This is a genomic window from Testudinibacter sp. 'clade 2' (assembly GCF_006227735.1).
GTDB lineage: Bacteria > Pseudomonadota > Gammaproteobacteria > Enterobacterales > Pasteurellaceae > Chelonobacter.
In genome coordinates this window covers 1-50,151 of sequence record NZ_VDHB01000005.1, presented here as the reverse complement: position 1 = coordinate 50,151, position 50,151 = coordinate 1, and the positions used below count along the sequence as shown (strand labels likewise).

General features: G+C 48.3%; 41 protein-coding genes and 1 pseudogene. 28 read left to right on the top strand and 14 right to left on the bottom strand.

Annotation, left to right across the window (positions count from 1 at the left end; all coding sequences use genetic code 11):
- Positions 1-37: 37 nt before the first annotated feature.
- The 6 genes from FHQ30_RS00835 to FHQ30_RS00810 all read left to right on the top strand — a co-directional run bounded on the left by FHQ30_RS00835 (position 38) and on the right by FHQ30_RS00810 (position 7,610).
- Positions 38-1,276: a restriction endonuclease subunit S gene (locus FHQ30_RS00835; protein ID WP_139615038.1), complete on the top strand. Its 1,239-nt coding sequence runs from the start codon at positions 38-40 to the stop codon at positions 1,274-1,276.
- 4 nt (positions 1,277-1,280) lie between these two features.
- Positions 1,281-1,979 carry a DUF3800 domain-containing protein gene (locus FHQ30_RS00830; protein ID WP_139610240.1) on the top strand — a complete coding sequence of 233 codons (699 nt, stop codon included), beginning with the start codon at positions 1,281-1,283 and terminating at the stop codon, positions 1,977-1,979.
- Positions 1,979-2,449, top strand: a complete 471-nt coding sequence (locus tag FHQ30_RS00825; protein WP_139610239.1) for a hypothetical protein — start codon at positions 1,979-1,981, stop codon at positions 2,447-2,449. The genes FHQ30_RS00830 and FHQ30_RS00825 overlap by 1 nt, the downstream gene beginning before the upstream one ends.
- Positions 2,450-2,639: 190 nt before the next feature.
- Positions 2,640-5,900 (top strand): type I restriction endonuclease subunit R, encoded by a 3,261-nt coding sequence (locus FHQ30_RS00820; protein ID WP_139610238.1) that lies wholly within the window; start codon positions 2,640-2,642, stop codon positions 5,898-5,900.
- Positions 5,900-6,619, top strand: a complete 720-nt coding sequence (locus FHQ30_RS00815; RefSeq protein WP_139610237.1) for a M48 family metallopeptidase — start codon at positions 5,900-5,902, stop codon at positions 6,617-6,619. The genes FHQ30_RS00820 and FHQ30_RS00815 overlap by 1 nt, the downstream gene beginning before the upstream one ends.
- 403 nt (positions 6,620-7,022) lie before the next feature.
- Positions 7,023-7,610 carry an SDR family oxidoreductase gene (locus FHQ30_RS00810; RefSeq protein WP_139610236.1) on the top strand — a complete coding sequence of 196 codons (588 nt, stop codon included), beginning with the start codon at positions 7,023-7,025 and terminating at the stop codon, positions 7,608-7,610.
- Positions 7,611-7,647: 37 nt separating this feature from the next.
- Here FHQ30_RS00810 and FHQ30_RS00805 read toward each other — a convergent pair whose 3' ends face one another.
- Positions 7,648-8,607 carry a LysR family transcriptional regulator gene (locus tag FHQ30_RS00805; protein ID WP_139610235.1) on the bottom strand — a complete coding sequence of 320 codons (960 nt, stop codon included), beginning with the start codon at positions 8,605-8,607 and terminating at the stop codon, positions 7,648-7,650.
- Between the two features lie 101 nt (positions 8,608-8,708).
- Between FHQ30_RS00805 and FHQ30_RS00800 the strand changes: the two are divergent.
- Positions 8,709-9,233 (top strand): annotated as a pseudogene (locus tag FHQ30_RS00800) (oxidoreductase); the annotation flags it as partial.
- Positions 9,234-9,291: 58 nt separating this feature from the next.
- On the opposite strand, the gene FHQ30_RS00795 reads toward FHQ30_RS00800, so the two are convergent.
- Positions 9,292-10,593: an MFS transporter gene (locus FHQ30_RS00795; protein ID WP_139610234.1), complete on the bottom strand. Its 1,302-nt coding sequence runs from the start codon at positions 10,591-10,593 to the stop codon at positions 9,292-9,294.
- Between the two features lie 284 nt (positions 10,594-10,877).
- Between FHQ30_RS00795 and FHQ30_RS00790 the strand changes: the two genes are divergently transcribed.
- From FHQ30_RS00790 to FHQ30_RS00780, 3 genes are all read left to right on the top strand, one after another.
- On the top strand, positions 10,878-11,174 hold the full coding sequence (locus FHQ30_RS00790) for a metal-sensing transcriptional repressor (protein ID WP_139610233.1): 297 nt from the start codon (positions 10,878-10,880) through the stop codon (positions 11,172-11,174).
- 184 nt (positions 11,175-11,358) lie between these two features.
- Positions 11,359-12,189, top strand: a complete 831-nt coding sequence (locus FHQ30_RS00785) for a bifunctional transcriptional activator/DNA repair enzyme AdaA (protein WP_139610232.1) — start codon at positions 11,359-11,361, stop codon at positions 12,187-12,189.
- Complete coding sequence (locus tag FHQ30_RS00780; RefSeq protein WP_139610231.1) at positions 12,182-12,829, top strand: alpha-ketoglutarate-dependent dioxygenase AlkB family protein; 648 nt, start codon at positions 12,182-12,184, stop codon at positions 12,827-12,829. The genes FHQ30_RS00785 and FHQ30_RS00780 overlap by 8 nt, the downstream gene beginning before the upstream one ends.
- Before the next feature lie 62 nt (positions 12,830-12,891).
- Here FHQ30_RS00780 and FHQ30_RS00775 read toward each other — a convergent pair whose 3' ends face one another.
- Positions 12,892-13,809, bottom strand: a complete 918-nt coding sequence (locus tag FHQ30_RS00775) for a LysR family transcriptional regulator (RefSeq protein WP_139610230.1) — start codon at positions 13,807-13,809, stop codon at positions 12,892-12,894.
- Positions 13,810-13,824: 15 nt separating this feature from the next.
- Between FHQ30_RS00775 and FHQ30_RS00770 the strand changes: the two genes are divergently transcribed.
- From FHQ30_RS00770 to FHQ30_RS00760, 3 genes are all read left to right on the top strand, one after another.
- Positions 13,825-15,381 carry an aldehyde dehydrogenase family protein gene (locus FHQ30_RS00770; protein ID WP_267963740.1) on the top strand — a complete coding sequence of 519 codons (1,557 nt, stop codon included), beginning with the start codon at positions 13,825-13,827 and terminating at the stop codon, positions 15,379-15,381.
- A 108-nt stretch (positions 15,382-15,489) separates the two neighbouring features.
- The gene (locus FHQ30_RS00765; RefSeq protein WP_139610229.1) at positions 15,490-16,311 is read left to right on the top strand and encodes an SDR family NAD(P)-dependent oxidoreductase; all 822 of its coding nucleotides are present in this window, start codon (positions 15,490-15,492) and stop codon (positions 16,309-16,311) included.
- Positions 16,312-16,540: 229 nt separating this feature from the next.
- The gene (locus tag FHQ30_RS00760) at positions 16,541-17,398 is read left to right on the top strand and encodes an SDR family NAD(P)-dependent oxidoreductase (protein WP_267963739.1); all 858 of its coding nucleotides are present in this window, start codon (positions 16,541-16,543) and stop codon (positions 17,396-17,398) included.
- Between the two features lie 191 nt (positions 17,399-17,589).
- Here FHQ30_RS00760 and FHQ30_RS00755 read toward each other — a convergent pair whose 3' ends face one another.
- Positions 17,590-18,510, bottom strand: a complete 921-nt coding sequence (locus FHQ30_RS00755; RefSeq protein WP_139610228.1) for a DMT family transporter — start codon at positions 18,508-18,510, stop codon at positions 17,590-17,592.
- 172 nt (positions 18,511-18,682) lie between these two features.
- Here FHQ30_RS00755 and murB point away from each other — a divergent pair, with 172 nt between their 5' ends.
- The 3 genes from murB to FHQ30_RS00740 are packed head-to-tail and all read left to right on the top strand — an operon-like array spanning position 18,683 to position 20,997.
- Entirely contained in the window at positions 18,683-19,705 is a 1,023-nt protein-coding gene (gene murB, locus FHQ30_RS00750; protein WP_139610227.1) for a UDP-N-acetylmuramate dehydrogenase, read from the top strand.
- Positions 19,706-20,668, top strand: coding sequence for a biotin--[acetyl-CoA-carboxylase] ligase (locus FHQ30_RS00745; protein ID WP_139610226.1), 963 nt, complete (start codon positions 19,706-19,708; stop codon positions 20,666-20,668).
- Positions 20,669-20,682: 14 nt separating this feature from the next.
- Positions 20,683-20,997: a DUF2322 family protein gene (locus tag FHQ30_RS00740; protein ID WP_132964986.1), complete on the top strand. Its 315-nt coding sequence runs from the start codon at positions 20,683-20,685 to the stop codon at positions 20,995-20,997.
- Positions 20,998-20,999: 2 nt separating this feature from the next.
- Here FHQ30_RS00740 and metJ read toward each other — a convergent pair whose 3' ends face one another.
- On the bottom strand, positions 21,000-21,317 hold the full coding sequence (gene metJ, locus FHQ30_RS00735; RefSeq protein ID WP_132964984.1) for a met regulon transcriptional regulator MetJ: 318 nt from the start codon (positions 21,315-21,317) through the stop codon (positions 21,000-21,002).
- Positions 21,318-21,512: 195 nt separating this feature from the next.
- Between metJ and metL the strand changes: the two genes are divergently transcribed.
- From metL to FHQ30_RS00720, 3 genes are all read left to right on the top strand, one after another.
- Complete coding sequence (gene metL / locus FHQ30_RS00730; RefSeq protein ID WP_139610225.1) at positions 21,513-23,942, top strand: bifunctional aspartate kinase/homoserine dehydrogenase II; 2,430 nt, start codon at positions 21,513-21,515, stop codon at positions 23,940-23,942.
- 27 nt (positions 23,943-23,969) lie between these two features.
- On the top strand, positions 23,970-24,773 hold the full coding sequence (locus tag FHQ30_RS00725) for a helix-turn-helix transcriptional regulator (protein ID WP_139608258.1): 804 nt from the start codon (positions 23,970-23,972) through the stop codon (positions 24,771-24,773).
- Positions 24,774-24,853: 80 nt separating this feature from the next.
- Entirely contained in the window at positions 24,854-25,414 is a 561-nt protein-coding gene (locus FHQ30_RS00720; protein WP_132964977.1) for a YbhB/YbcL family Raf kinase inhibitor-like protein, read from the top strand.
- 57 nt (positions 25,415-25,471) lie between these two features.
- Here the strand turns inward: FHQ30_RS00720 and glgP are convergent, their stop codons facing one another.
- The 6 genes from glgP to zapB form a co-directional block, all read right to left on the bottom strand.
- The gene (gene glgP, locus FHQ30_RS00715; protein WP_139610224.1) at positions 25,472-27,907 is read right to left on the bottom strand and encodes a glycogen/starch/alpha-glucan family phosphorylase; all 2,436 of its coding nucleotides are present in this window, start codon (positions 27,905-27,907) and stop codon (positions 25,472-25,474) included.
- A 38-nt stretch (positions 27,908-27,945) separates the two neighbouring features.
- The gene (gene glgA / locus FHQ30_RS00710; protein ID WP_139610223.1) at positions 27,946-29,382 is read right to left on the bottom strand and encodes a glycogen synthase GlgA; all 1,437 of its coding nucleotides are present in this window, start codon (positions 29,380-29,382) and stop codon (positions 27,946-27,948) included.
- Between the two features lie 74 nt (positions 29,383-29,456).
- Entirely contained in the window at positions 29,457-30,779 is a 1,323-nt protein-coding gene (gene glgC, locus FHQ30_RS00705; protein WP_132964971.1) for a glucose-1-phosphate adenylyltransferase, read from the bottom strand.
- A 63-nt stretch (positions 30,780-30,842) separates the two neighbouring features.
- Positions 30,843-32,834 carry a glycogen debranching protein GlgX gene (gene glgX, locus FHQ30_RS00700; RefSeq protein WP_139610222.1) on the bottom strand — a complete coding sequence of 664 codons (1,992 nt, stop codon included), beginning with the start codon at positions 32,832-32,834 and terminating at the stop codon, positions 30,843-30,845.
- A gap of 36 nt (positions 32,835-32,870) precedes the next feature.
- Positions 32,871-35,075, bottom strand: coding sequence for a 1,4-alpha-glucan branching protein GlgB (gene glgB, locus FHQ30_RS00695; protein ID WP_139610221.1), 2,205 nt, complete (start codon positions 35,073-35,075; stop codon positions 32,871-32,873).
- A 330-nt stretch (positions 35,076-35,405) separates the two neighbouring features.
- The gene (gene zapB, locus FHQ30_RS00690) at positions 35,406-35,645 is read right to left on the bottom strand and encodes a cell division protein ZapB (RefSeq protein ID WP_084256318.1); all 240 of its coding nucleotides are present in this window, start codon (positions 35,643-35,645) and stop codon (positions 35,406-35,408) included.
- A 220-nt stretch (positions 35,646-35,865) separates the two neighbouring features.
- Between zapB and glpX the strand changes: the two genes are divergently transcribed.
- Positions 35,866-36,879 carry a class II fructose-bisphosphatase gene (gene glpX / locus FHQ30_RS00685; protein ID WP_139610220.1) on the top strand — a complete coding sequence of 338 codons (1,014 nt, stop codon included), beginning with the start codon at positions 35,866-35,868 and terminating at the stop codon, positions 36,877-36,879.
- Positions 36,880-36,935: 56 nt separating this feature from the next.
- On the opposite strand, the gene FHQ30_RS00680 is transcribed toward glpX, so the two are convergent.
- Positions 36,936-37,694, bottom strand: a complete 759-nt coding sequence (locus FHQ30_RS00680; protein WP_139610219.1) for a DeoR/GlpR family DNA-binding transcription regulator — start codon at positions 37,692-37,694, stop codon at positions 36,936-36,938.
- Positions 37,695-37,917: 223 nt separating this feature from the next.
- Here FHQ30_RS00680 and ltnD point away from each other — a divergent pair, with 223 nt between their 5' ends.
- The 8 genes from ltnD to FHQ30_RS00640 all read left to right on the top strand — a co-directional run bounded on the left by ltnD (position 37,918) and on the right by FHQ30_RS00640 (position 46,945).
- Positions 37,918-38,817, top strand: coding sequence for an L-threonate dehydrogenase (ltnD, locus tag FHQ30_RS00675; protein ID WP_139610218.1), 900 nt, complete (start codon positions 37,918-37,920; stop codon positions 38,815-38,817).
- Positions 38,818-38,819: 2 nt separating this feature from the next.
- Positions 38,820-40,100: a 3-oxo-tetronate kinase gene (otnK, locus tag FHQ30_RS00670; protein WP_139610242.1), complete on the top strand. Its 1,281-nt coding sequence runs from the start codon at positions 38,820-38,822 to the stop codon at positions 40,098-40,100.
- The gene (gene otnC / locus FHQ30_RS00665; protein WP_139610217.1) at positions 40,097-40,729 is read left to right on the top strand and encodes a 3-oxo-tetronate 4-phosphate decarboxylase; all 633 of its coding nucleotides are present in this window, start codon (positions 40,097-40,099) and stop codon (positions 40,727-40,729) included. The genes otnK and otnC overlap by 4 nt, the downstream gene beginning before the upstream one ends.
- 1 nt (position 40,730) lies before the next feature.
- Positions 40,731-41,507, top strand: a complete 777-nt coding sequence (locus tag FHQ30_RS00660; protein ID WP_139610216.1) for an HPr family phosphocarrier protein — start codon at positions 40,731-40,733, stop codon at positions 41,505-41,507.
- Positions 41,508-41,593: 86 nt separating this feature from the next.
- The gene (locus FHQ30_RS00655) at positions 41,594-42,949 is read left to right on the top strand and encodes a GntT/GntP/DsdX family permease (protein ID WP_139610215.1); all 1,356 of its coding nucleotides are present in this window, start codon (positions 41,594-41,596) and stop codon (positions 42,947-42,949) included.
- A gap of 63 nt (positions 42,950-43,012) precedes the next feature.
- The gene (locus FHQ30_RS00650) at positions 43,013-44,422 is read left to right on the top strand and encodes a phospholipase (protein ID WP_139610214.1); all 1,410 of its coding nucleotides are present in this window, start codon (positions 43,013-43,015) and stop codon (positions 44,420-44,422) included.
- 3 nt (positions 44,423-44,425) lie between these two features.
- A complete protein-coding gene (locus tag FHQ30_RS00645) occupies positions 44,426-45,103 on the top strand; it encodes a cyclase family protein (RefSeq protein WP_139610213.1) in 678 nt (225 codons plus the stop codon).
- A gap of 30 nt (positions 45,104-45,133) precedes the next feature.
- Complete coding sequence (locus tag FHQ30_RS00640; protein WP_139610212.1) at positions 45,134-46,945, top strand: alpha/beta hydrolase; 1,812 nt, start codon at positions 45,134-45,136, stop codon at positions 46,943-46,945.
- 82 nt (positions 46,946-47,027) lie between these two features.
- On the opposite strand, the gene FHQ30_RS00635 is transcribed toward FHQ30_RS00640, so the two are convergent.
- A complete protein-coding gene (locus tag FHQ30_RS00635) occupies positions 47,028-48,695 on the bottom strand; it encodes a mucoidy inhibitor MuiA family protein (protein ID WP_139610211.1) in 1,668 nt (555 codons plus the stop codon).
- Positions 48,696-48,718: 23 nt separating this feature from the next.
- On the bottom strand, positions 48,719-49,699 hold the full coding sequence (locus FHQ30_RS00630; protein ID WP_139610210.1) for an alpha/beta hydrolase: 981 nt from the start codon (positions 49,697-49,699) through the stop codon (positions 48,719-48,721).
- Positions 49,700-50,151: the final 452 nt, after the last annotated feature.

The window sequence follows — 50,151 nt, the reverse complement described above, 5'->3', positions numbered from 1 at the left end:
ATGTTATAATGCTTAAAAATAAAGCAGAGCATAAAAAATGAATACTGATAAACAAAATAATTTTGTATCGCTAGGAACAATTTTACCGAGATCTTATAAAAATGGATTATATAAAGACTCCTCTTTTTATGGGGATGGTACATCTATTCTTAGAATTAGTGATTTTGACAATGATGGCAATCTTGTAACTATTGATTTACAAAAAGTACAACTAGATAATTCAGAAATCGAAAACTATCTACTTGAAGAAAATGATATTGTGATTAACAGAGTTAATAGCCTGACTCATTTAGGTAAGGCTATTTTATGGAAAAACTTAAATAAAATTAATACAGTGTATGAATCAAATATGATGAGAATTCAATCCGATTCAAGCGTAATAAATCCTGACTATTTGATTTATATCCTAAATTCAAAGCCATCTAGAAATTATTTTCGGACAGTTGCAAAAAGAGCGGTAGCCCAATGCAGCATCAATCAACAGGATATTAAATCTTTAATATTTTTCTTCCCCCCACTCCCCGAACAAACCAAAATCGCCCAAATCCTGACAACTTGGGACAACGCCATTCGCACCACCGAACAATTGATTCAAAACAGCGAACAGCAGAAACAAGCCCTGATGCAGCAATTATTAACAGGGAAAAAACGGTTGTTTGATGAAAATGGTAAGCGGTTTAGTGGGGAGTGGGAAAAGGTGCGTTTGGGTGATTTATTAAATGAAGTGAAAGCAAGAAATCAAAACGATGCAATTCAACGAGTTTTGAGTGTTACCAATCACAGCGGTTTTGTTTTGCCTGAAGAGCAGTTTTCAAAACGAGTTGCCAGTGAAAATGTATCCAATTACAAAGTCGTAAAGCAAGGACAATTTGCCTACAATCCATCACGTTTGAATGTTGGTTCATTTACAAGGTTAGATAAATTTTCAGATGGCATTTTAAGCCCCATGTATGTCGTATTTGCTGTTAAGTCATCATTAAATAGTGATTTCTTTTTATATTGGATGCAATCGCATGAAGCTAAGCAACGCATTAAAAACAGCACTCAAGGTTCTGTACGGGAGTCGGTTGGATTTGATGCACTTTGCTCTTTTCCGCTCAGAATTCCCCCATTGCTAGAACAACAAAAAATCGCCGCCGTACTCACCGCTGCCGATAACGAAATTGACACCCTAAAGCAAACCCTATGCCGTCTGAAAACCGAAAAACAAGCCCTGATGCAACAGCTTTTGACGGGGAAAAAGCGAGTATTTGTGGCGTTGGACGAACAGGAGTAAAACAATGAAATTTGAAGTGTATTGTGATGAAAATTATCCTGATTTATTTAACTCGTCCAAACCGCAAGCTGAATTTATGATGATAGGCAGTTTATGGTTGCCTGAATCATTGCGTGCGGAAATCAAACAGCAGGTTTTGCAGTTGCGACAGCGACATCATGTTTGGGGAGAGATTAAATGGCGTAAAGTTGATCGACGAAGCCTGCCCTTTTATCAAGAATTGGTTGATTTGTTTATCGGGCATAAAGACAGCCTGCGCTTTCGCTGTATAGCGGTCAGTCGCCATCAGTTTAATAATAACTGGCACGATGGCGATAATGAATTGGGGTTTTATAAATTTTATTATCAATTGTTGCACCACTGGATTTTGGACTTTAATGAATACCGTATTTTTTGCGACATCAAGCAAAACCGAGATTTAAAACGCTTGGAAACCTTAAAACGCTGTTTGGATAGCAGTAATATTTCAGCAAATATTGCACATATTCAGTCGCTGCCATCGTCGGAAGTGGTATTGATTCAGCTTTGTGATTTGTTGCTGGGGATGGCGTCTGCCCGGATGAACCGTACTTTACGTCCTGATAGTGCCAAAGAAAAGTTGGTGCTGTCGTTGGAGGGCTGGCTGGGCAGACAAATCGGTATGACTCACCGTGATGAAAAGAAATTCAATATATTTCGGATTAACCTGCAAGGAGGCTGGTAATGCAGGATTTGCCTTCTTTGCTAACGCTGTCCTGCTGGCAGGATTATCGTTCTTTTTATGAAAATCATTATTGCCGAGCCAAAATCATCACCGCTGACGGTATTCGAGTGTATTTTTCGGCGAGTAAATTCAATCATGCGTTTTATGAAAGTTCAAAGGGCAAAAGCAAGAATGAGTTTAGCCAACTTCGAGCCGAGCGTATGCCGTGGATTGCTTATACACTAAAACACCCTGACGCAAGCCTTTATCAAGGCTGGATTAGTGCAACCAAAACATACGACCCAGCACGCAGAGTGAGCGTGGTGTATGGGGATTTTGTGGTGGTGATTGATGTGAGTGCCAATCAGCAAAACCAATTGAAAGCGAACTTTGTGACTTGTTATGTGGCTGAAAACAGTATTGACAGAATAAGAAAATCCCCAGTTTGGAGCAGGGAAGAATGCCTGTGCAAACTGGGGATTGTAGAATGAGCTGCCGCTGATTCGCTACGCTGGCTCTGCGGCAAAAACCTCGGTAAGTTCATTACCGATGGGTAATGAATCCGTAGTTATAATAGCTTATTGTGCCAAATGATTTCAACATTTTGTTGAAAATATTGTTACTTTATTGTTTTTATTGTTATTTTTAAACAAACTTCTAGCAGGTAAAACAGGAGTCTCCATGCACCCAACCCCAAAATTCCAAGAAGAATACAGTGCCAAAATCCCTGCCCTGCTACTCTTGTGCAATCTCGGCTGGCGGTATCTGTTGCCGTCTGAAGCTTTGGCGTTGCGGGGTGGGGATACAAGTGCGGTGGTGCTTGTTGAAGTGTTGCGGGCAGAGCTTGCCAAGCGGCGGTTTGTGTTTGAGGGCAAGGCGTATCCTTTATCCGCGCGTGCCATTGATGATGTGCTGTTGCAACTCTCGCCAGCCTTGAATGAAGGGCTGCAAACCGCCAATGAGCGGATTTACAACCATTTGCTGTATGGCATTTCGGTGACGGAATTTATCGGTGGCAAAAAGGCGAATCCGACCATTGCGCTGATTGATTGGGGAAATCTTGAGAACAATGATTTTAGTTTTACCGAAGAATTCAGGGTAACAAGCAGTAATGGCGTGGATTTCAGGCAGCCTGATGTGGTCTGTTTTGTGAACGGCATTCCGCTGGTGGTGATCGAAGCCAAACGCCCCGATGGCAAAAAAGGGGCGACGGTGGCGGAGGGCGTTTCGCAAAATATCCGCAATCAGCGAACAGGTGAAATACCGCAATTGTTTGCCTACAGCCAGCTGTTGCTGTCGGTGAGCGGTGTTGACGGGCGTTATGCCACGTGCGGTACGCCTGCCAAGTTTTGGGCGGCGTGGCTTGAGGAGATGGTGAGCGAGGCGGATATGACGGCACTCAAAAACCAAAGGCCGTCTGAAACCGCACTTGCCGCCTTGTTTGCCAATCGCCCTGACAGCTATTTATGGTATCAAAAATGGTCGGCGGCACCGTTGGCGTTAAACGGGCAAGACAGGCTGATTATCGGCTTATTGAGCAAAGAGCGTTTGCTTGAGATGGTGCGGTTTTTTGTGCTGTTTGACAAAAAAGTCGGCAAAATCGTTGCCCGTTATCAGCAGGTGTTTGCCATCAAACGCTTGCTGGCACGCATGGCGGACGTGCAGCCAAACGGCAGCCGAGAAGGTGGCGTGATTTGGCATACCACAGGCTCTGGCAAGTCGTTCACCATGGTGTTTTTGAGCAAGGCGTTGATATTGGACGAGCGTTTGAAGCGTTGCCGTTTGATTGTGATGACCGACCGTGTGGATTTGGAAAACCAGCTTTCGGCGACGTTTATGAGCGGTGGCGAATTGGCAGGCAAGCGCGATAAATCGCAAGCCATGGCAACCTCTGGCACACGCTTGGCACAGCAGATTGGCAAAGGCAATGAGCGGATTATTTTCACTTTGGTGCAGAAGTTCAACAGTGCTACAAGGCTGCCTGAATGTGTCAATACCAGTGCCGATTTGATTGTGCTGGTGGACGAGGGGCATCGCAGCCAAGGCGGTGAAAACCATACCCGCATGAAACAGGCTTTGCCCAATGCGGCATTTGTGGCATTCACCGGCACGCCATTACTCAAAGATGACAAAACCACGCATAAATTCGGCTCGATTATTCACGCCTACACCATGCAAAGAGCGGTGGAAGACGGCACGGTGACACCACTGTTATACGAAGAACGCATGCCTAATTTGGACGTGAACGAGCGGGCCATCGACAGCTGGTTTGAACGGATTACCCAAGGCTTGAGCGAGCAACAAAAAAGCGATTTGAAACGCCGCTTCGCCCAAAAACAAGGCGTGTATGGGGCGGACGACCGCATTCATTTGGTTGCCTTGGATATTGCCCATCATGTTGCCGAGCATATTTCAGACGGCCTGAAAGGACAATTGGCGTGCGACAGCAAAACTGCCGCCATCCGCTACAAGCAATATCTGGACGAAGCCGGTTTGTTTGAATCGGCGATTGTAATGAGCCCGCCCGACAGCCGTGAAGGCAATCTTGATGAAGGCCGCAGTGATGAAGTGGTGCAATGGTGGGCGGACAATGTCGGCAGTCAAGACGAGCAAACGTATAGCAAAAACATCATCGCCCGCTTTGCCGATGCAGCCGATCCGCTCAAATTATTGATTGTGGTGGATAAATTGCTAACAGGCTTTGATGAGCCCAAAAATACCGTGCTGTATATCGACAAGCCATTAAAACAGCACAATTTGATTCAAGCTATCGCACGGGTAAACCGTCTGCACCCGGCCAAAAAATTCGGCTTGCTGATTGATTACCGTGGCATTCTAAAAGAGCTGGACACCACCATCGCCCAATATCAGGATTTGGCGGCACGCACCCAAGGCGGCTACGACATTGCCGATATCGACGGCTTGTATCAGCCGATGAGCCATGAATATAAAAAACTGCCCATGCTGTACGACGGGCTGTGGGCGATTTTTAGCGGTGTAAACAACAAGCATGATATTGAGCAGTTGCGACAGGTGCTTATCCCCAAAATGGTGGAACAAGACGGCGAATGGACGGACACCGCCCTGAAAGTGCGGGAAGATTTTTATGCCGCCTTGACCGCATTTTCAGGCTGCTTGAAAGTGGCGTTGCAGTCTGCCACGTTTTTTGCCGACCAGTCTTATAGCGAAGCCGACCGCCGTCATTACAAAGACACCTTGGCACAATTTAGCCATTTGCGTAGGCTGGCACAGCAAGATGCTGGCGAGCGTGTGGATTTTGACGACTATGCCGATTCGGTCAAAAAACTGCTGGACAAGCACGTGGTGGGCGTGGCAGTCAAAGAGCCTGCCGGCGTGTATGAAGTAGGCAAAATGGGCAAGCCAGAGCGCCCCGAAAACTGGAGCAAAGAAAAAACCCGCAACGAAACCGATCTGATTAAAACCCGCATTGCCCGCACCATCGAACAAGATTTGCGTGACGACCCTTACGCCCAGCAAGCCTTTTCACGGCTGTTAAAAGAGGTGATCGCCGAGGCGGAGCAATTGTTTGATTATGAACTCAAGCAATACTGGCTGTTTCACGAATTTGAACAACAGGTTAAACACCGCCGCCTTGATGACATTCCTGATGTGTTCGCTGGCAACTTCCACGCCCAAGCCTATTACAGCGTGTTCAAACAAACCCTGCCTGAAACCTTTTCAGACGGCATCAATATAAATATGGATACGGACAAATGGGTAACACTGGCTTTTGAAATTGACAGCATCGTCAGCCAATCGGTGGCCGAGCATTCCATCAATCCGCACAACATAGAAAGCGATATCCACAAGCAACTGCTGCCCAAGCTGTTTGCCGAATGCAAAGCCATCGGCAGCGGCATGGAACAAGCCAAAAGAATGGTGGAATCGGTGGTGCAGATTGTGCGGGTGGGGATTAAGTGATGCCGCATATCCACTACGGTGATGAAAAAATCCACTTTACGCTCATCACCAGCCCCACGCTCGCCGATAAAATCCGCATCAAGGTTGAGCCGAGCGGTAACGTGACGGTATCCGCCCCAGCGAATACCGACAGCGTGGAAATTTTGCAAGCGGTAAAAAAACGCAGCCGCTGGATATACGAGCAACAACAAGCATTTAAGGCTCAAAATCAGTTGGTGTTGCCACGGCGCTATATCAGCGGCGAAAGCCATTTTTATCTAGGCAAACGCTATCTGCTCAAAATCGAAGAAAATCCCACCGCACTTCCAAACGTGAAATTATTGCGTGGACGGTTACTGGTGTCGGTCAAAAGCAGGCATAGTGCTGATGTGAAAGCCATGCTGGATAAGTGGTACAGAATCCGCGCCAAAGAGATATTCGCCAAACGGCTCAATGCCTTGTTGGAACAAACCCTGCGGATCAACGAATGCCCGCCCATCCGCCTGCAAACCATGCAAACCCAATGGGGCAGCTGCTCCCCGCAAGGCAGGCTCACGCTTAATCCGCACTTGATCAAAGCCCCGAGCGATTGCATTGATTATGTGATTTTGCACGAGCTGTGTCATCTGGCGGAACACAACCACAGCGAACGGTTTTACCGTTTGATGGGGCAGGTATTGCCAGAATGGAAAAAAGTGAAAGTGCGCTTGGATGAGATGGCAGAGTGGATTTTGCTGTAACGGTTTTTAATCACCATCTGGCGAATAAAAGCCGCAAAACCGCACTTTGCGGGCCAAATCGCCCCGAAATCACGGGAAACTGGACTTTTCGAGAGAAAACATGAAAATATGACCGATGCAATCCACGACATGCCGAATGCCCACACCTGTGCAAAAACCGATGTCATCAACAAAGGTTGGTCGAGCGATAAAAAATACTGCGTAACAACGGTTTGCGGCGAAAAACGATTGTTGCGCATTTCGGATATCACCGAATATGAAAGCAAAAAACGCGAGTTTGAGCTGATGCGGCGCATTTCCACCTCCGGAATCAAAATGTCGCAACCACTCGATTTCGACCTATGCAATCAGGGGAAAAGCGTCTATCAGCTTTTGAGCTGGTGCGAGGGCGAGGAGGCAAAAGATGTGCTGCCAACGCCCCTTCGGCAACCAACGGGGTTGCCCAAAACCAGGCGGCCCGCAGGCGATTTTGCAAGCGGATTTATACGGCACGGTGTTGGTACTGGAGATTTTTGGCAACATCATTGCCGAGGGCGGATCCGCCCTGATGACGGGGTCGCAATCCGCTTTCCGTTTAGAACCGCTCAGCCTTGAGCAAATTCAGGCGTTGGCGATGACACCGACTGAAGCATTATTGAATTTGCCTTTTATTCAAGAAATTGACGACAGCCTGCGTGCCTACCAAATTTTCAAGCGCGGCAATGCCTTACGGGTGCAGGCCGAAGCGGTGCGTTGGGGCGAGCGCGGCGCAAGGGTAAACTGCATCAGCCCCGGCATTATTTTCACCCCGCTTGCCTTGGATGAACTCAACAGTGAAACGCGCGGTGAGTTTTACCGCAATATGCTCGCTTCCATTCCCGCCCGCCGCGGCGGCACGCCTGATGAAGTCGCCGTGCTCGCCGCACTGATGATGAACAGCAGCTACCTTACCGGCTCGGATTTCCTGATTGACGGCGGCGCCACCGCCCAATTTTGGTACGGCGAAACATAACAAAGGCCGTCTGAAACGTGGCACACAAAACACGCTTTCAGACGGCATGTTTCTCCTGCCAATAAGGCTGTTCACCGTATTTTTCCATAAAAAAATCCAGCACTGCTCGGGTGTTGAGCGAAGGGTGGCGAAAATTGGGGTAGATGGCGGAAATGTATTGGGGCTCTGTGTGCGAATGCCATTCGTGCGTGGTCAAAAGCTTGACCAATTGTCCTGATTGCAGATATTCATTCAGCACCCAATCGGGAAACAGCAAAATCCCCATGCCACCAACCGCACAATCCACCAAGGTTTGGGCATTGTTACTGGTGAGAACGGCAGTACCGCTGGTCTGCTGTTGCCATTGCCCGCTTTGCTTTCGCCCATTTGCCCGATACAGCCAGCGTTGCGCGCCAAAATCGCCACGGTGCAGCAAGGCGAGGTGCTTTTCTAAATCGGTCGGTGTTTGCGGTGTTCCATGCGTTGCCAGATACTGCGGCGAAGCCACTAAATAGCCCCTTTGCTCGGCAAAGACTCGGGCTTTGAGCGATGAATCCGCCAACGCGCCCACTCGAAAAATCAAGTCCGCCGAATGTGTGTGCGAGTCAATGTAGCCATCGCTTTGTATCAGCTCAATCATCAATTGCGGATAACGTTTACGTAGTTCGGGCAGATAAGGCGTGATGTGTTTGCGTGCGAACAGCACAGGGGCGTTCATCCGAATCACGCCGTTTGGCTCTTGTGCCTGTTCCTGCCATCGCTGTTGCATGCCTTGCAATTCCTCAGTGATACGGCGGGCAGTGTCAATAAACTGCTGCCCTGCCACCGTGGGCACAACCAAGCGAGTGTTGCGGTAAAACAGCTGTTGTCCGAGTGCATCTTCCAATTGGCTGATGATGCGGGAAACCATCGACGGCGACACCTGATCCGCACGAGCCACTTCGGAAAAGCTCTGGCAGTCATACACTTGGATAAAAAAACGGATGGCTTTGAGATGGATGGATTCAAAGTGAGTCATTAATGTAAAATCTGCAAAAGTGTTTTATTTATTATGCGGTTTTTAAAAAAATAAATCCAGCCTATACTAAGCACAATTCAAAACAAACCGAGGAGTCTCTCATGAACAACTATTCTTTTTTACAGCCTTTCACCTTCCAAAATGGCACAACCGTCAAAAACCGCATTGCCATCGCCCCGATGACCACCGCATCATCTTTGGCAGACGGCACGGTATCGCAAGACGAATTGGCGTATTTTCGTATGCGGGCAGGCGGGGCGGGCTTGTTTATCTCGCCTGTTGCTTATGTTTAAACAGATGGCAAGGGTTTTGAAGGGGAGTTATCCATTACCGATGACCGCTTTATTCCCCGTTTGAATGAAATGGCTCGGGCGATGAGCCTAGGCGGTACAAAGGCGATTTTGCAGATTTTTCACGCAGGTCGTCGCAGCAATACCGCCATTTTGCGTGGCACACAGCCTGTGAGTGCCAGCAGTGTTGCCGCTGAAATACCGGGCTCGGAAGTGCCACGAGCGCTTAGCCATGATGAGATTGAGCAGATTATTGAAGATTTCGCCCAAGTCACTCGCCGAGCGATTCAGGCAGGCTTTGACGGCGTGGAAATCCATGGAGCAAACACTTATTTGATTCAGCAGTTTTTTTCACCGCATTCCAACCAACGCACCGACAAATGTGGCGGCGGCATTAGCGCAGCCAGTCATGGTATTCGTCTGCCCTGCCGTCGTGGCGATGCCGGCCGTTTTGCAGTGGGTATTGTTGCAAGTGCGGGTGATCGGCAGGCAGGTTGTGTCGGTGCGGCGGCAAAGGGGTTTCTTCGCGCCATAGCGTCAGGGCGGCGGCCAGGGCGGCGCCGGCAATGGCGCTGAATATGGCAAACGTATAGCCCATGCCGAGGCGGCTGCCGAGCCAGCCTGCCAGCGGATAGGTGAGCAGCCAGCAGGCGTGCGAAAGGGCGAATTGGGCACTGAACAAGGCGGGGCGGTCGGCCTCCGTGGCGGAGCGACGCAACAATCTGCCGGTCGGAAGGGCGCTCAGTGCGCCGCCGATGCCCAGCAGCAGCCAAACGGCCAATAAGCTGTAAAACCCGTTTATCGCCGAGCCTGCCAGCAGCCCCAGCGCCAGCAGTAAGGCACCGCCGGCCATCGCACGGCGGTCGCTGAGTTTATCCAGCAGTTGCGGCAACGCCAACGCCGTCAGCATCGAGCCTGCGCCGTAGCACATCAAGGCAAATGCCGTATCGCGCTGGCCGAGGGCAAATTCGCCCTGTACCATCACCACGGTATTGACGATGACCATCGCACTGGCGGCGGCAATGGCAAGGTTAAACGCAAGCAGCCCGCGCAGGCGCGGCGTAGCCAGATACAGGCGGCTGCCTCGGGTGAGCCGCTGCATAAAACGGCGTTGTACCGTGGGTTTGAACGTGGGCAACGCCACCGTAAACACCAGCCATGCCGACAGCAAAAAGCCCGCCACCGTACCCATAAACAGGCTGTGAAAACTCACCACGCTCAACAGCGCGGCGGCAAGCAGCGGGCTGGCAAGGTTTTCCAAATCGTAGGCAAGGCGTGAGAGCGACAAGGCTTGGGTGTAGTCTTTTTCATCGGGCAAAATATCCGGAATCGTCGCTTGAAAAGTGGGCGTGAAAGCGGCAGACGCCGATTGCAACACGAAAATCAGCACATAAATCTGCCATGCCTGATTCACAAACGGCAACAGCAACGCCACCGCGGCCCGCACCACATCGAGTGCCACCAGCATGGCGCGGCGGGGGAATTTTTCCGCCAACGCCCCTGCCAGCGGTGCAATGCCGATATAGGCGGCCATTTTGATGGCAAGGGCAGTGCCCAACACCTGCCCGGCATTACCCGCGGCAATGTCAAACGCCAGCAAGCCCAGCGCCACCGTTGCCAAGCCCGTGCCTAATAACGACGCGATTTGCGCCAAAAACAAATGGCGGTAAGTGCGGTTTTTTAAAATGGCAAACATCTTGCCTCCCGTGTTGAAAAAGCGTACCGCTTGCGCAGTACGCCTTTTGCCGATGGCTTAGATTTTTTTCATCTCAGCGTAATGGCCTTGTTTCCATAAAAAAGAATCGAAAGCCACTCATCAAACGATGGATGCTTCCGCTGCTCCGCACGGCGGCAAGCGATAGGCGTCCTGAAGCGCCGTCGATAAATCTTGTTTAAAAAAATCCCCTAAAGGGGGATACATGAGCCCGATTGTAAGATAGTATAAATTCATAAGCAAGCACATTCAGCGAGAGAAACCTTATGCGCACCGACACCCCCGAACACCCAGCACACGACCATCTGCACGGCAGCCACCCCGCCATCATCAACCGCCTCAAACGCGCCAACGGCCACCTCAACCGCGTGATTCAAATGCTGGAGCAAAACCGCCACTGCAACGACATCGCCCAACAGCTGTATGCGGTTGAAAAATCGATTGAAAAGGCCAAACGCCTGCTGATTGCCGACCACATCGACCACTGCATGACGCACATCCTCGAAGCCGACGATCCGCAGCAGGAGCTGGAGGCTTTCCGGGAAATCACCAAGTATTTGTAAACCAGGAATAAACAGGCCGTCTGAAACTTTTACTTGCTTGAAAAAGTGAAGTGCGGTTTCAGACGGCCTTGTTATCCCGCCCTTCCGCATACGCCCCCAAAAAACCGCAAGAATCGGGTCGCTTTTCGTTATCTATCTCCTCATAATGAGTGCAAGTTTAGACAAACAGAAAAAGAGAAAAAATATGCGCCGTGAAGACCATCAATTTGCCCGTATCGCCAAAGCCATTGAATATCTGTACGACCATGCAGACGAGCAGCCCAGTCTTGAGATGGTGGCAGCGCAAGTGTATTTGAGTCCCGAGCATTTTTTGCGCCAGTTTCAGGCGTGGGCGGGGGTGAGTCCTAAAAAATTTTTGCAATACATCAGCGTGGAGCGTGCCAAGCAAGTCTTGCAAAATCAAGGCAATATGCAGGAAGCGGCTTTTGCCGGGGGCTTGAGCAGCGCCGGGAGGCTGCATGATTTGTTTGTTCGCATTGAAGGCATGACCCCGGGCGAATACAAAAACGGCGGCGCGGGGCTGGCGATTGACTATGCCTTTGCCGACACGCCTTTTGGCGGGGTGCTGATTGCGGCCACCCATCGGGGCGTGTGTTTTATGGCGTTTGATGACGACGGCACGGCATTGGCGGCGTTACGCAAGGAGTTTCCCCATGCGGCATTGCAGGCGAAACACAACCGTTTTCATGATGAAGACTTGGCGTTTTTTCAACACGCGTCCGCCAAAAAAACCATTCATCTGCATTTAAAAGGCACGCCGTTTCAATTAAAAGTATGGCAGGCATTGCTCGGCATCAGAGAGGGCGGGCTGGCGAGCTATGGCGATATCGCCGAACGCATCGGCAAACCGAGTGCCACCCGTGCGGTGGGGACGGCGGTGGGGGCAAACCCTGTGGCGGTGTTGATTCCCTGCCATCGGGTGATTCGGCAAAGCGGGGTTATCGGCGGCTACCGCTGGGCGCGCGGGCGGAAAATGGCATTGTTGGCATGCGAAATCGGAGCAGATAATGGCTAATTTGGATTTGTTTGCGCTTGAAACGGCGCTCAGTGCGTCGTCCGACGACAATCTGTTGCCCTATGACGGCATCGTCAATGATTACGGCGTGATTTTTGAGCGGCAAACGGCAGACGCGTATTACCGGCAACTCCTGCACCATATCCCTTGGCGGCATGATGAAGCGGTGATCTTCGGCAAACACATCATCACCGACCGTCAAGTGGCATGGTATGGCGATGCGCATTTTGATTACACCTATTCGGGGGCGACACGCACGGCATTGTTGTGGAACGACACCCTGCTTGCCATCAAGCACCAAGTGGAAACGCTGATGAAACCGATTAGCCCGACAGTATTTAATTCCTGCCTGCTCAATTTATACCCCACCGGCAAGCAAGGCATGGCGTGGCACAGCGACGACGAAGCAGGCTTGGGGAAAAACGCCACCATTGCCTCGCTCAGCTTCGGCGCGGTACGCAAATTCGCACTCAAACACCGCACCCGACAGCACAAATGCGAAATGCTGCTGGAACACGGTCAGCTAATCGTCATGCGCGGCGCAACCCAAAGCCACTGGCTGCACGCCGTGATGAAAACCGCCAAAGTGCATACGCCGAGAATTAATTTAACGTTTCGCACCATGATTGACGGCGAATAAGCCCGCACAAAATTAAACAGGCCGTCTGAACCGTTGGCAAAGTGCGGTTCAGACGGCCTGTTTCATTGCACGCTTTGCCCGGCAAACACCGCTCTTGATTCCTGCACCAAATCGATAAACGCGCGCAGGGCGGCGCTGACGTGGCGTTGGCGCGGGTAGTAGAGGCAGAGGCCGGCGTATTTGGGCGTCCAGTCGGGCAGCAGTTGCACCAGCCGGCCGCCGGCGAGGTGGTCGCGGATGTAGCCTTCGTACACAAAGGCGATGCCGATGCCGGAGAGGGCGGCTTCGGCCATCAGCAGCGGGCTGTCGAGGGTGAGCGGGCCGTTGGCGTCGATCAGGATTTGTTCGCCGCCGTGCTCGAATTCCCAGCGGAACAGTTTGCCGCTGGTAAAGCGGTAGCGGATGCAGGCGTGTTGGTAGAGATCGTGCGGGGTTTGCGGCGCGCCGTGGCGGGCGAGGTAGTCGGGCGAGCACACCGCCATGATTTGAATGTCCGCCCCCAGCGGAATCGACACCATGTCTTGCGGCACGGCTTCGGCGAGGCGGAAACCGGCGTCGAAACCGTCGGCAACGATGTCGATCAAACGCCCGTCGCTCACCAAATCGATGTGCATTTGCGGATAGCGGCGCAGGTATTCGATGATGATCGGCTCGAGCATTTCCTGGGCGGCACGCTCGGCGGTGTTGATGCGCAGCGTGCCGGAAAGGCTGCTGTTGGCGTCGCCCGCTTCCGCCATCGCCGCTTCGATTTCCGCCATCGCCGGTTTCACCCGCTCGATAAATTTTAGCCCCGCCGCCGACAGGGTGACGCTGCGGGTGGTGCGGTTAAACAGCCGTGCGCCGAGCTTGCCTTCCAATTGGCTGACGGCGTGGCTGAGCGCCGAGGGCGACATTTCCAGCGCGGTGGCGGCGGCACGGAATCCGCCCAGCTCCGCCACGCTCATGATGATTTGCAATTCTGTTAAACCGGTTTTTTGCATTGTTCGATTTCTCGCATGAGTTTGTTCTTATTTCGCTATATTATCATTGTTTATCCAATCAATTATACTGTTTTCATTGTTTCGAACGCTAGGCTGCCTGAATCTTGCAGACGGTCTGCTCCACCCATTTTCAATAAGGAAAACCCAATGCAACACTATCATCAATTCTTTATCAACGGCCAATTCGTTACCCCACACGGCAAGGAAACGCTGGATTTATTCAGCCCGGTGGATAATCAACACGTGGCGCAAGTCACGCTGGGCGATGAAACCGACACCCAACGCGCCGTTGCCGCCGCCAAGGCCGCGCAAAAAAGTTTCGCCGACAGCACGCCTGCCCAACGCGCGGCTTATCTGCAAAGCTTCAAACGCGCACTGGAACACCGCAAAAGCGATTTGGTGGAAGCGATGATCGAGGAATACGGCGGTGTGCGGGTATTTGTCGAGCCGTTGATCGAAGGGGCGATTGCCGATGTGCAAACCATGATTGATTTGCTCGAAAGCTATCCGTTCGAGCGCAGGGTCGGCAGCTCGCTGGTGTGTTTGCAGCCGGTGGGCGTGGTCGGCGTGGTGATTCCGTGGAACGCCAGCAATTTGTTTATCTGCGGCAAAATTTCCGCCGCCATAGCCGCCGGTTGCGCCAGCGTGATCAAGCCGAGCGAGCTTTCCGCCCGCCAAACGCAGGTGATGATGGAATGCTTTGCCGCAGCCGACTTGCCTGCCGGGCTGGTGAACGTGGTGAACGGCTTGGGCAACGTGGTGGGCAATGAAATCACCCGCCACCCCGATATTGCCAAAATCACCTTCACCGGCTCCACCAATGTCGGCAAAACCATTGCCCGCGGCGCGGTGGAGAGCATGAAACGGGTGACGCTGGAGCTGGGCGGCAAATCGCCGAACGTGATTCTGGACGACGCCGATCTTGCCCAAGTGCTGCCGCAAGCGGTGGGCGCGGCCTATATGAACAGCGGGCAGGCTTGCGTGGCCGCCACCCGCTTGCTGGTGCCGCAAAGCAAGCTTGCCGAAGTGAATGCGATTGTCAAAGCCACGGTGGAACAAGCCTTCCAACCGGGCAACCCGAGCGACGCCAAGGTGATGGTCGGCCCGGCGGTGAGCCGCAGCCAATATGAGCGGGTACAGGAATACATCCGCATCGGCATTGAAGACGACGGCGCCGAACTCTTAACCGGCGGGCTGGGCAAACCGACGGGGCTGGAAGCGGGTAATTTCAGCAAAGCCACCGTGTTTACCAATGTCGGCAACAATATGCGCATTGCGCAGGAAGAGATTTTCGGGCCGGTGCTGTGCATCATTCCTTACCAAGACGAAGCCGACGCCGTGGCGATTGCCAACGACACCGCCTACGGGCTGGCGGCTTACGTCAGCTCCGCCAGCCGCGAACGTGCGTTGGCGGTGGCCGCCAAGCTCGATGCCGGCCAGGTAAAAATCAACAACCCGTTTGCCCACGACAACCAAGCGCCGTTCGGCGGCATGAAGCAGTCGGGCATCGGGCGCGAATACGGCGAATTCGGTATCAGCGCTTATCTGGAACCGAAGGCAATCGTGGGCTGAACACTGGAATCATAAGCAAAATGCAGGCCGTCTGAAACGGTGGCGGGATAAAAGTGCGGTTCAGACGGCCATTTGTAACAACACATTCATTCAACAAAGGAAAAAATCATGACACAAAAAGTTTGGTTGATTACCGGCGCATCGCGCGGTTTCGGCAATATCTGGGCGAAAGCGGCATTGGCGCGCGGCGATAAAGTTGCCGCCACTGCACGCAAAATCGGGGCGTTGGACGATTTGAAACAGGCGTACGGCGAGGCGTTTCTGCCGTTGGCGCTCGACGTGACCGACCGTGAGGCGGTGTTTGCCGCGGTCAATCAGGCGCAGCAGCATTTCGGGCGTTTGGACGTGGTGCTGTCGAATGCCGGTTTCGGCTATATGGCGGCGGTGGAAGAGGCGGAAATGGCCGACGTGCGCGCCACCTTTGAAACCAATGTATTCGGCACGCTGTCGGTGATTCAGGCCGCTTTGCCGATTATGCGCGCGCAGGGCGGCGGCCATATTCTGGCGGTGAGCAGCGTGGCGGGCCTGGTGGCGATGCCGACTTCGGGCATTTACGAAGCCGCCAAATTTGCGGTGGAAGGCATGGCGGAGGCGCTGGCGGCGGAAGTGGCGCAGTTCGGCATTCACGTCACCATCATCGAGCCGGGCGGCTATGCCACCGATTTTTTGAGCGGCAGCTCGATGAAAACCGCGCCGGCACTGGCGGCTTACGACCCTTTGCGTGCCGAGCTGGCGGCCATGCTCACCGCCGACCAACTGGGCGTGCCGGAAGCCAGCGCCCCGGCGATTTTGCAAGTGGTCGACGCCCCCAATCCGCCGCTGCGGCTGATTTTGGGCGACTTGCTGCCGCTGGTGAAAGAGGTGTACGCCAAGCGCATCGAAACATGGGAAGCGTGGGACGACGTTTCGCGGGCGGCGCTGGGCAAATAAGCGCCATCCAATAAGCAATCTGTTTTCACATCGGGCTGCCTGCACCGCACTTTGGCGTTATACCAAACCCAAAACACAAATAGCGAGAAAAGCGAACGCAGATAGTACAAGTAGTACAGCAAGTGAGCTTGACACTGTGCTAATTTGGGCTAGTTTATTTTTTGGGAAAGGTATTATTTCAGTGCGGCGGCAGCCGTTAACCCAACATTATCCGATTGAGGAGCAAATCATGACACAAAAATACTTTATCACTGGCGCATCGGGCGGCTTGGGCATCGAATTGGTGAAAAAAGCTTTAAACGAAGGCAATATCGTGGTGGTGGCGGTACGCAAACCGGCGGCGCTGGCAGACTTGAGCGCGCAATACGGGGAACGCTTAATCGTCGAACAACTGGACGTAACCCGAATCGACAGCCTCGCCGCCGTTGCCGCCAAACACGCCGATATTGATGTATTGGTGAACAATGCCGGCGGGGCGATTTTGGGCGCGATGGAAGAGCTGAGCGACGCACAAGTGCAGCAGCAGCTCGATTTGAATCTGGTGGCGCCGATTCACCTCACCCGTGCCTTTCTGCCGGCCTTGCGTGCCAAAAAGAGCGGTGTGATGGTGTACATCACCAGCGTGGGCGGGCGCACGGCGTTTGCGGGCGGGGCGATGTACCACGCCGCCAAATTCGGCTTGGAAGGCTTTGCCGAAACCGTGGCGCAGGAAGTGGCGGGCTTCGGCATCAAAACCGTGATTGTCGAACCCGGCTCGATGAAAACCGACTTTATCGCCAATGTGAACTGGACGGCGGAATCCGACACCTATAAAGACAGCGCCGTCGGCCAAGTGCGTCGCTACATTCAGGAACACGGCGAAGACAACATCGCCGGCGATCCGGCAAAAATCGCCGCCGCCGTTTACGCCTTGACGCAACTGCCCGAACCGCCGCTGCGCACCGCATTGGGCGTGGATACCTTCGCCGCTTTGCAACAGGCATACCGCAAGCAGTTGAGCGACTTGGAAGCACAACAAGCCTTGGCGGAATCGGTGGCATTTGCCGGCAAAACCGGGTTTATGCCGGAGCGCGGAGCGGTGGATTAGACTGCCTGAAACCACACCCGATGATTCAAAAAGTTTCAGATGGGCTGTCAGAAAATCACAGGCAGCAAACCCTAGCCATTTCAGATAGCCTAATTTTTGTAGTGGGTATATTTGGCGGAATAGCGTTTGGTTTTTCCCGCATTTATTGATGGTAAGCCGTGATGTTAATTATTTATATCAATCAGTTATGTCTAGCGAAACCGCACTTTGTGTCGCTGTCGTTGCCTACCGTGTTTGCGCCACAATAGCAGTCGATAGCGCAATTGTGGTTGTAGGCGATAGGCAAAAAGTGCGGTTAGAATCAGCGTGCAGCCCAAGCCTTTTTGCCAGGTGATGATTTCGCCTAACAAGCTGACGCTCAATAATAATGTCCAGACTGGTTCTAGAATCATAATAATGGCGGCGTTGGTAATTTGGCTGTGTTTCTGTCCAATCGCTTGCAACAGAAAACGGAAGCCGGTGGCAATCAGCACGCTGGCGGCCACCCAGTTCCAAGTGGTCAAGGAAACGGATTCAGGCCAAGTTTCGAACGCCAGTGAAAACAGTCCGCAAGACAGCCCGACCATACTGAGTTGAATGGTGGTCAAAGGTAGCGCGGGAATCGATTTGGAGAATTGGTTGTTCAGTACAAAAGAGGCCGCTGCTGCCAGTGAGGAACACAGAAACAGCAGATTGCCTAATGATAAATGTAAACCGCTGCCGGACGCCAGCAAAAAAAGTCCGGCGGCGGCGAGTGGCAAGCAAAACCAGAACATTCGCTGCGGGCGGTGTTTGAATACCAGCCAAGAGACCAGTGGCGCAAGCAGCATCGACAGGCTGACGATAAATGCACCTTCGCCCATATTTTCGGTGTAACTCATGCCCTGCACCCACAAAAACAGGTTCAAGCTGAATGCAGCGCCGACCGTGACCGCACTTTTAAGTTGTGCGTTGGAAAGACGGCGCAGTTGCGGGTAGGCAAAGGGGAGAAACAACAACGCAGCTGCCAAAAAACGCACACTGATAAAGCCTGCCGGCGGCAGTGTCATCAGCGAATATTTGGAAAACAGCCAACCTGAAGCGGCTAAAATACTCACCACCAAAAGAATCAGTTCACCACGATATTTTTGCACGCGTTTTATCCATTTTTATGTGTAGTGGCTTTATTATATCCATTCCTGCAGTCTCTGCGACAGTGCAATCGTGATTTATCTGAAATTTCTGATTGCTCATCGTCGTTTGATCAGTAAACTAAGTGCAATGATCGTATTGCAACAAACCCTATTTATTTATCGAAGAGATTTTATGCAAAATTTACAACCGTTTCATACTTTCGCCTTGCCGCTACAAGCCAATCAGATTATAGCAATTGGCTCGGTTGGGCAATTGTTGCAACATTGGCAGCAATATGCCGGACAAGCACGTTTATTGCTCGGGCAAGGCAGTAACGTACTGTTTTTAGAAGATTTTAACGGTGTGGTTCTGCTCAATCGAATCCTCGGTATTCAGCACCGTGAAGACAGCGAGTACCATTATCTGCATCTGGGTGGTGGCGAAAATTGGCATCAGTTAGTCACTCGTTGCGTTGAATTGGGTTACGACGGTTTGGAAAATTTGGCGTTGATCCCCGGCTGTGTCGGCAGTGCGCCGATTCAAAATATCGGGGCGTATGGGGTAGAGTTTAAAGACGTGTGCGAATACGTTGAAGTGCTGGATTTGAAGTGCGGTCAAATACAACGTTTCAGTCGAGTAGATTGCCAATTTGGTTACCGTGATAGCTTGTTCAAACATGCGCCTTACGACCAAGACTATGCGATTGTTGCGGTTGGTTTAAAATTGGCAAAACAGTGGCAGCCACAACTTCAATACGGCTCACTTGCCCAACTTGATCCACAAACCGTCACTGCCAAGCAAATTTATGATGAAGTTTGTGCGGTGCGGCGTAGCAAGTTGCCGGATCCGAACGAATTTGGCAATGCCGGCAGTTTTTTTAAAAACCCCAGCGTCAGTCAGGCGCAATATCAACAACTGATAGCGGAGTATCCGACCATGCCGGCGTTTGCGCAAACCGACGGTACCGTGAAATTGGCAGCTGGCTGGTTGATTGATCAATGTGGGCTGAAAGGGCATCAAATTGGTGGCGCAGCGGTACATCGGCAACAAGCATTGGTGTTGATCAACCGTGACAACGCTCAGCCCGCAGACGTGCTGGAATTGGCACGTTATGTGCGTCAGCAGGTGTTGCAAAAATTTAGGGTAGCGCTACAGCCCGAAGTGCGGTTCTTTGATGTCAATGGTGAAATTGACAGTGAACAGGCGATCAGCTAAATGTTAGATCAAACGCTACTGGAGTCGGTGTTAAGATTACTTGCCGACGGCAAACCGCACTTGTTAATACCGATGCCGGCTGAACAGCAGCGTGCAATTTTGCAGCAATTAGCGGCATGGCATTTGCAGCCACAGCAAGATGCACAACAGCGCTATCGGCTTGCTCGTCCGCTGGATTTGTTGGATCAAACAGTCATCAACCGCATGTTGGAACAAGGTTCGGTGCGGGTGTTTCGCTGTCTGGATTCGACCAATGAATTTTTGCTGAATGATAAAAGTTTGCCGTCCGGCACGGTGTGTACTGCGGAAATGCAAACTGCCGGACGTGGACGGCGTGGGCGTGTGTGGCATTCGCCGTTTGCACAAAATCTCTATTTTTCACTATTACGCCATTTTCAACAAGCGCCGGAACAACTGAAAGCGATTAGCTTGGTCACGGCGATTTGTATTGCCGATACGCTGGTGGCACTTGGGGTGCAAGGAATCAGCATTAAATGGCCAAACGATATTTATCTGCATGGGCGTAAATTAGGCGGCATTTTGATTGAAAGCCGCCGTTTCAGCACTGAAACGCAGGAATTGGTGATCGGCGTTGGCTTGAATTTAGCTATGCAAACCAGCGCCGCACAACAGATTGATCAGACCTGGGCAAATTTAAACGAAAGTGCGGTTCGGATTGAACGCAACCACTTGGTTGCGACATTGGCGAATCATTTGCAGCGTGCTTTTACACAGATAGAGCAGGGTAATATCAGTCACTATCTGCAACGTTGGCAGGACTATGACCATTTTTATCAGCAGCCGATCACCTTGCTGCTGGAGCAGCACTCGATTTCCGGCATTTGTTGTGGGATTGATCCACAAAGTGGCGAATTGCTGCTACAAACTGCCGATCAGCAACTACAGCGCTTTGCGATTGGTGAAATTTCGCTACGCGCTTTATCAGTAGACCCTAATTGTTAATAAGAGGAATTTGGATGACTTTTCAACAAAATCTGGCAACGTTGCCCAGTGTCGATCATTTAAGCGGCTTAGATATATTCAATGCGCAAGGGGAATTGGTTCGACATATTCCAGCGGTTGTTGGCAAACTTGGTTCGCTGCGGGTTTACTATGCTCTTGCCCAACGTTTTCAGCAGCTTGACGCACAAGCGGCGCAGCTGGGGTTGGCGTTGTTTGCGGAACATGTGGTTGATGCAAAACAAAATCCGGGTAAACACCCGAATATTGATTTTCTGTTTCAAGTCATTGATACCCAATCGGTGTTATCTGTTACACCGTTATTAAAGTAGGATCAATATTCCCAACTGTCCGGGTCAATACCGCACTCGCGCATTAACACTTTGGCATCTTCCGGAATTTCATCGCTACGCTCTTTCATCAGATCGTGGTCGGTCGGTAGTGGTTGTCCGGTGAAGGCATGCAAAAAGGCTTCACACAGCAACTCGCTGTTGGTGGCGTGGCGCAGATTGCGGATTTGACGTCGGGTGCGTTCGTTAGTGAGAATTTCCAGCACTTTGATCGGAATCGACACTGTAATTTTCTTGACCTGTTCACTTTTTTTGCCGTGCTCTGCATACGGGCTGATATATTTTCCGTCCCACTCCGCCATAATTCACCCTGTTGTATAACCCTTAGAGAAAGTTTGGCTATTTTAACAAAAAATGCAGAAATAACAATCTGGACGTCAAGACTGCCAAAAAATCGGGCATTTAATTTTGATAGCGCTAAAAAACTGTTAAAATGAGCGACGTATATTTCCCCCTTTAGACTTTCCCCCGGTTCGGGCTGATCAACGGAGCGTGTGATGAAAACAAATCCGACAAGAGAGATGCACAAATTCGGCGGCAGCAGTTTGGCTGATGCCGAGCGTATCCGCAATGTCGCACAATTAATCAAAAAATATAGTCAACAGCAGGATTTGATCGTTGTTTCGGCAATGGGGGATATGACCGATAATCTGATTCGTTGGGTCACGCTATCAAGCAGCGATCCGGTCAGTGCCAACCAGCAATTACAAAAAATCAAATTTCAATATCTAACCCAAACCAACAAACTGCTTAATGCCCCCGAAACAGTTTCGCAGCCGTTTCTGGAAGATATTTTATCGCTCTCTTCGTTGCTGGATAAGCCGTTGAGTGAAGCGATTTATGCTGAAGTGGTGGGACATGGCGAAATTTGGACTGCAAGATTGGTCAGTGCGTACCTCAACCAAGTGGGAATTGAGAGCTGCTTTTTAGATGCGCGACTGTTTATGTATGCCGAAAGAGCGGTCATGCCGCAGGTTGATTTTGCCGCCAGCCGCCGCAAACTGCAACCGCACTTGGCGCAGGCCGAGGGCAAACGCCTGATTATCACCGGCTTTATCTGCCAAAATAGGGCAAAAGAAACGGTTTTGTTGGGGCGTAACGGCTCAGACTATTCCGCGACCCAGATTGCAGCACTGGCAGATCTGAGCAAAGTGACAATTTGGAGCGATGTTGCCGGTGTTTACAGCGCCGATCCGCACCAAATTCATCATGCCAATTTATTAACATTTTTGCGATTGGATGAAGCCAGTGAGCTGTCGCGTTTAGCCGCGCCTGTGTTGCACGCCAGAACCTTGCAGCCGGTCAAAAGCCACTCACTCAGTCTGTTGCTGCGCAGCAGTTTGCAGCCGGAAAATGGCTCTACCCGAATTGAACATGCCCTGACCGCCAGTGAAAACGGCAAAATCGTGACCCACCATAACCAAATCGGACTGATTGAGCTGCTGATTCCGCCGACGCAATCACTGGATGAATGGCAGCAAACCGCACTTCAATGGCTGGAACAGCAACAGTTGCTGCCGCTGGCGCACAATTTAGATCGACCACAGCGACTGTTAAAGCTCGCCTATCCAGTTGAATATTTGGATAATATTTATCTTCAGTTAAAACAACTGCCGTTGACCGTCGAGTCCTCTTTTGTGCGTTACGATATGGCACTGTTGGCAATTGTCGGCTATGGCGTTTGCCGTAATTCATTGCAAATGATGCGTTTCTTACAAATGTTGAAAACACAGCAGGTCGAATTTATCTGGCAATCACCGGAACAGATCAGTGTGGTTGCCATTTTGCGGCAAAAGGTCGGACGTGAGTTGCTGCGCAATGTACATGATGATCTGTTTCGACCGCATAAAAGTATTGGTTTGGTGGTGTTAGGCAATGGTTCTATTGCCAAAACTTGGATTGAGCTTTACCGCCAACGTCGCGAAGAGCTGTCAGCTCGCAGCAAATTCAATTTTACGCTGATCGGTATGGTTTCCAGCACTAAAGGCTGGCTCAGTTATCAAGGGCTGATTCCGCAGTTGCAGCAGCGTTCGATTGACGAAGCATTTGCCCAGTCGGCGCAAGAGTTGCAGCCGCAGCAGCTGATCAACTGGATGAGCGGGCATCCGTTTGACGAATTGGTGGTGCTGGATATTACTGCTAGCGACGAAGTTGCCAAACATTATATGAATTTTGCCAAACATGGTTTCCATGTGATCAGTGCCAATAAACGCGCGGCGGCTTTTCCCTTGAGTGAGTTTCATGCCTTGCAAAATGCCTTTAGCCAATCGGGCAGCTACTGGTTTTATAATGCCACGATTGGCAGCGGCTTACCGCTGAATACGATTTTGCGTGATTTGGTCGAGAGTGGTGATACGATTTTATCGGTGGAAGGCACATTTTCTGACACGATGACGTGGTTGTTTTCGCAATATGAGCAGCATATTTACAGTTTTCCGGAATTGATTGAACAAGCGTGGCAACAAGGCTTAAGCGAACGCAATCCGCGCGAAGATTTGAGCGGAACCGATGCGATGCGGAAATTGGTGATTGCGGCGCGAAGTGCGGGTTATGATCTGGATCCGCAGCAAATTAAAGTCGAATCGTTATTGGACGCAGATGCGGAACAATTTTCGCTAAGTGAATTTTTTGAACGCTTGGAGCCGCTCAGTCAGCGCTTGCAGCAACGTTATCAGGACGCACATGAAGACGGTATGGCGCTGCGTTATGTTGCCCGTTTTAATGCTAACGGGCAGTCCACTGTACGTTTGGAGCAGTTGGAACCGGACGATCTGATCAGTCAAACACTGCCCGGTGAAAATCACTATTTGATTCGTAGTCTATGGTATCGGGATAAACCGTTGGTTATCCATGGCCCCAGTTCGGGCCCGGCAATGACTGCCGGTGCGATTCAAAGCGATTTAAACCGTTTGGTTAAATTGCTGTAGACTTGAGGACAAGCGGAGCAAGGTAACATGATGATACCAGCCATCAGTTTCAGTAATGCGCGACAATTGGCTGCCGATAAAGATCACAAAATGCGGCACGTACATATTCGTTATCCGATGATTGGGTTGATAAAGAGCGGTCGCAAAACCTTCTTGCGTAATCAATCGTCGCACGATGTGGTGGAAAACGAGCTGTTTATCCTGCAAAAAGACAGCCACTGGGACATTTTCAACAATACCTTGGGCAAAGGTTATTACTGTTCGCATATCATCAATTTATCGCCGGATACTTTACAACTGTTTTATCGCTATTACCCACAGATTAAACCGGTTAAAACCCAAGATTGTATCAGCTGCCATTCAAAAACCTTATTTGAGTGTTTTCAGCGGACATGGCTCAGCCTGCAAGACCCACATCTTAGTGATCAAGTTAAACAGCACCGCACATTGGAGCTGTTGCTGCAATTATCTGAATTAAATATCTATTTTCCGTCGCCCCAACAGCTCAGTTGGACCGAAAAAATGCAGTATCTAGTGGAAAATGATTTGGCAAAATCATGGCGTTTAAGCGAGATTGCGGCTGCTTTTCACGTGAGTGAAAGTACACTGAAACGCCGCTTGTTGCGTGAAGATACGCATTTTCGGCAATGGTTGCAAGATTTACGCTTGGATACCGCACTTTCATTGATTCTCAGCACCTCAAAAAACCTTGCCGACATCGCCCAGTTGTGCGGCTATCATTCACAAAGCCGCTTCAGTGCTGCGTTTAAGAAACGCTTTGATCTTTTACCGTCGATGATCAAAACCGATAAAATGACTGAATACAGCTAAATATTGCACTAAAACGGATAGTGGCTTTGACGGTATTGCAGCAAAATAGCATCCTTATTCACGTTTATAAGGATTTTAAAATGAAAATATCTCAATTAGCTTCAACATTAATCGTCAGTGCGGTTGCCGCTAGCGCCCAAGCCGATAACAGTTTCCAACTCAGCAGTCCGCAAATTCAAGCGAATAGCAGCATTTCGGCTGATTTTGAATTTAACGGTTTTGGTTGCAGTGGTAATAATCAATCACCGGAACTGCATTGGAAAAATGCCCCGGCAGGCACGAAAAGTTTTGCAGTATCGGTGTATGATCCCGATGCGCCGACAGGTTCCGGCTTTTGGCACTGGTATGTGGTTAATATTCCGGTAACAGCCAGTGGTTTAGCCGCCAATGCCGGTGCGGCTGATCAAGCCAATTTGCCGCAAGGCGCATTTCAGTTGAGAACGGATTATGGTTATCACGGTTGGGGCGGCGTTTGCCCACCGCAGGGAGATGATGCTCACCGCTATATTTTCACCGTGCATGCGCTGAATACCGAAAAGCTGGCTGTAGACGAAAACACCACGACCGCACTTGGCGGTTTCTTGGTTAATGCACACACGATTGATAAAGCCTCATTTACTGCGTACTATCAGCGCAAATAATTCTTCTCCATAAAAACGCCCCGTTATTGCAGAATAACGGGGCGTTTTCGAACAAGCTTACAGTTTTACCGGTTGTAAATGCCAGATCTGATCAGCATATTCTTTGATGGTACGGTCAGAGGAGAAATAACTCATATTCACAATATTTTGAATTGCTTTGGCAACCCAAAGATTTTGATCTTTATACACTTTGTCAATCTCCCGCTGCGCTTCAACATAGCTGCGGAAATCTGCGAAGGCTTGATAGTAATCACTCAGTGGTGAAAATGATTGGTAGCGTCCCGGTTCTTCCGGACTGAATGCACCGCTGGTGATTTGTTGCAAGGCTTCACGCAATTGCGGATCATTTTCATAATAGGCTGACGGTTGGTAGCCTTTGTGACGCAGTGCTTCCACTTGTTCTACCGTATTGCCGAAGATGAAAATATTGTCTTCGCCGACATTCTGCAAAATCTCGACATTGGCGCCATCCAGAGTACCGATGGTTAACGCACCATTCAAGGCAAATTTCATGTTGCTGGTGCCGGAAGCTTCAGTACCTGCCAGCGAAATCTGTTCAGAAACATCAGCTGCCGGAATAATCAATTGCGCCAAGCTGACGCTGTAATTCGGAATGAAAACCAGCTTCAGTTTGTCGTGCACTCGCATATCGTTGTTGATCACTTTTGCTACATCATTGATTAAACGAATAATTTGTTTTGCCGCATAATAAGCAGATGCTGCTTTACCGGCAATGATGAACACCCGTGGCGTCCAGTCTTTTTCCGGATTACGCAGAATTTCATTATAACGGGCGATAATATGCAACAAGTTCAAGTGTTGACGTTTATATTCATGAATTCGTTTGATTTGTACATCAAACAGTGCATCAGGGTTGACCACAATATTCAAGTTGTGCGCGATATAGTTTGCCAATTTGACTTTATTGGCTTTTTTCACTTCACGCACTTCCTGCATAAATTTTGGGAAATCTGCATATTGTTTCAGCTGTTCTAAATGGCTCAGATCCTTACGCCATGATTTACCGATATATTTGTCGATTACCGTGGATAAACCAGGATTGGCAACGCCGATCCAGCGACGTGGAGTAATTCCGTTGGTCATATTGCAGAAACGTTCCGGATAAATTTTAGCAAAATCGGCAAAAATGGATTTCACCATCAAGTCAGAGTGCAGTTTTGCTACGCCGTTGATTTTGTGTGAAGCGACCACCGCTAGCCATGCCATCCGCACTTTACGCCCGTCGTTTTCATCGATTAACGAAACTCGGCGGATTAAATCCGGATCTTTTTCGGTATAAGATTTGATACTCTCCAGGAAGTGTTCATTAATCTCTAAAATAAGCTGTAAATGGCGTGGCAAAATAGCGCCCATCATATCAACCGGCCAAGTTTCCAACGCTTCACTCATCAAGGTGTGATTAGTGTAAGAGAATACTTTGCAAGTGATTTCCCACGCAGCTTTCCAGCTAAACTCTTCTTTATCAATCAGAATACTCATTAATTCCGGAATCGCCAGTACCGGGTGTGTATCATTTAAGTGAATCGCCACTTTATCAGCAAGATTAGTGAGGGTTTTGTGTTCCCAGCGATGGCGGTTTAGGATGTCTTGCAGGGAAGCGGAAACCAAAAAGTATTCCTGGCGTAAACGCAATTCACGCCCAGCGTAGGTTGAATCATCCGGATATAACACGCGTGAGACGTTTTCAGAACTGTTCTGGCGTTCCATTGCGGCAAAATAGTCACCGCGGTTAAACTTGGTTAAATCAAATACGTCACCAGCATGGGCTGACCATAAGCGCAGGCTATTTGCCATATTGGTTTCATAACCTGGAATAATTTGATCATAGCCCAAGGCAACGATTTGTGAGGTATCGACCCAATGGCATTTGTCGCCTTCAAAATAGATGCGCCCACCGAATTCGACTTTATAGCGCTTGGTCGGACGAATAAACTCCCAAGGTACTCCTTTTTCCAACCAAGCATCCGGACGTTCTACCTGTTGACCATCGACGATTTTTTGGCGGAACATGCCGTATTCATAACGGATACCATAGCCCATACCGGGATAATTTAAGGTAGCAATGGAGTCGAGGAAACAGGCGGCTAAACGACCTAATCCGCCGTTGCCTAAGCCTGGATCCACTTCTTTTTCAATCACGTCTTCTAAATTCAGACCTAATTGTTCCAACGCTTCGCGCACCACATCGTAAACGCCTTCGGCTAACATCGCATTGGATAGGGTGCGGCCCATTAAAAATTCCATTGAGAGATAATATACTCGGCGGCAGTTTTGTGATTGGGTGGCACGCTGTGTTTTCAGCCAACCTTCTGAAACCAAATCACGAACCGCCAATAAAGTGGCGTTCAACCAGTCACGTTGACTGGCAACACCCGGATCGCGGCCAATGGAAAAGATTAGTTTTTGTACAATTGCGTTTTTAACACCTTCAGCACTAGACAGAGGGGAATGGTGTAAAATGGTATTGCTCATTAGGTCAAATATCCTTCATTAAAATTGAATAAATCGTGTCAGTTAAACAAATTCTGATAGATAACTGAATATTTTTCAGCAGCTAAATGCCAGCTGAAATCGGCCTCCATGGCATTGATACGAACTTTATACCATTGTGGTTTGGCGTGCCATAGCGCTTGTGCCTGTTCAAACGCAGTCACCAGTTGCTCGACATTTGCATCATTAAAAACAAAACCGGTTGCCAGTCGGGTTTTTAGATTCTCTTTGCTGCAATCAACCACGGTATCGGCTAATCCGCCGGTCGATCTCACTAACGGTAAAGTGCCATATTTTAACCCATATAATTGGGTTAAGCCACAAGGTTCAAAACGGCTCGGTACTAAAATGACATCACCGCCAGCAATAATTAAGTGAGACAGCTTTTCGTTATAGCCAATTTCCACACTGACTTGCTGTGGATATTGTAGCTCTAGTTGTGAGAATGCCAGTTCATACTGCTTATCGCCGGAACCCAATAAAATAAATTGCACCCCGTCTTTTAAGATTCGCGGCAGTGCCTGCAACAGCAAATCTACGCCCTTTTGTGCAGTCAAGCGAGTGACCATCACAAACAACAGCGCATTTTTATCCTGTGGCAAGTTGAATGCTTGTTGCAGCTCGGCTTTACATTTTGCCTTGCCGCTCATGCCTTTTAATTTGTAGTGCTCAGGCAAATGGCTGTCCAGCTCAGGATTCCAAATTTGGTAGTCCACACCATTTAGCACACCACTCAATTTGTTTTGTTGCTGCAAGGTGGTCAGCAACCCTTGTAGGCCATAAGCATATTCCGGTGTGGTAATTTCTTGAGCATAAGTCGGACTGACGGCGGTAACATGATCCGCATAATACAATCCGGCTTTCAAATAGGAAATTTGCCCGTTTAACTCGACTCCGTTCACGTTAAACATTTCCAGTGGCAGTGCGATCTCCGCCATATGACGATAATTAAATTGTCCTTGATAGGCTAAATTATGGATAGTGAATACCGATTTTGCCGGTCTGCCTTTGGCATGTAAATAGGCACAAGCCAAACCGGCGTGCCAGTCGTGAGCATGCACGACATCGGCTTTCCACCAGCTGTCCAGATTATCACCCAGCTCGGCACCAAACCATGCCAACAAGGCAAAACGCAGATAGTTGTCGGCATAATCGTGATAGGATTGATCGTGGTAAGGATTGCCTTCGCGTTGATACAAGTGCGGTGCGTCGATCAAATAAACGCCCAAACCTTGATACTCGGCATAGCGTAACGTTGCTTGACCGGCAAAGGTATCAAAAGTGCCAACCACACCTGATTCCGGTAAACCCGCCGTGATCGCCGGAAATGCCGGGATTAAAATTCGGACGTTGTCACCGTTTTGTTGTTGGGCAAAGGGTAACGCGCCGGTGACATCTGCCAGACCGCCGGTTTTTAATAAAGGATACAGCTCTGAGCAAACGTGTAAAACATTCATAGGATTTCCACCTGATTTTTGCTGAAATAAAACATCGTCTCCGCACTTGAAAAAGCGGAGACGATGATGTGTGACTATGGTTCTGCTTTATAAGCTTTTTTAGCTTGTTGCTCTGTTTCCTGTTTTAGCTTGCCCAACATTTTTGAGGTCACCAAAACCACACCGCCTTTGCTGACACGGAAGCGTCTTGCGTCAAGCTCTAAATCAACCCCGATCTCCATACCGTCAGGAATATTACAATGGCGATCAATAATGGCACGCTTGATCACCACATTTTTTCCGATGGTGACTTCCGGCAAAATGACTGAGAACTCTACTTGTGATCCCTCTTTTGCTACGACATGATCAAATAACACCGAGTTACTGATAATTGCATCGGTGATAATGCAGCCGCCACCAACTAACGAGTTGTCCAACGCTCTGGTTTTGCGCAGATGCTTGTAGAAAAACTTGGACGGGAAGGTCTGTTTCGGGGTGGAACGAATCGGCCAGCGTTGGTCGAAAATATCCAATTGTGGATGTTCGGTGACCAAATCAATATTAGCTTCCCACAGCGCATCAATGGTGCCGACATCGCGCCAATAAATTTCACCCTGTGGGTTGCGCCCCATGCAAGAGCGGCTGAATGGATGGGCATATAAAACGCCTTCTTTTAATGCTTGTGGAATAATGTCTTTGCCGAAATCATGGTTGGATTCAGGTTTGGCAAATTCTTGATCCAAAATGCTATACAGATAATCTGCATCAAACACATAAATTCCCATTGACGCCAAGCAGGTATCCGGTTTGCCTTGCATCGTTGGTGGATTCTTCGGTTTCTCGATAAAATCGGTCACTTGCAGATTCTCATTCACACCCATCACACCGAATTCAGATGCCTTCTCTTTTTCCACCTCGATACAGCCAACCGTACATTTTGCACCGCTGGAGACATGATCTAGTAGCATTTGGGCATAATTCATTTTATAAATATGATCCCCTGCCAGAATCAGAACATATTTCGGTTTGTAATGGCTTTTCATAATATCGCAATTTTGGTACACCGCATCGGCAGTACCGCGATACCAAGTGCTGTCATCCAACTGTTGACGTGCCGGTAGCATATCGACAAATTCATTGCGTTCACGCGGCAGGAATGACCAACTGTGCTGCAGGTGACGTAGCAGCGAGTGCGCCATATATTGGGTGACGACCCCGATACGATTCAAATTGGAATTGATACAATTTGACAGGGCGAAATCAATAATACGGCAAGAACCTCCGAAATAAACCGCTGGTTTTGCACGCTTATCTGTGAGTTCGTACAAACGTGAGCCTCGTCCACCGGCTAAAATCAACACTAAAGTATCATCCGTGATACGCAACATGCTTGGTGAGTTTTTCAAAATTTCGTCCATATTCGTTTTCCCCTAGTTTAAGATCCAATAAAACACCATAACAATTTGGTAATACGACTTGATTTACCGATATAAAATATAAAGGCCAACAGTGCTAACCTTCAGATTATTCCCCTCTACTGTCATTGTTTGCTGCGAAATAGCATGATGCCATGTTCCCTGCGGCAGATTAAAATCCTGTTGCTGTGCGCTGCGGTTGATGATGAATAACCATTTGTCGTCAAGCTGAATCTGGAATCCGACACTACTGCCATCTTCCCAATCAGCAATGCTCATTGCTTGGCCCGCTTGGTTCAGCCATTGCACATCACTGTCATTCCACCAGTCATTGTGTCCACAAAGTGCGGTAATCTGTTTACGTATTTGGATAATTGCCCGGCTGTAAGCCAATAGCTGTTGATCTTGTTGGCTCCAATCTATCCAAGTGATCTCATTATCCTGGCAATAAGCGTTGTTATTGCCTTGCTGACTATGTCCAAACTCGTCACCTGCCAGCAACATCGGCGTACCGTTGGCTAAAAGTGCGGTCGCGAGCAGCGCCCGTTTTGCGGCTTGGCGCTGTTGTAAAATATCGGTTTGCTCAGTTTCACCTTCAATACCGAAATTATTGTTATAACTTTCACCGTGTCCGTCACGATTCTCTTCGCCGTTAGCCCAGTTGTGTTTCTGCTGATAGCTCACCAAGTCATGCAGCGTGAATCCATCATGGGAACAGATATAATTAATCGAGGCGCTAGGGCGTTTTTGCTCGTGCTGAAAAATATCCGCTGAGGCACTGAAGCGTTGCGCAAACAAGCCCATATTGCCTTGGTTATGCAGCCAAAAGCGACGTATATCATCCCGGAAACGATCATTCCATTCAGCAAAATAATCGGGGAAATTGCCTAATTGGTAACCGCCCCAACCAATATCCCACGGTTCGGCAATATATTTTTTATCTTTTAAAACCGGGTCATTGGCAATCCGTTCAAAAATCGCAGCATATCGGTTAAATTCCGGCTCACGTCCGATAATTGTTGCCAGATCGAAACGGAAACCGTCCACATGAAACGTGTCCACCCAGTAGCGCAGGCAATCATGCACCCATTGCAAGGTATTCGGTTTGGTCAGGTTCAAAGCATTGCCACAGCCGCTCCAATTATGGTATTCGCCGTTTTCGGTCAGCCAGTAGTAATTGGCATTGTCTAAACCGCGCTGGCTAAGTGTTGGCTGCCACCAATCAGAATCAGCGGTATGGTTGAACACCACATCTAAAATCACTTCAAATCCGGCTTGATGCAGGGTTTTTACCATCTGCTTAAATTCGCTTTCCGGGGTGGTGCCTTTGCGCCCGGACCAATAGCGATTGTCCACCGCAAATGGAGCCAATAAATTATAACCCCAATAATTGGATAAACCGCGACGTTGCAAATGCAGTTCATCGGCATGAAATGCCACCGGCATCAGCTCAAGTGCGGTCACGCCGAGTTTTTTCAGATAGTTCACTGAAGCCGGGTGTGCTAAGCCGGCATAACTGCCACGCAATTCCGGCGGAATGTTCGGATTCAGTTGGCTGAAGCCTTTCACGTGCAGTTCGTAAATAATGGTTTGTGCCCAAGGGTAATCAGGAGATTGGTCACCTTGCCAATCGAAGTCATCGGCGATGACGACTGCTTTTGGTGCAACTTCATGATTATCCAACTCATTGGCAAAATCAAACAACATCAATTGTTTATCGGTTTGATAACAGGGTTTGCTGTCCACCGCTTTGGCATAAGGATCCAACATCACTTTTTGTGGATTGAAGCTGATGCCTTGCTGCGGTTTGTCTTCGCCGTAAGCGCGAAAACCATATTTAATACCGGTTTCAACCCCGGCCAACCAGAGTGACCAAATATGATCTTGTCCTTTGATCATTTTAAAACGATGTTCTTTGCCGCGATAAGAAAACAGGCACAGCTCTATCATCGCAGCATGCTCGGAAAATACCGCAAAATTCACACCGTACTGTCCCTCAATAACTTGAATTGAAGCGCCCAGCGGCTGCGTCATTCCGTTTCTCACTCTACCAATCATGTTACCAACAACCTTTTTCCAGAATAGCCTGCTTGTTTATTTTTGATATTGCAGATAAATTGTTGCCAATGGTGGAATTGTCAGCGAAAGCGATTGCAATTTATTATGGCTGGCAATCTCCTCAGTCAGGATAACCTCTGCATTGCCGACGTTCGAACCGTGATAATACTCCGAATCAGTGTTCAAAATTTCCTGATAAACACCGGCATGATTGACGCCGATGCGGTAATTTTCACGCGCTACCGGGGTAAAGTTGCTGACCACAATCACCTCATTGCCGTGGCGATCTTTACGGGCAAAGGCAAAAATCGAATTTTGATAGTCATCAACCACTAGCCACTCAAACCCTTGGGGATCAAAATCCAATTGGTGCAACGCCGGGGTTTGCCGGTAAACGTGGTTTAAATCCTTCACCAGATTTTGTACGCCGCGATGCCAGCCGCCGCCGTGTTTGTCGTCCAGCAGGAACCAGTCCAAACTTTCTTGATAATCCCATTCACGACCTTGCGCAAATTCTGAACCCATAAACAGCAGTTTCTTGCCCGGATGTCCCCACATATAGCCGTAATACGCACGCAAGTTAGCAAATTTTTGCCATGCGTCACCGGGCATTTTGTCGAGTAGCGAGCCTTTGCCGTGCACCACTTCATCGTGTGACAGCGGTAAAATAAAGTTTTCGGTGTAGTTGTACAGCATACCGAAAGTCAATTGGTTATGGTGGTGTTGACGATATACCGGATCCAGCTTCATGTATGACAGGGTGTCATTCATCCATCCCATATTCCATTTGTAATGGAAGCCCAAGCCGCCCATTTCCGGTGGGTTGGTGATGCCCGGAAACGCTGTCGACTCTTCGGCGATCGCCATACAGCCGTCCATCTCGTTGCCGATGATGTAGTTGGTGTGCTTCAAAAATTCAATCGCTTCCAAGTTTTCGCGGCCACCGTATTGATTCGGGATCCATTCGCCCTCTTTACGGCTGTAATCGCGATAGATCATCGAGGCCACTGCATCAACCCGTAGCGCATCGATGCCAAAGCGCTCTAGCCAATACAGTCCGTTGCCTGCCAAAAAGTTTTTGACTTCATTACGACCATAGTTATAAATCAAGGTGTTCCAATCTTGATGAAAGCCTTCGCGCGGATCAGCGTGCTCATAAAGTGCGGTGCCGTCAAAATACGCTAAGCCGTGCGTATCGTTCGGGAAGTGACCCGGCACCCAGTCCAGAATCACATTAATGCCGGCATCGTGCGCTTTTTGAATAAAGTTGCGCAGTTGTTGCGGGCTGCCGAAACGGCTGGTCGGTGAATATAATCCCAGTGGTTGATAACCCCAGGAACCATCAAACGGAAATTCATTAATTGGCATCAATTCGATGTGTGTGAAGCCCATCTCTTTGACATAAGGAATCAGTTGTTCGGCGATTTCGTCATAATTTAGCCAGAAATTATTTTCCAGATTACGCCGCCACGAGCCCAAATGGACTTCATAAATTGAAATTGGCGCCTCGAAAGCATTCGCCAGTTTGCGGGCTTCGGTCATTTCAACCATATCCGGCAGCGCACTGACTTGTGAAGCCGTATCCGGGCGCAACTGCGAAGCAAACGCATAAGGATCGGCTTTCAGGCGCAGAGTGTCGTTGGCGTCTAACAGCTCATATTTATACAGGCTGCCTAAGGTGACTTTTGGAATAAAAATTTCCCATAAGCCGTTTTCCGGGTGGAAGCGCATCGGGTGGCGGCGTCCGTCCCAGAAGTTAAAATCCCCGACCACCGAGACCCGCTTGGCATTTGGCGCCCAAAGCACAAAATTTACCCCTGCTACGCCATCAATTTCGGTGAAATGGGCGCCTAGTTTTTCATAAGGGCGATAATGTGTGCCTTCTGCCAGCAACCAGTTGTCTAAGTCTGACAAAATCGGGCGGAAACGGTAAGGATCTTCTAAAATTTGGTTTTCATTCCCCCAAAACACATTGAGTTGATAATTAAAAAAATCATGTTTATCTGCCATCACGGCGCTGAAAAAGCCATCTTCATGCAAGCAAGTCATTTCTGCCACTTCTTGCTGACTCTCTTTATCAATAATCAAAACTTTTGAAGCATCCGGCATCAGCACCCGCACTTCTACCCCGTTGTCGGTCTCGTGCATTCCTAACACCGCAAACGGATCCGAATGTCTGCCGCCCAATAGTGCTTCTATCGTTGCCCTATCCACTGTCGCTGAATTTGCCAAAACACTCATATCTATCTCCATTTCGATTATTTGACTGACCAAACCGTTATATTCAAGGTTGAGAAAAAAATTCAAATGAATTTAACATTTAAGCAAAAAATATAACGTTATATTATCCTTTTTTATACTTAGCACAGCTAATCTGCCTATAACTTAAGACTGTCACAAGCTTTGTTAAGATTCAATCGGAAAAGTTGAAAAGCAGGGGATAGATCACATTATTTTATAAAATTAAATAAATGCTCGCAATGGAGTTGATGGCGGACAATAGAAACATCGGAAAATAAAAAAACCGAGTGCGGTTTACACTCGGTTTTCAATGGACAAAGCCAAAAAGAATTACACGTTATCGATTTTACCCAATAGCGAACGCAATCTTTCTTGCCAATTGTTATGTTCGTTTTTCAAGTGATCATTTTCGCCGGCCAACGCATCGCGCTCACCGCGCAAATGATTCAACTCATTTTGAACCTGTTCATGTTTACCTTTCAATTCTTCAATTTCCAATTGTTGTAATTGAATGGTTTCAACGGCTTGTTTAATTTTTTCATCTAGTTGTTCGAGCAGCTCAAAAGACATAATCATCAATCCTCAATAAATAATAGTTCTACAGAAAATAAACCTCATTCTAGCCTAGTTAGCCGCAGATTTCACATAGAAATTGAAAAGTGTGGTCAATTTTTTTACGGCTTTGCGCCATCAGTTGCAATACTGTGCTAAACTACGGCTTTGTGTGGATAGCCAATCCATCGTTCGCTAACTCATTCTCCTTCAACCTCAAATGAATAGGTCACACAAAATGAAAAGAGCCCTTGCAATCGAATTTTCCCGCGTTACTGAAGCTGCCGCCCTTGCCGGCTTTGCCTGGTTAGGACGTGGCAATAAAGATGCCGCCGATGAAGCGGCAGTCAAAGCCATGCGCATCATGCTGAATCAAATTGATATTAACGGCGAAATTGTTATCGGCGAAGGTGAAATCGACGAAGCACCGATGCTATATATCGGCGAAAAAGTCGGCAATGGCAGCGGTGATAATATTACGATTGCCGTTGACCCGATTGAAGGCACGCGCATGACGGCGATGGGGCAAGCCAATGCGCTGTCGGTGCTCGCTGCCGGCGGACCGGATACCTTCCTGCAGGCGCCGGATATGTATATGGAAAAATTGGTGGTCGGGCCGGAAGTGAAAGGCATGATCGATCTCAACCTGCCATTGGAACAAAACCTGCGCCGCGTTGCCTCCAAGCTCGGCAAACTGCTGTCGCAATTAACGGTGATCACCCTTGACAAACCCCGTCACCAAGAAACTATTGCCAAAATGCAACAACTGGGCGTCAAAGTATTGGCCATTCCTGACGGTGATGTGGCGGCTTCAATTTTATGCTGCTTGCCGGATAATAATGTCGATATGCTGTATGCCATCGGCGGAGCGCCGGAAGGTGTGGTCGCCGGAGCGGCAATCCGTGCCTTAGGCGGCGAAATGCAAGTGCGGTTGCTGCCACGTAATCAAGTGAAAGGCGACAGTGAAGAAAATCGTGCCATTGCCGCACAAGAGATCGCCCGTTGCCAGCAAATGGGGGTGGAAGTCAATAAAGTGTTGCAACTGGAAGAGATTGTGCGTGACGACAACCTGATTTTTTCCGCCACCGGCATCACCAACGGCGACTTGCTGAAAGGCATTCACCGCAAAGGCAACATCGCCACCACCGAAACATTATTAATCCGCGGACGCTCGCGCACTATTCGCCGTATTCAATCGTTCCACTATCTGGATCGCAAAGATACCGAGTTATATCGTCTGATTGGCAGTTAATTACCTGCCAAAGTGCGGTCAGCATCGCTATCGGCAGCAAAACCGGTAGCGATTTTTTATGCCAACATCAACTCAATATTCAGATTTTGAATATTTTTTTGCACGCTCTCCAGCAAATTTTTATCGGTGACAATAGTGTCGAATACGTCTAAACCGTAAATCCAGAAGGTGGCGACTTTGCCGTATTTTGACGAATCGGTAACCAGCACATTTTTTTTGCTCGATTCGACAATCGCGCGTTTCACTGCCAGTTTTTTCTCATCTGGGGTGGTTAGACCCTTTAAATTCCAGGAGGAGGTGGAAACAAAGGCGACATCAATCGAAATATTGCGTAAAAATTGTGCCGACAGTTCGCCGACGGAAGAGTAGTTGTCTTTGCAGACATGACCACCGGTGTGGATCAATTCACCGTTGCCCTCTTTAATCAAGAAATTGGCGATCACGAAATCATTGGTGATCACCAATAAATCACTGCGTTTGGCAATATGGTGTGCGATTTCCAACGTAGTGGTGCCGGCATCTAAATAAACCGTTTTACTGTCGGCGATCAACCGAGCCGCTGCTACGCCGATAGCTTGCTTTTGGCTTTGAAACAGCAGGGATTTATCATCATGCGTCGGCTCGCTGAACAGGCGTTGCAGCAATTGCACGCCGCCGGACACCGACACCACTTTGCCTTGTTCTTCCAGTTTTTGAATATCGCGCCGCACCGTCATATGTGACACCTGCATAATCTCAACCAATTCGGCAATGCTGATCAGATCGTGTTCGCTCAGCAACATCAGAATGCGTTTTTGTCTTTCTGCCGGAATCATGGCTAATTCCTTAAATTTATTGTGAATTTTAGTGAAATAATAACACTTTATGCGTAAAGAACTCAAATATTGATTTTAAACCGCGATAAAATTAACAATAAATAACACATATTGTGAATATTTGTGATCAAACTCGCAGTTTTATCTTTCCAATTCAGGCATTATGCACTGACAAAATGCAGAGTTATCTGAGTTGATTTTCAATCTAAATGGAGATTTTTTTATGAGTTATTCAGTCGCAGTCGTCGGTCTCGGCGCAATGGGTATGGGCGCGGCACTTTCTTGTGTTAACGCTAAGCTTGACACTTATGGGATTGATTTAAATCCCGTTTTATTGGATAAATTGAAACAATCCGGGGCAAAAGAAGTGGCAATGAATGCCGATGGTTTTGCTGAGAAACTGGACGCCGTGTTGCTGTTGGTGGTTAATGCTAATCAGGTGAAAGGGATTTTATTCGGTGAAAATGGGTTGGCGGCAAAATTAAAAGCCGGTACGGCGGTGATGGTGTCATCCACCATTTCCGCACAAGACGCCAAAGAAATTTCACAAAAATTAACAGCGCTAGGTTTAATTATGCTGGATGCGCCGGTGTCCGGCGGCGCAGCCAAAGCGGCACGGGGCGACATGACGGTGATGGCTTCCGGTTCGAGCGAAGCCTTTGAAAAGCTGCAACCGGTGCTAAGTGCGGTCGCAGGCAAAGTATATAACATCGGCAGCGAAATTGGCTTGGGCGCAACGGTAAAAATTATTCATCAATTGCTGGCAGGGGTGCATATCGCCGCCGGTGCGGAAGCGATGGCACTTGCCGCGCGCGCAGGTATTCCGTTGGATTTGATGTATGACGTGGTGACCAATGCCGCCGGCAATTCGTGGATGTTTGAAAACCGCATGAAACATGTGGTGGACGGCGATTACACCCCACTGTCTCAGGTCGATATCTTCGTCAAAGATTTGGGCTTGGTAACCGACACCGCTAAATCGCTGCACTTTCCGCTGCCGCTTGCCAGCACCGCATTTAATATGTTCACCTCCGCCAGTAACGCCGGTTACGGCAAAGAAGACGACAGTGCAGTGATCAAAATTTTTAGCGGCATTACTTTGCCACAAAAAGAGGAGAAATAATGATGTTGGGCGTAATTGCAGATGATTTTACCGGGGCAAGCGACATCGCCAGTTTCTTGGTCGAAAACGGCTTGCGTACGGTGCAAATGAATGGCGTGCCGAATCGTGCATTACAAAGTACTACGTCGCAAAGTACTACGTCGCAAAGTGCGGTCGATGCGGTGGTGATCAGTTTAAAATCCCGTTCTAATCCGGTCGAGGAAGCAGTGCAGCAGTCGCTACAAGCTTTGGCGTGGTTACAAAAGAGCGGTTGCAACCAGTTCTATTTTAAATATTGTTCCACTTTCGACAGCACCGCCAGCGGCAACATTGGTCCGGTGACCGATGCACTGTTGGATCAGCTCAACGATGATTTCACGGTGATCACCCCGGCATTGCCGATTAACGGCAGAACCATTTTCAACGGCTATCTGTTTGTCGGTCAAACGTTACTCAACGAATCGGGGATGCAAAATCACCCGATTACGCCGATGAAAGATGCCAATCTGATGCGTCTGATGGACGCGCAGGCGCGCGGTAAAACCGGTTTAGTGGCGTATTCTGATGTGATTCAAGGTGCCGATCATGTCAAACGCTGTTTTGAGCAATTAAAACAGCAGGGCTACCGCTATGCGGTGGTTGATGCGGTGGATAATTCACAACTAGCGGTCTTGGCTGAAGCCATTGACGATTTCAAACTGGTGACCGGTGGTTCCGGTTTAGCGGCGTATATGGCGGCGTACAAAAATAAAAACAACACGGCACAGGCTGCAAAAACCGCACTTTTACCCAACAAAGCCAAAAGTGTGATTCTCTCCGGTTCTTGCTCGGTGATGACCAACAAGCAAGTGGAAGCTTATAAAACCAAAGCCGCGCATAAATTATTGGACGTCGAACAGAGCCTGAATAACCCGAATTATGCCGAAGCGCTGTATCAATGGGTGATTGAAAATCTGAACGGTGAATTTGCACCGATGGTATACGCCACGGTTGCGCCAGAACAGTTGAAAGCGATCCAAGCCAAATTCGGTGGTGAGACTGCCAGTCATGCGATTGAGCAAACTTTCGCCGAATTAGCCCAAAAATTAAAGCAGTACGGTGTGAAAAACTTCATCACTGCCGGGGGAGAAACTTCCAGTATTGTGGTGCAGAAATTAGGCTTTGACGGCTTCCAAATCGGCAAGCAAATTGCGCCGGGCGTGCCATGGCTGAAAGCCCTCGATGAAGCGACTTTTCTAGCGCTTAAATCCGGCAACTTCGGCAAAGAGTCGTTCTTTAGCGATGCACAGGAGATGTTTGTATGAGTGAACAGCAACAAAAAATCGATCTGGTCAACTTAGCTCGTTCATTGTTTGAACGGGGTTACAGCGTTGGCGGTGCCGGCAATATTTCGCTGCGTCTGAGCGGCAACCGCTTTTTGGTTACCCCGACCGGTTCGTCGTTGGGGCGCTTGAAGGCGGAAGATTTGTCGGTGTTGGATAGTGACGGCAAGTTGCTGGAAGGCAAAAAACCGTCGAAAGAATCGGTATTCCATTTGGCGATGTACCAACGCAACCCAGCGTGCAACGCGATTGTGCATCTGCATTCCACCTATCTGACCGCACTTTCCTGTTTGGACAATCTGGATCCAAGCAATGCCATCAAGGCGTTCACGCCCTACTATGTGATGCGGGTCGGCAAATTGCCGGTGATTCCTTATTACCGCCCTGGCTCGCCGGATATTGCTCGTGAACTGAGTGAACGGGCGCTGGACGGCAAGGCATTCCTGCTTGCTAATCATGGCGTAGTGGTGTGTGGCGAAGATTTATTCGATGCGGTGGATAACACCGAAGAACTGGAAGAAACCGCAAAACTGATGTTCCTGTTAAAAGGGCAAAACGTACGTTATCTCACCGATGACGAAGTCAATGATTTGAAAAACAGAGGAAAATAAGATGCCTAAGTTTGCTGCTAATTTATCCATGATGTTTACCGAACTGCCGTTTCTCGATCGTTTCGAAGCGGCGGCAAAAGCCGGCTTCAAGTATGTGGAATATCTTTTTCCCTATGACTATCCAAAAGAGCAGTTAAAAGCCAAACTGCAACAAAATGGTCTGCAACAAGTGCTGTTCAACACAGCACCGGGCAATGTGCAAGCCGGTGAGTGGGGCGTTTCCGCCATCCCGGGACGCGAAGCCGACAGTCGGCGTGATATTGATTTGGCATTGGAGTATGCGCTGGCGCTTAATTGTCCGAATGTGCATATTATGTCTGGCGTCGTGCCACCGGGGGAAAATTATGCCAAATACAAACAAACCTTTATCGACAACGTGCGCTATGCTGCTGACAAATTCAAACCGCACGGCATCAAGATTTTGTTGGAGGCGCTCAGCCCGCAAGTCAAACCGAACTACCTTACTGCCAGCCAATTCCAAACGCTGGAACTGGTGGATTTAATCGATCGTGACAATGTGTTTGTGCAGTTAGACTATTTCCACGCCCAAAATGTCGATGGCAATTTATCCCGTCTGACCGACAGCCTAAACGGCAAATTCGCCCATGTGCAAATCGCTTCCGTGCCCGACCGCCATGAGCCTGACGAGGGCGAAATCAACTACCAACATATCTTCGCCAAACTGGACGAAATCGGCTACGACGGCTGGGTCGGCTGCGAATATAACCCAAGAGGCAACACCGAAGACGGCTTGAAATGGTTTGAGCAGTATAAATAAAACCGCATTTTGTAATGTAAGTCAAAAATCTTCTATTAACAGCATAATCATCCCATGGAAGGATGTTTAAAAAAGGAAACAGTATTATGTCAAATGAAATGTTAATTTTAATTGGGATTGCAAGTGTTCTTGCGCTTCTCTTTATCATGATTAAAGGAAAAGTGCATCCTTTTCTGGCTCTTGGTGTAGTGAGTATTGCTGTCGCTCTTACAGCGGGGATTCCAATGAACAAAGTTATGCCAACTTTAATCAGTGGAATGGGGAGCACTTTAGGTGGTGTTGCATTGATTGTCGGTTTGGGAGCTATGCTTGGTAAAATCATTGAGAAATCAAATGGCGCTGATGTTATGGCTAATTGGTTACTGGATAAATTTGGTGAAAAAAGAGCTGCATTTGCCTTAGGTTTAACTGGTTTTATCTTCGGGATTCCTGTATTTGTCGACGTCGGCTTTATTGTATTGATTCCGATTATTTTCAGCGTTGCGAGACGGTTAGGAGGGAATATGTTGGTTTATACCTTGCCGATCGGATTATCAATGTTGACGGTGCATGTTTTTCTTCCACCACATCCGGGAATCGTTGCTGGCGCACAAGTATTAAATGCAGATATTGGCTTAGTTTTAGGAGTGGGTTTCTTAGCTGCGCTACCGGCATATTTATTAGGACAATTATTTATTCCTTTTTTCACCAATCGTAATTTTGTAAAAGTCTCCACATCGAGTGATCTTATACAACAACAAAAAGAGCAATCTTATTCAACGGATGGATTGCCTTCCTTTGGTTTAGTGTTGATGATGATTGTTACTCCGTTGATTTTGATCATGTTGGGAACGGTAACGGCGACGACCTTACCAAAAGAAAATATCATTCGTGAAATTTTCAGTATGGTCGGAAGCTCTCCTTTCGCTTTAATGTTTGCGGTATTTTTATCATCTTATACTTTAGGTATTCGAAGAGGTTGGAGAAAAGAGCAATTAGAAGAAATTTTGAACTCATCTTTAGCTCCGATTGCAGGTATTATTTTAATTACCGGTGCTGGCGGAATGTTCGGTAAAGTTCTAGATGCCAGTGGAGTAGGTAAGGCTTTAGCTGATGTATTGTCTGCAACAGGGTTGCCTATACTACTTTTAGCCTTCATCCTTGCCGCTTTGCTGCGTGCAGCGCAAGGTTCTGCAACAGTAGCGACTATAACGACAGCAACAATTTTGGCTCCGGCAATTATTGCTGAACAATATAGTGGCTTGCAAATTGCTTTAGTGACTAGTGCGATTGCTGCTGGTTCAATGACCTTATCTCATGTCAATGATTCTTTGTTTTGGGTATGGACAAAGTTTTTTGGAATTTCTGTATCTCAAGGATTAAAAACGTGGACGATTTTGACAACTATTTTTGGTTTAATCGGATTCTTAGCGGTAAGTCTAATGTGGATGATATTTGTTTAAAATAACTTTCTAATATGGGTTTGAGAATATCAAGCCCATATTTATTTTTATCAAGGAGTTGGCATGTTAAAAAGTAATATTCTTTTTTCTCTATTATTCCTGTTTCCCGCAGTGTTATTTGCAAATCAGTCCGTCACCATTCCCGACGAACCGCAGCCATCAAAAATTATCAGTGCCAAACTGATCACCGAATTAACCGCCAAAGGGCAAAAAGTCTCAGCGCTTGCCTTGGAATATGAAGATGAGTTATTTAATGGCGAAGGGTTGGAAACGCGTTATCAAATTGAAGTGGTGTTGGACGGAAAATCACAAGGCGAGCGCCAAATTCTCCGAAGCTACGGCATGGATAAACCGACTTTATCTGCGCAAGCCAAATCAGGTCACTACCTGATTTTGGAACTGAATAAAGAAGATGCCAATGCGGATTTGTATTCATTGAGAACCGAAAACAGCGAGCCGATGTTGTTTCGTGCCAAAAATGAGCAAGGTGAAATGATTCAGCGAGAGATTGTGCAAAGCAACCGTGTGCCAGAATTTTATCAACAGCGCTTGCAATACCATGTCACCCAACAAGGACTGCTGAAATTAAGCAACGGTAAAACTGTTGCGCCGCAAAATATTAGCGTAACGGCAGAGGCGAAGAATAGGCATAATCTGTGGTTTGATCAGTTTGCAGCGGATCACGTTTCTCTAAACGATCCCAAAAACATATTGCATTATCAATTGTATAAACCGCACTTTACCCCTGATAACGCCAAGCATCAAAGTGCGGTGGCGCAACAATATCCACTGACCATTTTCCTGCATGGTTCCGGGCAGTTGGGGCAGGACAATGTTGCGCAATTACTCTCCAGCCAAGGTGCAATTTCAACTTTGCAATATGAAGAAGGCTTTGTGCTTGCGCCACAATATAGCAGTGTGTTTGATCCTTTTGATAATGTGAAACAAGGACAGCGCGGTGGCATTCATTGGCAGACGGAAAATCGTCGAGCGTTGTTGCTGGCCATGATCGATAAAACGCTGCAACAACATCCACAGATTGATCCGGCAAGGATTTATCTGGTCGGTTTATCGCGTGGTGCCGAAGGTGCGCTGTATTTGCTGCTGGACAGACCGCACTTTTTTGCCGCCGCATTATTAATGGGCGGACGGGAAGCCTATTCCGTGGAATGGATCGACGGCAACGCAACCCAAGAAAATTTAGCTTCGCTTGCCAATATGCCGATTTGGTTTTTCCACAGCAAAGAAGACAAAGTTTCGCCGGTTGCCGGCTCGCGAATTAATTACCAAATCCTCAGCCAGCAACTGAAAAATCCTGCCGTAAAATACACTGAATTCAGTTTTGATCAGGCGGGGGATAACGGTATTGTCAATAATAATCCCCACAACACCTGGGATGCCGTATTCAATAGCCCGGCTGCACAGCGTTGGTTACTGCAACAAACACGCACTCTCAATCAAACAAAGGAGTAATTTATGCCATATCAACTGCTTTCTTATCCGCTGGATATCAATGATCCCGGCTTTCTCGGCGAGCCGACCCTGAGTATCGAAAAGTGTAGTGACACACAACAAGGTGCGGTGTATAACAGTGCAAAAATCTATCTGTTTAACCATTTCGGTACCCATTTTGATGCGCCGAATCATTTCAATCCGAACGGAAAAACCATTTCGGAGCTGCCGTTGGCACAGTTTATTTATCAGAAACCGCTGCTGCTTGATATTCCAAAAGCAAAAGCCAGCCTCATTGAAGTTGAGGATCTCGCCCCTTTTCTATTGCAAATTCAACAAGCAGACTGCTTACTAATTCGTACCGGTTTGGAAAAAGTGCGGTCTGAACAACCGCAGCAATATGCTGCGCAAGGCTGTGCAGTCAGTATCAATGCTGCCCAATATTTGATTGACTACGCCCCGAATCTGAAAGCGATCGGCTTTGATTTTATCTCGCTCGCCTCTCCGGCGAATCCGGAGCATGGTGTGAAAGCACACCAGATTATGCTCGGTATGTTCAGTGAAAACTTCATTTGCATTATCGAAGATATGAAATTGGCTGAACTTGATGCACCGCAGTTGCAGCGCATTTTTGCGCTGCCGTTACTGGTCAAGGGGATCGATAGCGCGCAAGTTACGGTGCTGGCTGAAACGACAACTTAGCTTATACCTTAAATTAGTAAGGAGAAACGTATGAAAAGTAGAAATGCCAGCCGTTCTTCGTTTTTAGGCGCAATCTTGTTTGCGATATTGACGCTGGTTTTTGCCTATTTGGCGTCATTGATCGAGCGGGATTTCGGTCGTATTGATGTGCGACAACTTCAGATTATGACCGAAGAGATGCAGCCGATGGCAGCAAAGCTTTATCGTCCGCTCACGGCAACCGCTGAAAATCCGGCACCGGGTCTTTTGGCACTGCATGGCTATCAAAGTGATAAAGAAGCAACCAGCACTTTTGGGGCGTTGGAGTTGGCAAAACGGGGCTTTGTTGTGTTGGCGATCGACCAATTCGGGCACGGTTATTCAACCATATTGCCTGCCAGTAATAAAAATATGAGCGGTTCGAACAACGGTTACCAATATTTAAAATCTCTGCCGTTTGTTGATCAACACAGGTTGGGTATTTTTGGTCATTCAACCGGCGCACTGAATGCGATTCGGGTCGCCAAACTCAATCCCGATCATAAAGCGGTCAATGGTTTAAGCAGCAATGGTGGTGATCCGGAAATTCATAACTATCTGTTGACGCAGGGATTATATGAGGAGATTGGCGGTTATCGCGAAAGAAGTTTTCCGGTGAAAGAGTTAGTCCATAATTCAGCCCGACTCCTGGCATTCTCTCTGCCTGAAAACGAAACGTTGAAATGGGGCTATACCTACGGCAATTTTGCTGACGGTTCGGCAAGACGGGCGGATCTGGTTGAAGGCACACATTTGGGCGTGATGATTGCCAAAGAGAGCAATCGGCGGGCGATCGAATGGTTCAATACGGCATTGCAAAACGGCGATAAAAGCTACTGGAGTGATCCGGCGCAGCAAACTTATTGGTATAAGGAGTTTGCCGGATTGTTTGCACTCTTCTTTGCACTTATCTCCAGCCTGTTTGTTGCTAATGCTTTGCTTCAAACGTCGTATTTTAGTGCAGCTACGCAGCCTGTTACTACAAAAACGGCGATCAGCCCCAAAACCTGGTGGCGTTTTGCGATGCTTAATATCGTGACCACGCTTGTGCTTTATCCGCTGTTGACCCAATGGGGTGGCGCCAATGAACCGATTGCCGCCCATCTTGCTTTTATGCCGCTGGAAATGGGCAACGGTATCATTACTTGGCTGGCGGTCAGTGCAGTGCTAAATCTGATTTTTTTCCTTGCTTGGAAAAAATCCGCACCGCCGATCTCCTTGGCAGAATTTGGGGTTTTCAGTCAGCAGCATAAGTTATCCACTGCTAATATTATCCTGCGATTTTTAGCGTTGAGTGCTGTTTTAATCGGCTGGCTTTACCTGCTTGCCGGTTTTGCCCATTGGTATTGGGGCGCAGAACTGCGATTTTTATGGCCGTTTTTAAAACCGTTAACCCCGGAGCGATTTAATCTGTTTTTGGTATATTGGCTCCCGATTCTCGCTTTCTTCTTTATCTATAACGGCTTGATTTTAACCGTACAGATGAAACAACCGCTTGCGGAAAGTGCGGTATCTACCCTGGTAATCTGGACGTTAAAAGTGGTCTTCGCCGCTGTCGGTGGCTTGTGTCTGTTGTGGCTATTCCATTTTATACCGAATTTTATGCAAATCGGCCCCGGTTTTGATCTCATCGGGCTGCCGCAATTTGGCGGGCGTTGGATGATGATGTTAGCGGTAATTATTCCGCAATTCATCGTATTATTGTTGATCAATAATTGGTGCTACCTCAAAACCGGCTATCTGTATCTGGGGGTATTTTTCACCTCGTTACTGATGACTTGGATTCTGGTCGGTGGGCAGGTTATCGGACGGTTTTTGGCTTAACCAGCACAATCAAGGTTGGCAATGGGTTTGATTTAGTGACCATTTGCCAACCTGCTATTTTCTATTAACAGACCCTATAATTTCACAACCCACTCAGCATTTGATCTTGCGGATATTCCAGCGTGAAGATCTTGTTGATGGTTTGTTTGCTGTTGGGAGCGAGGGTGATTTTTTGTTGATAGCGGCCATTGTCGTCGATGGTGGCGGTTTTGCTGTCTGGCGCTAAGATATTCACTTTAATCGCTTGGTTGACAGCTTGCGGTAGGCGGTCATACACCACCACATCAACGCTTTCAGTGCGGTTGTTTTGCAGGGTGTAGCCCGTTTCAAGGCGTATTTTGTTGGTTTTGTTGATCAAACCGCCGCTTTCTTGGCTGCGTTTTACCGGTTCGGCTTTGACGCTGATGGTTTGATCTTCGCCGATTAACTGCTTAAACGCTTCGCCGGGCAGTAGGGTTGGCAGGTAGCCGGAGCCGACGATTTTGCCGTCATAAGCGGTGCGTAATGTGCCGCCTAATAACGGGTAATCCTGTTGGTTTTGCCCACTGACGGTGATGAGAATGTTATCCTGAAATTCCGGATAAAACGCATATTCCGCTTTCGCTTCTTGGGTTGTGCTGGCGATGATCACGCTTTGGTTACCTTGCTGGCTGGCAATACTGACCGCACTGGGAAGGGTGAAACTGGAGGCAACAATCCCGCTTTCCACCTCAGCGGTTTGCGGGGCAGCAGCCATAGTCAGCTCTGTTTGCATAGCCGTTTCTGCCTGATCTAACCCTTGCAGGCTCAATTTCTTATCTTTGGCTGCTTGAGTGATGGCTAGTGGTTGCGGTTGGTAGAAATCGATCAGCCAAGGTGAAATTTCAGGTACGCTGCCCACTTCAATCTGATGTGCGCTTGACAGGATCAATTTGATATTTGACCAATCCTCACCGCTGTTTTGTTGAATTTTTGCGCCATATTGTAAATCTAACTGGTTGTTTTTACTGTTATAATTCAACTGATATTGCGGTTGCCAGCTGGTGTTAAAGATATTATAGGCTAAACTCAGTTGCTGTTTGCCGTCGGCTGTTGCCTGAATTTGCACACGGACCAAGCGCTGCATATTTTGTTGCTCGCCACCTAAACGTTGGTAGTTTTGCTCTAACTGCGCCAATTTTTGTTGCTGCGCTTCCAGTTCCGTTTGGGTGGCACGTTTTTCGGCACTCAATTGGGTGTAGCTGGTGCGAGAAAATTGCTGTAGACGACCGAAATCTTCAAAGCTCTGTTGAGTATCACTGTTTAGACGAGATTGCTGCAATAATTGCAGCAAATTAAACTGGTTGTCCAACTCTGCTAATTTATCTTGCTGCTGTTGCACGATGGCTTGCTGGGCAGTGATTTGTTGCTGTAAATCGTGTAATATACTGCCGCTGTGCTGCTCGGCGGCGTATAGTTCGCTGTCGATGGAAAGCACGGTTAAGGGGCTGTTGCCACTGGCATTAAATTGTAATGAGGCTTCATCCAAATACTGTGGCAAGGCGGAAAATACCAGTTCATGTTGCCCTTTGCTTAATTCAATTTCAGCGTGGCGTTCAACTTTGGCTTGTTGTTGATATAACGTCACTTGGTTAATTTGCGATTCAATCTGTTTAATTTCTGCTTTAGCTGATGCAGAGAATCCCATGGTTGAAAAGAAAATGGTTGAAAAGCAAAATGTTGAGATGCCTAGAGCGGTTTTTGGCAAACCGCTTAAGTTGTTTATATTCATATCCGCCTCGTCTTCGCCTAAGATTATTTGGCTGTATTTTTAAATTGTTGGTTCAAAAAATCAACCATCAACTTGATCACTTGCGGCTGCGCCCAGTAAACACCGGCATGATCCGCATTTTTAATTACATAACGCTGTGCTGAAATCCCTTTTTCTGCCAAGGCGTTAAACAATATTTCAGTTTGGCTGGGTGAGACCAGCATATCAGCATCGCCGTGCATTAATAAAAACGGTGGCGTATTGGAAGAGATATGGCTAATCGGGTTGGCTTGCGCTGCCAGTTCAGGCGTTGAGCTGACCGCACCGCCACTGGCAAATGGCGGAATGCCGTTTAACATCAAGGCCTCTGAGACATTATCGCCAGCATGTACGGCTTGTATTTCCGGCGAATAATCCGCACCGATTTGGCTTAGATCAGATAAGCCGTACAGATCAATTGCAGCTTGTACAGCACTGCTTTGATCCAGATTTTCACCCACATCAAATTGGCGATCACCATTGGTGGTGGCGGCTAATGCGGCAAAATATCCCCCGGCGGACTCGCCCATAATCGCAATTTTATCTTTATCAATACCAAATTCATCGGCATGGGCGCGCAAATAGCGCACTGCCGATTTCACGTCCAGCAAGGGTTCCGGGAATTTACCTTGCGGAATATGGCGATATTCAATGCTGGCGACCACATAACCGGCTTCAGCAATCGCCAAGCGCTGTTGAATGTAGTTGGCTTTTGGTGACATCAGAAAACCGCCACCGGTGACGAACAGGACGGCAGGCAGCTTGGCATCACTTTGTGGTTGCAGGATATCCATCTTCAGATTCAACGGACGTCCCATCGCTTTGGGTTGTGCGTAGCTGATATCTTGCCATTGATTGACCAACGGTTTTTCTGCGGCAACTTCAATCAGAGTGCTTTGCGGAGGTGTGGGGGTTAAGTTGGCGCTGAGCGCTAATGGTAGTGTTAATAATACGGCACCGATTAATTTATTCCACTGAATTGGCATAACGATTTCTCCTGCTTAAAATGGGGTAGTATAGTTGATTAAAAGGGATATCTGTCTTTTTATCGTTATTTTGACCGCACTTTTAACATAAAGTGCGGTAGTGAACAGAGATGCGTGCTTCATTGGCATATTGGCGCGCCCAATATACAAAAAGATAGCCGTAGCTATCTCAGATTATTGACAAAGATATTTGATGAGGCAAGGTAGGGGCGGATTATATATCCGCCCGTTTGCGAAGTACTGAATAAGCACTTAATTAATAAAGGAAAAATGCAAAGTGCGGTTCGGGGCGATATATAATCGCCCCCTGCAGTTACAACATTAATCGTGTATTTTAACCTTTGTCAGCAGTCTAAGCTAGCCGTAGCTATCTTTCTGTTTATCATGAGATACGCCAAGCAGATTAGTGCTTGTGTTTACCGCCACAGCACCCTTCGTGTCCATGACCGTGG

What these genes read in the sequence shown, in the direction of transcription:
- FHQ30_RS00835 (WP_139615038.1), top strand. Translation starts at nt 38, where the DNA reads ATGAATACTGATAAACAAAATAATTTTGTATCGCTAGGAACAATTTTA.
- FHQ30_RS00830 (WP_139610240.1), top strand. Translation starts at nt 1,281, where the DNA reads ATGAAATTTGAAGTGTATTGTGATGAAAATTATCCTGATTTATTTAAC.
- FHQ30_RS00825 (WP_139610239.1), top strand. Translation starts at nt 1,979, where the DNA reads ATGCAGGATTTGCCTTCTTTGCTAACGCTGTCCTGCTGGCAGGATTAT.
- FHQ30_RS00820 (WP_139610238.1), top strand. Translation starts at nt 2,640, where the DNA reads ATGCACCCAACCCCAAAATTCCAAGAAGAATACAGTGCCAAAATCCCT.
- FHQ30_RS00815 (WP_139610237.1), top strand. Translation starts at nt 5,900, where the DNA reads ATGCCGCATATCCACTACGGTGATGAAAAAATCCACTTTACGCTCATC.
- FHQ30_RS00810 (WP_139610236.1), top strand. Translation starts at nt 7,023, where the DNA reads ATGTGCTGCCAACGCCCCTTCGGCAACCAACGGGGTTGCCCAAAACCA.
- FHQ30_RS00805 (WP_139610235.1), bottom strand. Translation starts at nt 8,607, where the DNA reads ATGACTCACTTTGAATCCATCCATCTCAAAGCCATCCGTTTTTTTATC.
- FHQ30_RS00795 (WP_139610234.1), bottom strand. Translation starts at nt 10,593, where the DNA reads ATGTTTGCCATTTTAAAAAACCGCACTTACCGCCATTTGTTTTTGGCG.
- FHQ30_RS00790 (WP_139610233.1), top strand. Translation starts at nt 10,878, where the DNA reads ATGCGCACCGACACCCCCGAACACCCAGCACACGACCATCTGCACGGC.
- FHQ30_RS00785 (WP_139610232.1), top strand. Translation starts at nt 11,359, where the DNA reads ATGCGCCGTGAAGACCATCAATTTGCCCGTATCGCCAAAGCCATTGAA.
- FHQ30_RS00780 (WP_139610231.1), top strand. Translation starts at nt 12,182, where the DNA reads ATGGCTAATTTGGATTTGTTTGCGCTTGAAACGGCGCTCAGTGCGTCG.
- FHQ30_RS00775 (WP_139610230.1), bottom strand. Translation starts at nt 13,809, where the DNA reads ATGCAAAAAACCGGTTTAACAGAATTGCAAATCATCATGAGCGTGGCG.
- FHQ30_RS00770 (WP_267963740.1), top strand. Translation starts at nt 13,825, where the DNA reads ATGAGTTTGTTCTTATTTCGCTATATTATCATTGTTTATCCAATCAAT.
- FHQ30_RS00765 (WP_139610229.1), top strand. Translation starts at nt 15,490, where the DNA reads ATGACACAAAAAGTTTGGTTGATTACCGGCGCATCGCGCGGTTTCGGC.
- FHQ30_RS00760 (WP_267963739.1), top strand. Translation starts at nt 16,541, where the DNA reads ATGACACAAAAATACTTTATCACTGGCGCATCGGGCGGCTTGGGCATC.
- murB (WP_139610227.1), top strand. Translation starts at nt 18,683, where the DNA reads ATGCAAAATTTACAACCGTTTCATACTTTCGCCTTGCCGCTACAAGCC.
- FHQ30_RS00745 (WP_139610226.1), top strand. Translation starts at nt 19,706, where the DNA reads ATGTTAGATCAAACGCTACTGGAGTCGGTGTTAAGATTACTTGCCGAC.
- FHQ30_RS00740 (WP_132964986.1), top strand. Translation starts at nt 20,683, where the DNA reads ATGACTTTTCAACAAAATCTGGCAACGTTGCCCAGTGTCGATCATTTA.
- metJ (WP_132964984.1), bottom strand. Translation starts at nt 21,317, where the DNA reads ATGGCGGAGTGGGACGGAAAATATATCAGCCCGTATGCAGAGCACGGC.
- metL (WP_139610225.1), top strand. Translation starts at nt 21,513, where the DNA reads ATGAAAACAAATCCGACAAGAGAGATGCACAAATTCGGCGGCAGCAGT.
- FHQ30_RS00725 (WP_139608258.1), top strand. Translation starts at nt 23,970, where the DNA reads ATGATGATACCAGCCATCAGTTTCAGTAATGCGCGACAATTGGCTGCC.
- FHQ30_RS00720 (WP_132964977.1), top strand. Translation starts at nt 24,854, where the DNA reads ATGAAAATATCTCAATTAGCTTCAACATTAATCGTCAGTGCGGTTGCC.
- glgP (WP_139610224.1), bottom strand. Translation starts at nt 27,907, where the DNA reads ATGAGCAATACCATTTTACACCATTCCCCTCTGTCTAGTGCTGAAGGT.
- glgA (WP_139610223.1), bottom strand. Translation starts at nt 29,382, where the DNA reads ATGAATGTTTTACACGTTTGCTCAGAGCTGTATCCTTTATTAAAAACC.
- glgC (WP_132964971.1), bottom strand. Translation starts at nt 30,779, where the DNA reads ATGGACGAAATTTTGAAAAACTCACCAAGCATGTTGCGTATCACGGAT.
- glgX (WP_139610222.1), bottom strand. Translation starts at nt 32,834, where the DNA reads ATGATTGGTAGAGTGAGAAACGGAATGACGCAGCCGCTGGGCGCTTCA.
- glgB (WP_139610221.1), bottom strand. Translation starts at nt 35,075, where the DNA reads ATGAGTGTTTTGGCAAATTCAGCGACAGTGGATAGGGCAACGATAGAA.
- zapB (WP_084256318.1), bottom strand. Translation starts at nt 35,645, where the DNA reads ATGTCTTTTGAGCTGCTCGAACAACTAGATGAAAAAATTAAACAAGCC.
- glpX (WP_139610220.1), top strand. Translation starts at nt 35,866, where the DNA reads ATGAAAAGAGCCCTTGCAATCGAATTTTCCCGCGTTACTGAAGCTGCC.
- FHQ30_RS00680 (WP_139610219.1), bottom strand. Translation starts at nt 37,694, where the DNA reads ATGATTCCGGCAGAAAGACAAAAACGCATTCTGATGTTGCTGAGCGAA.
- ltnD (WP_139610218.1), top strand. Translation starts at nt 37,918, where the DNA reads ATGAGTTATTCAGTCGCAGTCGTCGGTCTCGGCGCAATGGGTATGGGC.
- otnK (WP_139610242.1), top strand. Translation starts at nt 38,820, where the DNA reads ATGTTGGGCGTAATTGCAGATGATTTTACCGGGGCAAGCGACATCGCC.
- otnC (WP_139610217.1), top strand. Translation starts at nt 40,097, where the DNA reads ATGAGTGAACAGCAACAAAAAATCGATCTGGTCAACTTAGCTCGTTCA.
- FHQ30_RS00660 (WP_139610216.1), top strand. Translation starts at nt 40,731, where the DNA reads ATGCCTAAGTTTGCTGCTAATTTATCCATGATGTTTACCGAACTGCCG.
- FHQ30_RS00655 (WP_139610215.1), top strand. Translation starts at nt 41,594, where the DNA reads ATGTCAAATGAAATGTTAATTTTAATTGGGATTGCAAGTGTTCTTGCG.
- FHQ30_RS00650 (WP_139610214.1), top strand. Translation starts at nt 43,013, where the DNA reads ATGTTAAAAAGTAATATTCTTTTTTCTCTATTATTCCTGTTTCCCGCA.
- FHQ30_RS00645 (WP_139610213.1), top strand. Translation starts at nt 44,426, where the DNA reads ATGCCATATCAACTGCTTTCTTATCCGCTGGATATCAATGATCCCGGC.
- FHQ30_RS00640 (WP_139610212.1), top strand. Translation starts at nt 45,134, where the DNA reads ATGAAAAGTAGAAATGCCAGCCGTTCTTCGTTTTTAGGCGCAATCTTG.
- FHQ30_RS00635 (WP_139610211.1), bottom strand. Translation starts at nt 48,695, where the DNA reads ATGAATATAAACAACTTAAGCGGTTTGCCAAAAACCGCTCTAGGCATC.
- FHQ30_RS00630 (WP_139610210.1), bottom strand. Translation starts at nt 49,699, where the DNA reads ATGCCAATTCAGTGGAATAAATTAATCGGTGCCGTATTATTAACACTA.